This window comes from Acidovorax sp. GW821-FHT10E03, from assembly GCF_059415205.1.
The window spans coordinates 1-56,878 of sequence record NZ_JBWKMU010000001.1 but is presented as its reverse complement, the minus strand read 5'-3'; the positions used below and the strand labels follow the sequence as shown (position 1 = coordinate 56,878).

Here is a 56,878-nt window from a genome sequence, read left to right as displayed (position 1 = left end):
AGCTTGTCCATCACCTTCTGGCCCACGGGGCCGTCCAGCACCACGTCGGCCTCCTTCGCGTTGTTGAACAGGAAGGGGGTGTCCCAGATCGCCATTTCCTTGGTGATGCCCACCAGCGTGGCGGTGGAGCCCACCATCATCTCCTGCGCACCGCCGACCAGCGCCTGCTGCATCTGCACGTCCGAGCCCAGGGCGGCGGCGCCGATGGCGCGCACCTTCATCTTGCCGCCCGAGGCCTTTTCGACCTCTTCGGCGAACAGCTTGGTGGCACGCCCCTGGTTGGACACTTCGTTGAGGCCGTAGCCAAACCGGATGATGCGTGGCTTGAAATCCTGCGCGGCGGCCTGGAACGAGCAGGCAAGGGCGGCCACCGACAAGGCGGCCAGAAGGGTGCGGCGGAAAGTTTTCATGGTTGTCTCCATTAGCGGGTGGGAAAGGAAAAAAGAGGGGAGGAAACGGGCGGTCAGCGCAGCCACACCACGGGGGCGGTGACGATCTGTGGAAAGGCGACCAGCAAGGCCAGGATCAGCACGTAGGTGAAGAGGAACGGGTTCACGCCCTTGATCACGCTGTGCATCGATATCCGCCCCACCCCGGCCACCACATTGAGCACCGTGCCCACCGGCGGCGTGATGAGGCCGATCGCGCCGTTGAGCACGAACATCAGGCCGAAATACACCGGGTCGATGCCCGCCTTCACGGCAATGGGCAGCATCACGGGCGCGAAGATCAGGATGGTGGGCGTGAGGTCGAGCGCCGTGCCGATCAGCACCAGCACGATCATCATCACCGCCATCAGGAGGCGGGGGTTCTCCACCAGCGGACCCAGCCAGCTGGTCAGCACATTGGGCAGGTCGGCCAGCGTGATCATGTAGCTGGCCACCTGGGCGCCCGCGCAGAGGAACATCACGATGGAGGTGGTCTTGGCCGCACGCACCAGCACGCCGTAGATTTCCGCGATCTTCATTTCGCGGTGGACGAACAACGCCACCACCAGCGCGTAGAACGCGGCCACCACGGCGGCCTCGGTGGGCGTGAAGACGCCCGACTTCATGCCGCCGATGATGATCAGGGGCATCAGCATGGCCCAGAAGGCACGCACCGTGGCGCGCAGGCGGTCCTTGACGGGCAAGGGTTCGCCCTGCGGCAGGTCCATGCCGCGCAGCACCCAGCGCCAGGCGAAGATGAGGCCCGCGCCCATCATCAGGCCCGGCACGATGCCGGAGACGAACAGCGCAGAGATCGAGGTGTTGGTCGTCACGCCGTAGATGACGAACGGCATGGAGGGCGGGATGATGGGCGCGATGATGCCGCCCGAGGCGATCAGCCCGGCCGACGTGTTCATCGGGTAGCCCTGCTGGCGCATCATGGGCAAGAGGATGGTGGCCAGCGCGGCCGTATCGGCCAGCGCGGAGCCGCTCATGCTGGCCATGAGCACCGCCGCGCCGATGGCCACGTAGCCCAGGCCGCCCCGGATGTGCCCGACCCAGGCCTGCGCCATGTCGATGATGCGGCGGCTGATGCCGCCCGAGTTCATCAGCTCGCCAGCCAGGATGAAGAACGGCACGGCCAGCAGCGGAAAGCTGTCCACCCCCGCCACCAGGTTCTGGGCCAGCAGCTGCGCATCCCAGAAGTCGAGCACCCACGCCATGCCCGCGCCCGTGAGCACGAGGGCCAGGCCCATGTTCATGCCTGTGCCCATGAGCACCAGCATGCCCACGGAGAAAACAATAAAAGCCTGCGCTTCGGGTCCCAGGGACATCATCGGTTACTCCACCTCGGCGCCGTGACCCAGGTCCAGCGGCTTGCGTTGAATCAATTCGATCAGCGCCATGACGCCGATGGCGACAGCGCACAGGAAGGCGGGCAGCGGCAACAGGGCCGCCGGGTAGCCCAGCACCACGGAATGGCTGTCCATGCCGACGATCACCTGGTGCCAGGCGCCCCAGGCCAGCATCGCGCAGGCCGCGATCACCAGCAGCCGGATCAACGCCGTGAGCGCGCCAAATGCCAGGGGACGCTTGGCGAGCAGGCCCGCCAGGCTGGTGAAGGCCATGTGCTCGCCGGCGGGGTAGGCCGCCGCGGCGCCAATGAAAACCATCCACACGAAAAGCAGGCGCGAGAGTTCTTCGCTCGCCACGACGCCACTGCCAAAGCCGTAGCGCAGCACCACATTCACGAACACGGCCACGGCCATCACGGCCAGGCAGGCGGCCATGAGCACCTGGGAGGCGGCGACGTACCGGCTGGGCCGCACGGGGGTGGAGTCTTCCGGGGTGGTCATGCGGCCTCCGTGGCGGCGATCCAGGCCGAGGCCTGCTGTTGAAGAACGGCCAGGGCGGCCAGTGCATCCAGCCGCAGCACTCCCGCCTCGCCCACGGGCGACTCGAGCGTGGCGAACTGGCTATCCACCAGCGCGCTGGAAAAGAAATGGGTCCCGGCACGGTCGGCCACGCGCTGGCCCGCGCTGGCACGGTCGATCTCCAGGAAAACGAACCGCAGCCCCGGGCAGGCATCGCGCAGGCGGTCCCGGTAGGACTTCTTGAGCGCGGAGCACGTCAGGACCGCGCCATGGGGCTGCGCCTGCAGCAGCTGCCCGAGCGTGGCGAGCCACCCCTCGCGGTCTGCATCGGTCAGCGCGATGCCCTGGCGCATCTTTTCACGGCTCGCCGGGCTGTGGTGGTCGTCTCCCTCGATCAGCGGCAGGCCCTCGGCTTGCGCCAGGGCCGAGCCCAGGCTCGACTTGCCGCAGCCCGCCACGCCCATGACCACCAGAAAAACCGTCGACGGCAAAACACTCATATTGGTAGCGCTATCCAATTGATCCATAAAAAAGGCACCCTGGCTGGATGCCGCAATAACCGTGGCAACTTTTGCAACTTCGTCCAAAATGGGCGTCAATGCCTTGTCCCATCGCTCGGACAGCGCTATCCTAACCACATCCATCCGCACCCCAATGAGGGTTAACCCTTGAACAAACCCGAGACAAGGCGCCGCTCCAGCGGCCGCATGACACTGAGCGACGTGGCCCAGGCCGCCGAGGTCAGCCCCATCACCGCCTCCCGCGCGCTGCGCGGCGAGCGCGGCGTGGCGCAGGAACTGGTGCAGCGCGTGAAAGACGCCGCCCAGCGGCTGGGCTACGTGCCCGACCCCGCCGCCAGGGCCCTCGCCTCCCAGCGCAGCGTGCAGGTACCCGTGCTCGTGCCCCTGCTGTCCAACGCCCTGTTCGTCGACGTGCTGGAAGCCGTGCACCGCGCGCTGTTCCCCCACGGCTACCAGGCGCTGATCGGCGTGACCCACTACGACCCGCAGGAAGAAGAGCAGCTGCTGCGCACCTACCTGGCCCACCGCCCGGCGGGGCTGCTGGTCACCGGCTTCGACCGCACCGAGGCATCGCGCCAGATGATCGCCGCCAGTGGCGTGCCGTGCGTGCACCTGATGGAGATGACCTCCGCGCCCGGCGTGTACTGCGTGGGCTTTTCGCAGCAGGACGGGGGCCACGGCATGACGGCCCATCTGCTGGCCCGGGGCCGTCGCCGCGTGGCGTTTGTCGCGGCCCAGCTCGACCCCCGCACCATGCAGCGCGCCGAAGGCTACCGCCGCTGCCTGAAGGAAGCGGGCCTGTACGACCCGAAGCTGGAACTGCTCAGCCCCCAGCCCTCGTCCATGCGGCTGGGCGGAGAACTGCTGGAGGAACTGCTGCGCACCCGCCCGGGTGTCGATGCCGTGTTCTTCTGCAACGACGACCTGGCGCAGGGCGGCCTGCTGGCAGCGCAGCGGCTGGGCCTGCAGGTGCCCGGCCAGGTCGCCATCGCGGGCTTCAACGATCTGGCCGGCAGCGACCAGATGCTGCCGCCGCTGACCACGGTGCGCACGCCACGCTCGGCCATCGGCGAGGCCAGTGCGCGCATGCTGCTTGCGCTGATGCGCGGCGAGGCGCCCGAGCGGAACTCGGTCGACCTGGGCTTTGAGTTGACCGTGCGGGGGAGCACCTGAAGGGAGGAGCAGCACAGGGGCCGGAAACCCTGGGTTTCTAGCCTTTTTGGCCTCCAGCCCTCATGCATAAAGCGCTAGCCGCTATGGTTTTTGATTTCATCAAGAACCCCGCCGCGCCCCCAGCCCACATCCTCAGCCCGCGCCCATGGCCTCGTGCCAATACCCGACCGTTGCGCCCCGGGCCAGAAGGTGCGCCACGGCCGAGCCAGGATCCACCCAGCGAATGTAGGGCGTGGGGTCGCCAGCTAGCACCTTGAGGCCCACGGCCGTGCCAGAGGAGCCGGGCACGCAGGGGATGGGATTGGCCAACGTGCCCGGCACCAGTTCGGCGTATTCCGCCAGCGTGTCCTCGTGCTCGCGATAGCCGCGGTAGCGGTCGTATGTTTCGCGGTCCACCCGGGCCCAGCAGATGAAACCCAGCGGCTTGAGGTCATCGGCCTTGAACGGGACCTCCAGCTCACAGCTGATGAAGTACTGCTCGTCGCCGATGCGGCAGGTGAAGTCGTCGTCGAACACGAGTTCATGCTCACGCTCGAGGGCCGGGTCCGGCAGCCGCCACATCATGTAGGGCGAGAGTTCATCGTGGTCCTTGCCGCAGCTCGCGCAGGTGTATGCCATAGGGATCGACTCCTGTGATGTGCGCACTATGCACCGGCGTGGCGTGCCACGGACACCCGCGCGTCCTGGTACGGCAACAGCGGCGTGCCGCTTGGCCACGCCTTCAGCGCACCGGCCCGCACAGGGCGGCTGCCCAGCTTGCCGACGCACTCCAGCCCCCGGCCACGGGCCGATGGAGGTACGGCTGCACCAGGCACCAGCCCTGCGCCGCACAACGGTGCCTGCGTTCTCTTGCAGCAGGCGCGCACGCAGCCATGCAGGCAGGTCGCGATGAATCGTTCGGTGGTTAAAAGTGCCATGGTCTCCATCAGCAGGCAGGCACCCGCGCCCCGCCCTGGCCGCGAAGGCTACCGCACACCGCCGGCCGCGGCCACCCTACCGGCGGGGGGCGGGCGTGCAAGAACCCATGTCCCGCGAGGCCGTGGGCCGCCGCCCATGCAACCGGCCGCCCTGCGCCTGTCAGACGGGCGCCAGCGCGCGGCTGGAAGACTTTGCCGCCTGGCCGCCCTTCATCTCCTTGCGCAGCGCCACCGCATCGCGCGTCTGCGCGGGCGCCGAGGCATCGATGCGGAACACCTGCACCGTCTCGGTCATGGTCTGGGCTTGGCCGTTGAGCTGCATGGCCGACGCGGCGTTCTCCTCCACCAGCGCGGCGTTCTGCTGCGTGATGGTGTCGAGCTGGGCCACCGCCGAGTTCACCTGCGAGATGCCGCTGAGCTGTTCGTTGGACGCGCTGTGGATCTCGCCGATCAGCGTGTTCACCCTGCGCACCAGCTCCAGCGATTCGGCCATGGTCTTCTGCGCGGCGTCGGTTTTTTCATGGCCCTCGCTCACCTTGGTGGCGGAGTCGTCGATCAGCTGGCGGATTTCCTTGGCGGCGGACTGCGTGCGGTGCGACAGGCTGCGCACCTCCGACGCCACCACCGCGAACCCCCGCCCCTGCTCGCCCGCGCGCGCGGCCTCCACGGCCGCGTTGAGCGCCAGGATGTTGGTCTGGAACGCGATGGAGTCGATGAGCTGCGTGATCTCGCTGATGCGGCCCGACGCGGCCTGGATCTGCTTCATCGTGCTGGCCACGCCATCCACGGCCTCGCTGCTGCGCTCGGCCACCCCGGTGGCCTGCGTGGCCAGCACCGTGGCCTGGCGCGCCGACTCGGCGGTTTGCTTGACGGTGCCGGTGATCTCCTCCATCGACGCGGCCGTCTGCTGCAGGTTGCCGGCCTGCGCCTCGGTGCGCGCCGACAGGTCCTGGTTGCCCTGCGCGATCTCGCGGGTGGAGACCTGCATGTGCTCGCTCTCCTGGCGCGCGTCGCGCACGATGGACAGCAGGTTCACGTTGAGCTGCGCCAGCGCCTTCTGCAGGTCGCCCACCGTGTCGCTGCGCGTGGCGCTGATCTTCTGCGTCAGGTCGCCTGCCGCCATGCGGTTGGCCCATCGCAGCATCTGCGCCAGCGGCGCGACCGTGACCTTGTGCAGGTAGGCCGCCATGGCCAGCGCCAGCAGCGCCACGGCCACCCACGCCACCCCGGACGCGAGCGTCACCGCATGCCCGCCCAGCCATGCGGCCCCGAACGAGGCGAGCACCAGCAGCAGCGTGCAGAGCATCATCTTGCCCAGGGGCCCCAGGCGCACCCAGCCGGCGACGCGCCCCCAGGACGTGTTCTTCACCAGCTGGCCCGCGCGCAGCACGTGCACGGACGTGCCGGCCTGCTTCTCAGCCTGCATCTGCCGGTACAGCCGGTCGGCCGCCTGGATCTCTTCACGCGTGGCCTCGGTGCGCACCGACATGTAGCCCGTGGGCTGGTCGCCCTGCATCAGGGGCGTCACGTTGGCCATCACCCAGTAGAAAGAGCCGTCCTTGCGCCGGTTCTTGACAGCCGCCGACCAGGGTGCGCCGCTGGCGATGGTGTCCCACATGTCGCGAAACGCCTCCTCGGGCATGTCCGGGTGCCGGATCATGTTGTGCGGCTGGCCCAGGAGTTCTTCCTTTTCGTACCCGCTGACCTCGATGAACATCGGGTTGCAGTACAGGATGCGCCCCTTGAGATCGGTGGTGGACACCAGGGTCTGGCCGGCGGGAAACGCATATTCCTGGGTGCTGACGGGCAGATTGACGCGCATGGTTGGTCCCTCATCAAAGAATGGGAATAGGCCGTTGCTCGGTCCACCGCCCCCTGGCATCACAAGACACGCCAGGCACGGATGCAAACCATGCTAATCCAGGAACTTGCAATCCTGAAACAAATTCGGGCCGTGTCGCGCCAAAAATCCCCAAACAGGTGCATCGCGCCCACACCGGGTTGGTGCGTTGCGCTGCACCATTCCAGGCACCCCGCCGGCCGGGCACCCATCCCGGCCGCAGCGAACGCTGGCGCATGACGGCGCCCGGGCTGGGTTCCTTTTGCGCTTTGGCAATGCACCGGCTTGGCACAGCCATTGCTTGAGGAAGCCTGCGGCCAATGCGGGCCGCGTGTCAGCCCGGTGCAACGGCGGATTGGGCGAACAGGACGTTGGCGTCTTCATGGGCAGGCACAGGCTGGGACACAGCCCGAGCAGTCCATGCAGGCGCCTTTTTGTTTTTCTGCCCGGCTGGGGTGTGCTTGCGGCAGGCACCACGGCCCTTTTGCGCAAGATCGCCATGCTTCAATTTCGCGAGTTCCTCAAGTCCGGCCACGCGCCCACGCTGTGGTCGTCCTTTCTGTATTTCGGTTTCTCGTGCGCAATCTGGGTGATCAACGGTGCCATGGCGCCGTTCATCCGCGAGGCCTTCCAGCTCACACCCACGCAGATGGGCATGATGCTGTCCATCCCCATCTTCGCGGGCGCGCTCATGCGTTTTCCGCTGGGCATCCTGGCGCAGTACATCGGCCGCAAGAACGCCACGCTGGTCGAGATGGCCGGCATCTTCCTGGCCATGGGCTTTGGCTACATGTTCGTGCACAACTACAACGACCTGCTGGCCATGGGCATCCTGCTGGGCGTGGCGGGCGCCAGCTTTGGCGTGGCGCTGTCGCTGGGCTCGGGCTCGTTTCCGCCGCGCTACAAGGGCCTGGCCATGGGCATCGTGGGCGCCGGCAACGTGGGTACGGCGGTGGCCGCGCTGCTCGCCCCCGCGCTGGCGCAAAAGTTCGGCTGGCAGGCCGTGTATGGCTTTGCCGCCGTGAGCGTGGCCATCCCCGCGCTGGTGATGGCCGTCTACGCGAAGGAACCCCCGGACCTCGCGGCCCACAGCAGCTTTCGTGAACACATTGCCTGCCTGTTCGAGAAGGACGGCTGGGCCTTCAGCCTGATCTACGCCGTGACGTTTGGCGGCTTCATCGGCCTGACCGCCTTTTTGCCCAGCTACTTCTACGACCAGTTCAGCGTGAGCAAAGTGCAGGCAGGCCAGCTCACGATGATGGCGGCCTTTCTGGGCGCGGCCCTGCGCGTGTTCGGCGGCTGGCTGTCGGACCACTGGGGCGGCGTCAACACACTGACGGGCGTGCTGGCCATCACGGCCGTGAGCATGGTGCTGTGTGGCCTGGCAGAGAACTCGCTGCCCATCACCATGCTGCTGTTCCTGGTGTGTTTTGCAGCGCTGGGCGCGGGCAATGGCGCACTGTTCCAGCTGGTGCCGCTGCGCTGGCCGCTGACCACGGCGGTGGCGGGCTCGATGATCGGTGAGATCGGCGCGCTGGGCGGCGGCCTCATCCCCAACGGCATGGGCATCTCGCGCCAGTACACGGGCACTTACCTGTGGGGTTTCGTGGGCATCGCGGTGTGTGCGCTGGCCATGCTGCTGCTGCTGCGCGTGATGCAGATCCGCTGGACGCGGACCTGGGCCGAACGCGGCGGACGGGCCAGGACTTCCTCCTGAGGCGTCGCGGCCTTGCCTTGTGCCTGCCCACGGAGGCGCGGGCACGGGCCGCCCGAAAGGAAAAGCCCCTGCCCGGCATCCCCGCAGGGGCCGGGGCGGCTTCAGAGGCCGCGCACCACCGCGATGTTACCTTGAAGGAAAAACAGGCCCTGGCGCTTTCTCCATCAGCGCCAGCAGCTATGTTTTCAATAGCAATCAACCACCATTGCCGCCCCCTACCGGGGCAGGAACAGCAGCCAGTAGATCAGCAGCAGGTTCACCAGCACGCTCACCGCGAGCGCGATCTTCCACAGGGCCGTGGCATCGCGCTGCATCAGGGGCTGGGGGCCGGGGGCCGACAGGGGCCGCGACGCGCCGCGCTCCAGGGCCAGCAGCAGCTCCTCCGCCGTCTCGAAGCGCTGCGCGCGGTGGCGCGCCACGGCCTTCAGGGCGATCTGGTCGAGCCAGATGGGCACGCCCGGGTTGTGGCGGCTGGGGGCCACGGGGTCGCGGTGGTAGCGGCCCAGCTGGTACTGCACCACCTCGCCATAGGGCAGGCGCCCGTGGCTGAGCAGCTGGTACAGCGTGACACCCAGCGCGAACAGGTCGCTGCCCGCGTCGGGCAGCTGGCCGGCGGGATCGCCGTTGCGTTCGTAGCCCGGCCACTGCTCGGGGTTCATGTAGCTGGGGGTGCCCGCGTGCAGGCGGCGCGTGGCCTCGGGCTCGCGGCCCGAGAGGGCCACGCCCAGGTCCAGCACGCGCAGCACGCCGTCGTCGCCCAGGTGCAGGTTGTCGGGCTTGATGTCGCGGTGCACCACGCCCTGGCGGTGCAGCCAGCCCAGCACGCGCGCGGCCTGCACGGTCACCGTCACGGCCTGCCCCACGGCCAGGTGCTGGCGGTGGCGCAGGCGCTGCCCCAGCGTGTCGCCGGAATGCCAGTCGTACAGCAGGTAAAACGCGCTGGCCCCCGCGCCGTCGCCCGTGCCGGTGGCACCCAATGGCCAGTCGTTGAGCCGCGCCAGATGGGCTGCGGCCTGGCCCGACTGCATGCGCCGCGCCACCCAGGCCTCGTGCGCCAGCGTGGCGCGCTCCTGCGCGTCGTGGGCACGCGCGGGCAGCAGGGTCTTGAGGGCATACAGCCGCTGCGTGGCCCCGTCGCGCACCTGGTAGATGCGGTGGATGCCACTGTCGGCCACCAGGGCCGCCACCGTGAGGCCATCCACGGTGTCGCCCACCTTGAGCAGGGGCAGCACGGGCAGGTCCTGCGCACGGCGGGATTCATCCTGCAGCGTGGCCTCCAGAACGCCCTGCACCTGCACGATCAGCGCGGTCACGTTGTCGCTGCTGCCTCGGCGCAGCGCGGCCTGCACCAGCCCGTCGCTCAGGGCCTGCGCCGGCCCGCCCTGGCGCAGCAGCTGGCGCAGTTCGCGCACGGGAAGGCTGCCGTGCACGCCATCGGAGAGCAGCACGAACAGGTCGCCGCTGTGCAGTTCGCCCTGGCTGTAGTCCACCACCACATGGTCATCCAGGCCCATGGCACGGGTGAGCTGGTGGGCGAAGTCGTGCTGCGACATCACGTGGTCGGCGGTCAGCTGCTGCAGCCGGCCGCCGCGCAGCAGGTAGGCCCGCGTGTCGCCCACATGGGCCAGCGTGTACGACTGGCCGCGCAGCACCAGCGCGGTCACGGTGGTCAGCCCCACCGCGGGCTGGCGGCGCCGGTTCATGGACGCGAGCCAGCCGTTGTGGGCGGACAGGATGCGGTCCAGCGCCACCGTGGTATCCCAGGTGTCGGGCGTGGCGAAGTAGTCGTTCACCAGCGTGTTGACCGTGGTCTGGGCGGCCTCGCGGCCATTGCCGCCGGTGCTCACGCCATCGGCGATGGCGGCGATGGCACCCCGCTCGCGCTCGCGCCCCTGCCCGGACACCAGCGCGGCGAAGTCCTCGTTCAACGCCTTGCGCCCGGCCTGCGAGGTGTAGCCAAAGTCCAGTTCAAAACTCATGCACCAGCTCCATGCAGGTTTCATGCCCAAGGTGGTGCATGCCGCGCCCGCCGGGTGCGCGGGGCGGCACGGGTCCGGCCCCGGCCTGCCCCATTCTCCGGGCCCGGCGCCAGCCCGCGCCCCAGATGCGTGCAGGGCGACTGGCACAAGCATTGCTTAACGTAGGCAACGACCCTGCGGGGTCCCGCAATTCAGCCGTGCAATGGCGCACCGAGGAGTTGTACGGACAAAGGCGTCCCCACATGCCGTTTCGAATCGCATTCGAAGCAGCATCGTGTGGACGCCTTTTTTGTTTTTCGCGCCGCCCCGGCGGCGCAACGGACGGAGTCACGATGAAAAAGCTCAAGCTGGTGATGGTGGGGAACGGCATGGCCGGTGTGCGCACGCTGGAAGAGCTGCTCAAGATTGCCCCCGATCTGTACGACATCACGGTGTTCGGCGCCGAGCCGCACCCCAACTACAACCGCATCCTGCTCTCGCCCGTGCTGGCCGGCGAGCAGACCATCGACGAGATCATTCTGAACGACTGGTCCTGGTATGCCGACAACCACATCACGCTGCACACCGGCTTCACGGTGACCGACGTGGACCGCGTGCGCCGCGTGGTCAGCGCGACCAGTGCCGCAGGCGATGTGATCACCGCCGAATACGACCGCCTGATCATGGCCACCGGCTCGAACCCGTTCATCCTGCCCGTGCCGGGCAAGGACTTGAAGGGTGTGCTGGCCTACCGCGACATCGCCGACACCCAGGCCATGATCGACGCCGCCGCCACTTACAAACACGCCGTGGTCATCGGTGGCGGCCTGCTGGGCCTGGAGGCCGCCAACGGCCTCATGAAGCGCGGCATGCAGGTCACCGTGGTGCACGTGGCGGGCTGGCTCATGGAACGCCAGCTGGACGACGTGGCGGGCAAGATGCTGCAGGATTCGCTGCAGCAGCGCGGCATGCAGTTCCTGATCGGCGCGCAGACGCAGGAACTGGTGGGCAACGCCGATGGCCGCGTGGCAGGCATCAAGTTCAAGGATGGCACCGAGGTGCCCGCCGACCTCGTGGTGATGGCCGTGGGCATCCGCCCCAACACGCAGCTCGCCGAAAAGATGCGCCTGCACGTGAACCGCGGCATCGTGGTGAGCGACACGCTGCAGACCACCACCGACGCGCGCATCTACGCCGTGGGCGAGTGCGCCGCGCACCGGGGCATCGCCTATGGCCTGGTGGCCCCGCTGTTCGAGCAGGGCAAGGTGCTGGCCAACCACCTGGCCGAGTTCGGCATCGGCCGCTACCAGGGCTCACTGACCTCCACCAAGCTCAAGGTCACCGGCATCGACCTGTTCTCGGCCGGCGACTTCCAGGGCGGCGAAGGCACCGAGGAAATCGTGATGAGCGACCCCTTCGGCGGCGTGTACAAGAAACTGGTGCTCAAGGACGACAAGCTCGTGGGCGCGTGCCTGTACGGCGACACGGTGGACGGCAGCTGGTATTTCAAGCTGCTGCGCGACGGCCGCACGGTGAGCGACATCCGCGACCGGCTCATGTTCGGCGAATCCAACATGGGCGACACGGGCCACCAGGGCCAGAGCAAGGCCGCCGCCATGCAGGACAGCGACGAGGTCTGCGGCTGCAACGGCGTGACCAAGGGCTCCATCTGCAAGGCCATCAAGGAAAAAGGCCTGTTCACGCTGGATGAAGTGCGCAAGCACACCAAGGCCAGCGCATCCTGCGGCTCGTGCACCGGGCTGGTGGAGCAGATCATCATGTTCACGGCGGGCGGCGACTACAGCGCCACGCCCAAGACCAAGGCCATGTGCGGCTGCACCGACCACGGCCACCAGGCCGTGCGCGATGCGATCCGCACAGCCAAGCTGGTGACCATCGCCGACGTGTTCAGGTTCATGGAATGGAAGACGCCCAATGGCTGCGCCAGCTGCCGCCCCGCGGTCAACTACTACCTCATCAGCACCTGGCCCAAGGAGGCCAGGGACGACCCGCAAAGCCGCTTCATCAACGAACGCAGCCACGCCAACATCCAGAAAGACGGCACCTACAGCGTCATCCCGCGCATGTGGGGCGGCGAGACCACGGCCGACGAACTGCGCCGCATCGCCGATGCGGTGGACAAATACAAGATCCCCACCGTCAAGGTCACGGGAGGCCAGCGCATCGATTTGCTGGGCGTGAAGAAGGAAGACCTGGTCAATGTGTGGAAGGACATCGGCATGCCCAGCGGCCACGCCTACGCCAAGGCCCTGCGCACCGTGAAGACCTGCGTGGGCAGCGAGTGGTGCCGCATGGGCACCCAGGACAGCACGCAAATGGGCAAGGACCTGGAGCGCGCCATGTGGCGCATGTACGCGCCGCACAAGGTGAAGTTCGCGGTGTCGGGCTGCCCGCGCAACTGCGCCGAGGCCGGCATCAAGGACGTGGGCATCATCGGCGTGGACTCGGGCTGGGAGATGTACGTGGCCGGCAACGGCGGCATCAAGACCGAGGTGGCGCACTTCTTCACCAAGCTCAAGACGTCAGAAGAAGTGCTGGAGTACACCGGCGCGTTCTGCGAGCTGTACCGCCAGGAGGGCTGGTACCTGGAGCGCACCGTGCACTACGTGGACCGCGTGGGCCTGGACTACGTGAAAAAACGCATCCTCGAAGACCACGAAGGCCGCAAGGCCCTGTGGGAGCAGCTGCAGTTCGCGCTCGACGGCGAGCCCGACCCCTGGTTCGAGTTCGACAAGGCGGCGGTGGACACCCGCCAATTCGCCCCCCTGGGCGCCTGAGTCCCCACGGAGCACATCCCATGCAACGCAGAACCCTCCTGACCGCCGCGGCCTGCGGCGCCCTGGCCCCGCTGGGCAACGCCCACGCCCAGGTCACCGACCTCAACGACGCCATCAACAAGGCCGGGCGCCAGCGCATGCTGAGCCAGCGCGTGGGCAAGGCCTGGCTGGCCCTGTCCCACAAGGCCGACACGCCCACGGCGCGCCAGGTGCTGGGCCAGTCCATCGCGCTGTTCGAGCGCCAGCTGGCGGAGCTCAAGGCCTTTGCCCCCTCGCCCGCCATCCGCGAGACCTATCTGAAGCTGGAAACCGCCTGGGCCGCCCACAAGGTCACGCTGGCGGCCGAAACCTCGTCCGCCGACAACGCCAGCGCCATGCTGCAGGCCGATGCCAAGGTGCTGGCCCTGGCCCATCAGGGCACCACGCAGTACGAAGCCGCGCTGGGCAAGCCCGTGGGCCAATTGGTCAACGTTGCGGGCCGCCAGCGCATGCTGAGCCAGCGCATGGCCAAGTTCTACCTGGCCGCCATGCTGCCCGTGGACGCGGCCACCGCCACCACCGAGATCGCCAAGGCGCGCGGCGAATTCATCGCCGCCACCGAGCTGCTGCGCAACGCCCCCCAGGCCACCAGCCGCATCCGCCAGGAGCTGCAGCTGGCCGACGGGCAGTGGGTTTTTTTCGACGCCGCGCTGCAGCGCATGCAGGGCGGCGGCAACGTGAACCGCCAGGTGGCCGAGGTGTTCGTGGCCAGCGAGAACCTGCTCTCCAGCATGGACCGCGTGACCGGCCTGTACGCCGCGCTTTCCGCCTGAGCCCGGCTGTTCGTCCGGTACCCCGTCCCACGGCCCCACGCCCCCGCAACACAAAAAAATCGAAGGAATCATCGCCATGACCATGACCACGACCACCCCCGCCGACTGGAAGCTGATCTGCCGCGTGGACGACATCCCCGAGCTGGGCTCGCGCCGCGTGGCGCGCCCCCAGGGCCTGGACGTGGCCGTGTTCCGCAACGATGCCGGCGGCGTGTTCGCGCTGCTGGACCGCTGCCCGCACAAGGGCGGCCCGCTGTCGCAGGGCATCGTGTTTGGCACCCACGTGGCGTGCCCGCTGCACAACTGGACCATCGGCCTGCGCGACGGCCAGGCCTCGGCGCCCGACGAAGGCTGCACGCCGCGTTTCGCCGTGAAGGTGGAAGACGGCAGCGTGTACCTGGACGCCACGGAACTGGCCTCGCACGCGCTGGACCTGGCACGGCCGCTGGCCGGGCCCGCGCGGCGCGGCGTGGCGGCGTGAAGAAGAAGCCCCGGAGCCAGCTCCGCGCCAGAAGGCCTGTCGCCCGAAAACGCTAACAAATTCATAGCTTTCAGCGCTTACCACACAAGCGCTGGAGCACAAAAACACCGGAATCCACGCCATGCAAGAAACCAAATCCACCTGCCCCTACTGTGGCGTAGGCTGCGGCGTGATCATCGAAAGCGACGGCCCCCAGATCACCGGCGTGCGGGGCGACCCGGACCACCCCGCCAACTTTGGCCGCCTGTGCACCAAGGGCTCGACCCTGCACCTCACCGCCAGCAGCCCCATCACGCTGCAGACCCGGTTGCTGCAGCCGCAGCAACGTCTGCAGCGCAGCGATGCTCCACGCGCCATCTCATGGGACACGGCCCTGGGCCTGGCCACCGAGAAGTTTGCCCACACCATCCAGCAGCACGGCCCCGACGCCGTGGGCTTCTACGTGAGCGGCCAGTTGCTGACCGAGGACTACTACGTCTTCAACAAACTCGCCAAGGGCCTGATCGGCACCAACAACATCGACACCAACTCGCGCCTGTGCATGAGCAGCGCCGTGGCGGGCTACAAGCAGACGCTGGGCGCCGACGCACCGCCCGCCTGCTACGACGACGTGAAACACGCGCAGTGCCTGTTCATCGTGGGCAGCAATGCGGCCTGGGCGCACCCCATCCTGTTCCGCCGCATCGAGGACGCGCGCGCCGCCAACCCCGGCATGAAGGTCATCGTGGCCGACCCGCGCCGCACCGACACGGCCGGCATGGCCGACCTGTTCCTGCCCATCCAGCCGGGCAGCGACGTGATGCTGTTCAACGGCATGCTGCACATCATGCTGTGGGAAGGCTGGATCGACGCCGCCTACATCGGCGCGCACACCACGGGCTTCGACGAACTCAAGGCCCTGGTGCGCGAAGCCACGCCCGACCGCGTGGCGCAGGTGTGCGGCATTTCGGTGGCCGACCTGACCACGGCAGCCAAGTGGTTTGCCACGTCCAAGGCTACGTTGAGCCTGTACTGCCAGGGCCTCAACCAAAGCAGCAGCGGCACGGCCAAGAACGCAGCGCTCATCAACCTGCACCTGGCCACCGCGCAGATCGGCAAGCCCGGTGCAGGCCCGTTCAGCCTGACGGGCCAGCCCAACGCCATGGGCGGCCGCGAAGTGGGGGGCCTGGCCAATTTACTGACCGCCCACCGCGACCTGGCCAACCCGCAGCACCGCGCCGAAGTGGCCGCGCTGTGGGGCGTGGCCGATGTGCCCAGCAAGCCCGGCAAGACAGCGGTGGAGATGTTCCAGGCCGCCGCCGATGGTGAGATCAAAGCCCTGTGGATCGCCTGCACCAACCCCGCGCAGAGCATGCCCGACCAGGCCACCGTGCGCCGCGCACTGCAGCGCGCCGAGTTCGTGGTGGTGCAGGAGGCCTTTGCCACCGCCGCCACCGCGCAGTACGCCGACCTGCTGCTGCCCGCCACCACCTGGGGTGAAAAAACCGGTACCGTGACCAACAGCGAGCGCCGCATTTCGCGCGTGCGCCCCGCCGTGCCCGCCCCCGGCGAAACACGCCACGACTGGGCCATTGCGGTGCAGTTCGCGCACCAGCTGGAGGCCCGCCTGCGCCCCGGCCAGCCCACGCTGTTCCCCTACACCACCGACCACGCCGACCAGGGCGCCGAAACCGTGTGGAACGAGCACCGCGAAAGCACGCGAGGGCGCGACCTGGACATCACCGGCCTGTCGTGGGAGATGCTCGAATCCCAAGGGCCACAACAGTGGCCGCTGCCCGAGGGCGCCGCCACCGGCAAGGCGCGCCTGTACGAAGACGGCGTTTTCCCCACCGCCGATGGCCGCGCACGTTTTGCAGCACACGCCTGGTTGCCCACGGCCGAACAACGCGAATCGCGCTACCCCTTCAGCCTGACCACGGGCCGCCTGCGCGACCAGTGGCACGGCATGACCCGCACCGGCACGCTGGGACGCCTCTTCGGCCACGTGGCCGAGCCCAGCGTGCAGCTGCACCCGCAGGACATGGAGCGGCGCGGCCTGAAGAACGGCGACCTGGTCTATGTGACGAGCAAGCGCGGCACCATCGTGGTGCCCGCGCAGGCCGACACCACGGTGGGCCTGTCGCAGGCCTTCATGGCGATGCACTGGGGCAGCGAGTTCTTGAGCGGCTGCTCGTCCACCGGCGAGCGGCTGGCGGGCGTGAACGCGCTCACCACCTCGGCCTACTGCCCCACGTCCAAGCAGCCTGAGCTCAAGCACGCGGCCGTGAAGGTGCTCAAGGCCGAGCTGCCCTGGACGCTGCTGGCCATGGCCTGGCTGCCCGCCAGCAGCGCCCAGGCCACGCGCGAGGCGCTGTCCGCGCTGATGGCGCAGTTTCCGTTTGCCAGTTGTGTGCCCTTCAGCAACAACACGCCGCTGGGCGAACCCGGGCGCGAGCGCGTGGGTGTGCTGCTGCGCGCCGCCGCGCACGAAGCCCCGCCGGACGCCACGGTGGAACGCATCGAAGCCCTGATGGGACTGGCCACCACCGACACGCTGCGCTACGCCGACAAAAAACGCGGCCAGCGCCGCGCCGCGCGGCTGGCACGCCACGGTGACACCACCACGCTCGAAGGCATCGTGCTGGCAGGCGACACCAGCGCCGAGGGCTGGCTCAAGACCCTGCTGCAGGAAGAGCTGCCCGCGCAAACTTATGGCCGCCTGCTGCTGGTCCCCGGCGCCAAGGCACCCGTGGCCGTGCAGTCGCGCGGCAAATCAGTGTGCACCTGCTTCAACGTGACGGACACCGCCATCACCGCAGAGCTGGCGCGCTGCCACGGCACCGACGACGACCGCCTGGCCCAGTTGCAGGGCAAGCTGCGCTGCGGCACCAACTGCGGCTCGTGCCTGCCCGAACTCAAGCGCATGGTGCGCGCCACCGGCCCATTGGCGTCCAAGCCCCTGGCGCAGGCCACCATATAACCAAAAGTTCTCTGGGTTGCAGGAAAATAGCGGCTCAGTTCCCCCTAGAACCCCCACAAGGACTTGTGCAACAGGGCTCCAGCTAGGCATTTTCGGCGCAGACAGTACGCCTGTACGGCAAGCCGAAATAACGACGCTGGAGCCCTGTTTCACAAGTCCCGCAAAAAAATACCATGGGCATCAGTCAGTACATCAAGGAGATCGGGCGCGGCGCGCGCGGCGCCAAGCCACTCGCGCGCGCGCAGGCCACGGATCTGTTCGGCCAGGTGCTGGATGGGCAGGTGAGCGACCTGGAGATCGGCGCCTTTTGCCTGGCCATGCGCATCAAGGGCGAGACCTCGGAGGAGATGTGCGGCTTTCTCGATGCCACGCACCAGCGCCTGGCCCTGCTGCCCGCCACCGACCGCCCGCTCATCGTGCTGCCCAGCTACAACGGTGCGCGCAAGCTGCCGGTGCTGACACCGCTGCTGGCCCTGCTGCTGGCACGTGAGGGCCTGCCCGTGCTGCTGCATGGCATGCGCACCGAGGCGCGCCGCATTCTGGCATCGGATGTGCTGCTGGCGCTGGACGTACCTGCGCTGACAGCTCCTGAAAAAATAGCAAACGGCAGCGTGCGCCACATCCATACCCAGCACCTGCACGCGGGCCTGGCGCGCCTGCTGGCCGTGCGCGAGGTGGTGGGCCTGCGCAACCCCGGGCACAGCGTGGTCAAGCTGATGAGCCCGTGCGCGGGGCCCTCGGTGGTGGTCACGGCCTACACCCATCCTGAATACTTCGAGATGCTGCAGACCACCTTCCACACGCTGGGCATGAGCGCGCTGCTCTCGCGCGGCCTGGAAGGCGAGGTCGCCACCGACCCCCGCCGCACGCCCCGCTACGACGGTTTCGTGAACGGCGTGCACAAGGTGCTGGAAGCGCAGCAGCCCGGCACGGCCAGCGAGGTGCCGGGCCTGCCGGCCGAGATCGACGTCGCCACGACCGCCACCTACACGCGCCGCGTGCTGGCGGGTGAGTTGCCGGTTCCACCCGCGATTGCGCGCCAGGTGGAACATATCTTGCAACTTGCCGATCAAACAGTTTCGGAGACATCCCCATGAGCCGCCCCACACCCCCCGCCACCCTGCCCCCCTCCAAGCCCCACCTGGGCACCGGCGGCAGCTGCACGCTGGTCGGCGCGGGCCCGGGCGACCCGGAGCTGCTGACGATCAAGGCCCTCAAGGCGATCCAGGCAGCCACCGTGCTGCTGGTGGACGACCTGGTGAGCGATGCCATCGTGGCCCACGCATCTCCCACGGCACGCATCATCTACGTGGGCAAGCGCGGCGGCTGCAAGAGCACCCCCCAGGCCTTCATTGAAAAGCTGATGCTGATGGCGGTGAACGAAGGCGAGAACGTGGTGCGCCTCAAGGGTGGCGATCCGTTCATCTTTGGCCGTGGTGGTGAAGAAGTGGAGCACCTGCGCGCCGCCGGTGTGCCCGTCACCGTGGTCAACGGCATCACGGCGGGCCTGGCGGGCCTGACCTCGCTGGGCGCACCGCTCACCCACCGTGAGCATGCCCACGGCGTGGTCTTCGTCACCGGCCACGCCAAGCCCGGCGACGCGGGCACCGACTGGCGCCAGCTGGCCGCCACGGCCCGCGACGCCAGGCTCACGCTGGTGATCTACATGGGCGTGAGTGGCGCTGCCACCATCGAGCAGGAGCTGCTCACCGGCCTGCCGGCCGACACCCCCGTGGCCATCATCCAGCACGCCAGCCTGCCGCACCAGCGGCAGGCTGTGACCACGCTGGGAGCGCTGCATGCCACCATCACCCACGAAGGGCTGGCCAGCCCGTCGGTGATCGTGGTGGGCGATGTGGTGCGCGGCGTGGCCCTGGCATCGCAGGACGCTCCCCTGGCGCGCCGCGCCGTGTAGGCCGAGGACGCCACGCCGCCTCCCCACGGTCCCGGGGCCCCCGCCCCGCCGCACCGTGCGCCCCGCCGCCAACGGCACGCCGCTGGCGGTGCGCCGTGGCCACGCCTCATCCCATCGTTCCCCCGCACGACGACCATCCGGCGGCCACGCGCTGGCCCGGCTATTGCTTGAAGTATGTATCTGAATGCAATGAGCACAAGGACCACCATGGCAGCCTATTCCCTCTCCCCACGCCCGGGCACGTCCGCACCGCCTTCCACCCTGCCCATGCCTTCGCCACCGGCGGCACGCGATGCCGAGATGTCGCTGGTCAACCTCGCCGCCCGCCAGCGCATGCTGTCCCAGCGCATGGTGCTGCAAACCGTGCTGGCCGCCGGCGGCAGCGACCTGCACCTGAAGGCCGCGCGCGGCACCCTGGCCCTGTTCACCGCCAGCCAGGCCCGGCTGGTGGACACGCCCCGCCATTTCAACGCTCCCGACGCCGACCGCATCCGCAAGGTGTATGGGCAGCCCGGAGGCGTGGGCACCGTCATCGATGCCTTTGCCCAGCAGGTCGCCACCGCGCTGGACCTGACGGAGCGCCGCAGCCCACGCGTCGAGGAAGTGCTCGCGCGGCTGGTGGAGACCACCGACGGCGTGCTGGAGGCGCTCAACACCGCCACCACGGTGTTCGACCAGGTGGGCAAGGCCCAGTCCGAAACCCTCATGAAGGAACTGGCGGGCATCGTGGAGTCCATCCAGACGGTGGCCCGCGAGGCCAAGGTGGTCAGTTTCAATGCGCAGGTCATGGCGGCGCGCGCGGGCCAGCACGGGCGGGAATTTGCCGTGGTGGCGAACGTGCTTTCGGGCATCACCCATGAAATCGACGGCCTTTCGCTGCAGGCCGTGTCGCTGGCAGGCCGCACCCGCAACGCGGCCTGACCCCCATTCCGCAAAGATGGCGCGAACGCCCCGGAAGACCGCGAACAGCCTCTTACAATTGGCATCCATGGAAACGCCGCCGGTGCGCGGGGCGCCCACACTGCGAGAGCGCAGGCCCGCCCGCCAGGGGCCTGCCCGCTGACTGCCAGACACAACACCATTTTCGGGAGATGCGCGAGCCATGAAGATCACCACCCTGTGCAAGAACCTGGCGTTGGCCGGCTGCCTGCTGGCCAGCGCCAGCGCGGCCTGGAGCTACGAAATCAACGCCGGCAAGGTGCTGGACGGTGCGGGCAAGGCCATCCAGCTGCGCGGCGTGAACTGGTTTGGCTTCGAGACCAGCAACCATGTGGTGCACGGCCTGTGGGCACGCAACTGGACCGACATGATCACGCAGATGCAGGCGCAGGGCTTCAACGCCGTGCGCCTGCCCTTCTGCCCCGCCACCTTGCATGGCTCCGCCACGCCCAGCAGCATCGACTACGGCCGCAATGCCGACCTGCAGGGCCTGTCGGCCATCCAGGTGATGGACAAGGTCGTCGGCGAGCTGAGCAACCGCGGCATGTATGTGCTGCTGGACCACCACACCCCCGATTGCCAGACCATCAGCGAGCTCTGGTACACCCCGGGCTACAGCGAGCAGCAGTGGATCAGCGACCTGACCTTTGTGGCGCAGCGCTATGCGGGCGTGCCCGGCGTGATCGGCATCGACATCAAGAACGAACCCCACGGCGCGGCCACCTGGGGCACCGGCAACAACGCCACCGACTGGAACCGCGCGGCCGAGCGCGCCGCGGCGGCCGTGCTGCAGGTGGCGCCCCAGTGGCTGATCGCGGTGGAAGGCATCGGCGAAAACCCCAGCTGCTCGGGTGGCAACGCGCACTTCTGGGGCGGCAATCTGGAACCCCTGGCCTGCACGCCGCTGAACATCCCGGCCAACCGCCTGCTGCTGGCGCCGCACACCTACGGGCCGGATGTCTACGTGCAGCCCTACTTCAACGCCTCCAACTTCCCGAGCAACATGCCGGCCATCTGGGACCAGCATTTCGGCCAATTCGTGCAGGCGGGCTATGCCGTGATGCTGGGCGAGTTCGGCGGCAAGTTGGGCCGTGGCGATGCGCGCGACGTGCTGTGGCAGAACGCGCTGGTGGACTACATGGTCGGCAAGGGCATGCGCAGCGGCTTCTACTGGTCGTGGAACCCCAACAGTGGCGACACCGGCGGCATTCTCGATGACGACTGGACCACCGTGCGCGCCGACAAGGTCCAGTTGCTGCAACGGCTGTGGGGCGATGCAACCACCCCGGCGCCCACACCAACCCCTACGCCGACTCCGACCCCCACCCCGACGCCAACGCCCACCCCGGCCGCGAACTTCTCCGTCCTGCAGACGACGGACAGCGACTGGGGTTCCGGCTATTGCCAGCGGGTCCAGATCGTGAACACGGGCACCACCCAGGGCAACTGGGCCATCACCGTCCCGGTGAGCGGCACCGTCAACAACCTGTGGAACGCCACCTGGTCCCAGGCGGGCAGCAACCTCAACGCCTCTGGCGTGGACTGGAACAAGACGCTCTCTCCCGGAGCGGCGGCCGAATTCGGCTTCTGCGCCGTCCGCTGATCATCACCCCGCGCCGCCGTCGCGCGGCGGCGCGCATACCGCCAGCCAGCCCGTCCATCAAGCCGTCAGGTGCCCGCCGACTCGCGCACCTGCTGGAAGCGTTGCGCCAGCTCTTTGCGCAGCGCCTTGCGCAGCAGGGCCGCTTCCCAGCGGCGGCGTTCGTCGGCCGTGGCCGGCGACAGCGCCGGCACCGTCACCGGCTTGCGCGATTCATCCACCGCCACCATGGTGAAAAAGCAGCTGTTCACATGGCGCACCACCTGCGAGCGGATGTCCTCAGCCACGACCTTGATGCCGATCTCCATGGACGATGACCCCGTGTAGTTCACGCTGGCCAGGAAGGTCACCAGCTCACCGACATGGATGGGCTGCAGGAACATCACCTGGTCCACGCTGAGCGTGACCACGTAACACGCCGAATACCGGCTGGCGCACGAATAGGCCACCTGGTCCAGCAGCTTGAGAATGGCGCCACCGTGCACATTGCCCGAGAAATTGGCCATGTCGGGCGACATGAGCACGGTCATGCTGAGTTGGTGGGAAGGGATGTTCATGCCGCGATTCTAGGGGCCGCACCGTCTCGGCGGCACAACGCCACGGCCGCTACACTCCCGCCACACAAGCCAGTTCAAGGCACCTGGTGCCGGAGGGAAGACATGCTCGAAATCGACAAGCTCAATGAATTCACCGAAAGCCACGGCGCGCTGCGCACGGGGCGCGGACTGGTGTCGGGCGTGATCGCGCTCACGCTCGCGATCCTGTGCTTCCTGGGCGTGCTGGCCTTCCACTTCCCCGAATACCTGACCACGCCACAGCTGCGCAAGAGCTACGACGTGACGGTGATCCGCACCATCATGCTGGCGGCCATGGCGATCGCGGGCGGCATCTCGCTGGTCAACATCCTGTTCAACCGCTCGCGCTGGCTGGCCACGTTTGCCTTCGCCATGGTGGCGCTGGCCGCCTTCCTGGGCGGCCACAAGGTGGAGGTGGACCCGAACTTTCCCGACAACACGCCCTACATCGGCCTGGACTGGTTCATCCTCGACCTGCTGGGCAGCTCGCTGATCTTCATCTTCATCGAGAAGCTGTTCGCGCTGCGCAAGGACCAGCCCATCTTCCGCGCCGAGTGGCAGACCGATTTCCACCACTTCATCGTGAACCACATGGTGGTGGGCTTCGTGCTGCTGGCCACCAACCTGCTGGTGCACAAGTTCTTCGGCTGGGCCGCCAACGACGGCATCCGCGGCTGGGTGCAGGGCCTGAACTTCTGGGTGGCGCTGTTCCTCATCGTGCTCGTGGCCGATCTCGTGCAGTACTGGACACACCGCGCCTACCACGAGGTGCCGCTGCTGTGGCGCCTGCACGCCGTGCACCACAGCGTGAAAAGCATGGACTGGATGGCCGGCTCGCGCCAGCACATCCTGGAGCTGCTGATCACGCGCACCCTGGTGCTCGCGCCCATCTACGTGCTGGGCTTTTCCAAGGAAGTGATCGACGCCTATATCGTGGTCGTCGGCTTCCAGGCGGTGTTCAACCACGCCAACGTGAGCGTGCGCCTGGGGCCGCTGCGCTACGTGCTGGTCACGCCCAACTTCCACCACTGGCACCACAGCCAGGACCAGGAGGCGCTGGACAAGAACTACGCGGCGCACTTTGCTTTTCTCGACTACCTGTTCGGCACCGCCGTGAAAAGCACCAAGCTCTGGCCCGAGCACTATGGCGTGCTGGGCGACTACGTGCCCAACGGGTTCGTCAAGCAGTTCAAGTTCCCGTTCACCTGGAAAGGGTGAGGCGGGTTCGTCCGACGCACTACGGCTTGCCGAGCTCGGCTTCGAGCGACTTCAGCTGGTTGCGCAGCTCGTTGGTTCGCGCCTCGCACGCGGCCTTGTCCTTGTCGGCACCGGCGGCGCGCTCCTGCGCGAACTGGGAGCCTGAGGCCAGGGTGCTGCGCCGCAGCGGGCCGGCGTGGGCCACGGCGGTATCCGGCGCCGTGGCCGCACATTCCTGCTGGCTGCGCTCGACGGCCGCGCGCGCCTGGGGCACGCCCTGGTTCTGCAGATAGTGCTTGCGCTGCCAGGTCGCGCCGAAGGCGCCTTCCTTCGCGGTGGAAGGGGCAGGCTGCACAGGGGTGGCGCCCTGCATGGCGGGCCGCACCTCGACCTTCTCGCCCTGGCCCGGGCAGGGCCCGTCCTGGAACGACACCTTGCCATCGGCGTCCGTGCATTTGTTGATGGCCCAGGCCGGGGCCAGAAAGCCCAGCAGCAGCAGCAGGGCGCAGGCGGCATAGCGGATCGGATTCATGGAACAGTCCTTGGCGGATGGATGGCGCATGCTAACGCCCCGCGCGGCCAGTCCCCCGGGCGACGGTGCTTGCGGGGAAACCCCGTGGCCGCCCGCGCGGCAACCTTCCTACCATGGGCTCCCCCTGCCGCCCCTGGAGACCCCATGCCCGTTGTGCCGCCCTCCGACGCCCGCCTCGCCCTTGCCGCCAGCGCCGCCCACGCCCCCTTCGGCCCATGCCGCCGCACTCTGCTGTGCTGGGCCGCCGCCGCGCTGTCGCCACTGCCGGCCATGGCCCAGGCGCAGCCCCGCGCAGACGTGAGGGGCGACATCCTGATCGGCAGGTCCACCGCGCTGTCGGGCGGCATGGCACCGTTTCTGCAGCCCATCCATGAAGGCCAGGATGCCGCCATCGAGGACGCCAACGCCAAGGGCGGCATCGGGGGACGCAAGATCCGCCTGGTGACCATGGACGATGGCTTCGACCCGCGCCGCACGCTGGAAAACGCCGTGCAGCTGAGTGAAAAAGAAGGCGTGGTAGCCCTGTTCGGCGTGTCGGGCACCTCGCAGGTCATCGGGCTGCTGCCCTACCTCGCGCAGGCCAGGCTGCCGCTGATCTCCGTGTATACCGGCAGCCCGGCGGTCCGCGCGCAGCAGCACCCGTACCTGTTCACCACGCGCGCCAGCTATGCCGATGAGCTGGTCAGGATCGTGCGCAATCTGGTGGCGGTGCAGACCCTGCGCATTGCCGTCGCCTACGAGAACAACGATTTCGGCAAGCTGCTGCTGCCGCTGGTTGAAAAAACGATTGCGGCCGAAGGCGCCACCATGGCGGGCTCGCACGCGCTGGACCCCAAAGGCCAGGACGCCGCCGATGCCGCCAAGGCGCTGGCCGCGCACAAGCCACAGGCCGTGCTGCTGGTGGCGGCGGGCCCTCCGGTGGTGGCGTACGTGCGCGCCAACCGCGCACACCTGGGCGTGCCGGTGTATACCTTGTCGCTGGGCGCGGGCTCGGCGGTGCTGCGGGCGCTGGGCGAAGACGCGCGCGGCCTGGCCGTGGCACGCACGGGCCCCTCGCCCAGCCGGCCGACCATCGCGCTCACGCGGGACTTCCAGGCGTCGATGAAGCGCCACGACAAGCCCGTGGACTACGACCGCTACACCGGCTACATGGATGCGCGCGTGCTCATCGAGGGCCTGCGCGCAGCGGGGCCCGGCGTGACGCGCGCGAGTCTGGTGCAGGCCATGCAGGGGCTGGGCAACCTGGACCTGGGCGGCTACGGCTACCAGTTCAGCGCACAGAACCACCACGGCTCGAACTTCGTGGACATCGCGGTGGTGGGCTCGGGTGGCGTGTACCGGCAATAGGCACCGGTTCGAGGGGCCTACCCGCCCCGTGCGAACGCTGCGGCGACAATGGCGGCCCGCCAACGCCGCCTTCGCCCCACCGTGCCCCACGCTTCCTCCCCTCCATTCGACGTAGTCATCATCGGCGCCGGCGCCGCCGGCCTGTTCTGCGCCGCCCAGGCGGGCCAGCGGGGCCTGAAGGTGCTGCTGATCGACCATGCCGAGAAGGTGGCCGAGAAGATCCGCATCTCGGGCGGCGGGCGCTGCAACTTCACCAACCGCGACCTCGATCCCGCCGCGCCCCACAAACACTTCGTGGGGCAGAACCCGCAATTTTGCCGCTCGGCGCTCTCGCGCTACACCCCCGCCGACTTCATCGCGCTGGTACAAAAACACGGCATCGCGTTCCACGAAAAACACAAGGGCCAGCTGTTCGCCGACCGCTCGGCCGAGGACATCATCGCCATGCTGCTGGCCGAGTGCGCGGCGGGCCAGGTGACGCACTGGCAGCCTTGTGCGGTCAAGAATATAGTGTTTTCAGCCCCTGGCGCTGATCCATCAAGCGCTGGCAGCTATCAAATTGATACCGACCGGGGCCCGGTGCGGGCGCGCTCGCTGGTGATCGCCACGGGCGGGCTGTCCATTCCCAAGATCGGCGCGACCGACTTCGGCTACCGGCTGGCGCAGCAGTTCAACATCCCGCTCATCGAACGCCGCCCGGGTCTGGTGCCGCTGACCTTTGATGGCGCGGGCTGGGCGCCGTATGCGCAACTCGCGGGCTTGGCGCTTCCGGTGCAAATCAGCACCGGTGCCAAGAAAGCCCGTATGGCCTTCGACGAAGACCTGCTGTTCACCCACCGCGGCCTCTCAGGCCCGGCCGTGCTGCAGATCTCCAGCTACTGGCAGGAGGGCACGCCGCTGGCCATCGACCTCGCGCCCACGGTGGATCTGCCCGCCGCGCTGGCGCAGGGCAAGGCCCGTTCGCGCAAGCTGATTGCCAACGAGCTGGCCGCCCTCGTCCCGGGCCGCCTGGCGGACGCCTGGGCCCAGCGCGAGGCCGACTGGCAGCGCCCCATCAACGAGGCCAGCGACAAGGCCCTGGCGCGGCTGGCCGAACAGCTGGCGCGCTGGGAGCTCACGCCCACCGGCACCGAGGGCTACAAGAAAGCCGAGGTCACGCTCGGCGGCGTGGACACGCGCGTGCTGTCGCAGCAGACCATGGAGTGCAAGACGCAGCCGGGCCTGTACTTCATTGGCGAAGTGGTGGACGTGACGGGCTGGCTGGGCGGCTACAACTTCCAGTGGGCCTGGGCCAGCGCCCATGCCTGCGCGCAGGCGCTGCCGCTGGCGGCGCATTGAGGCGGCGGAGGACGCCTGTGCAGGTGGCTCCCCGGGGATGGCTCCTGCACTCCGGTCAGACACACAAACAAACGCTTTACCAGCCATGGGGAGCCTCGGCATGGACGGATTCGAACGCGCGGAGAGGTGGCAAGCGGCTGCCACGGCCACGGGCGCGCTGATCGCCCTTGTACCGGCCGCAAGCATGGCCGGGAATATCTTCATCGCGATCCTTGCGGCACTGGGCATGGGGTCGCTGGCCGGGGGCGCGGTGATGGTGCGGTGGCTGCTCACCGAAGAAGGTGACGCCTACCTGCGGGCCGACTCGCGCATTTCGGGCCGTTCGACCTCTCGCCTCTCCCTGTGTCTGGGCAATTTCTCGCCAGGCGTCCTCCTGGTCGGGCTCGCTGTTGCGCTGCACATCCGGCTCGCATGATGGGGACCACGGCGGCATTGAGGAGACATCATCCGGCCAGCGAGGCTGGCTGAATGCACTCGGAAGCCAGCCCGCGCACTGGCGCGCCATGGAGCACGCAGTGCTGCAATGCCCAGGCGAGCAGGGCCTCGGGCGGCAGCGGGCGGCTGAAGTGGTAGCCCTGCAGCTCCTCGCAGTCCAGCGCACTCAGCACCTGGGCCGTGGCCAGGTCTTCCACGCCCTCGGCCACGATGCGCAGCCCCAGCGTGTGGCCCAGGGCGATGATGGCCCGCGTGATCGCCATGTCGGCGGGGTTGCTCAGCATGTCGTGCACGAAGGACTTGTCGACCTTGAGCCGGTCGATGTCAAAGCGCTTCAGATAGGCCAGGCTGGAGTAGCCGGTTCCGAAATCGTCGATGGACAGCTGCACGCCCAGCGACTTGAGCGCGGCCAGCTGCTGCTCGGCCGCGTGGGCGTTGTCCATGAGCTGCGACTCGGTGATTTCCAGTTCGAGCCGGTGGGCGGGCATGCCGGTGCGGGCCAGCAGCGCCTCGATGTCGGCCACCAGTTGCGGGTCCGCCAGTTGCGCGGCCGAGAGGTTGACCGAGATGGAGACGTCCGACAGCGGGTGGGCCGGCGCACGCCCGGCGGGATGGCCGGCGGGCGGTGCCTGCCAGCGCGCCCACTGCTCGCAGGCCTGCTGCAGCACCCAGCCGCCCATCGCGCGGATCATGCCGGTCTCCTCGGCGATGGGGATGAACTCGCTGGGCGGGATGGCGCCCAGCGTGGGGCTGTTCCAGCGCAGCAGGGCCTCCACCCCCAGCAGGCCGCCGCTCTTGGCGCTCACCCGGGGCTGGTAGTGCAGGCTCAGCTCATGGCGCTCCAGCGCGCGGCGCAGGTGCTGTTCCATGGACTGGCGGGCCAGCGCGCGCTGGTCCGTTTCGGCCGAATAGAACAGCGCCATGTCGCGGCCCGTGGTCTTGGCCTCGTACATCGCCGCATCGGCGCGGCGCATCAGCTCGTCGATGTCGCCGCCGTCCTCGGGGTACACGGCGATGCCCACGCTGCATGACACATTGAGTTCATGCCCCTCCACCGGGTGGCTCTGGCGGATGAGGGGGATGAGGCGCCGCTCCACGAGCTGCTGCACGTCCTCGCGCCCGGCCACGTCGCGCATCACCACCACGAACTCGTCGCCGCCCAGGCGGCTGACGGTGTCGCGGCTGCGCACGGCCTGCGTGAGGCGCCCGGCCACCGAGCGCAGCAGCCCGTCGCCGATGTGGTGGCCCAGCGTGTCGTTGATGGCCTTGAAGCGGTCCAGGTCGATGAACAACACGGCGACCTTCTCGCCGGTGACGCTGGACTGCGCCAGCGCCAGCTGCAGGCGCTGCACGCACAGCGAGCGGTTGGGCAGCTCGGTGAGCACGTCGTGGTGCGCAAGGAACTGGATGCGTTCCTCGCTGCGCTTGCGGTCCGTGATGTCGATGGCGATGCCGATGTGGTTGGCCACGGCGCCGCCGCCCTTGCCCTCGCGCACGGCCGACACCATGAGCCAGGCCGGGTAGGTTTCGCCCGAACGGCGGCGAAACCGCACCTCGCCCTGCCAGGACTCCTTGTCGAGCATGGTGCGGCGGATCTGGGTGGACAGGGGCTCGCCGCCGGACTCCTCCAGCAGGAAGCCCAGGTCTTCGCCCAGCACCTCGTAGAAGTCGTAGTGCGTGCTGCGGCAGAACGCCTTGTTCACGCTGATGATCTGCTGGTCGGCATTCATGATGATGATGCCCTCGGACGACGCCTCGAACACCTTGGCCCACAGCTCCAGGCGCTGCTCCATGACCTTGAGCACGTTGATGGGCGTGAAGGCCGTGAGCACCGAGTCGCGCCCCTGGAACTGCAGCCGTCGCGCCGACAGCACCGCCCAGGAGGGCTCGGGGCTGCCCTTCCAGCGCACCTCGAACTCGTCCACCGAGCCCTGGTCCGCCAGGCGCTGGAAGAAGCGCGCGCGCACGCCCGGCTCCAGCCCGGCGGCCCAGGGGTCGGTCTTGCGGTCATTGAGCCAGTGGGCGGCGGGGGCGTTGGAATGCAGCACCTCGTGCTCGGGGATGGAGGTGACGACCATGGGGATGGGGAAGGCCTCCACCAGCTCGCGCTGGGCCTCGGCCGCGCGGGCGCTGGCCGCCAGCTCCTGCTGCAGCAGGCGTTCGCGGTCCAGCTGGGCCAGCATGTCGTTGAAGGCCGTGACCAGCCGGCCGATCTCGTCGCTGCTGCTCCAGTGGGCCCGCAGGGTGTGGTCGCCGCTCTTGCGCACCTCATCGGCCACGCGCGCCAGTTGCTGCAGCGGCTTGGCGATCTGCCGGGCCACCAGCGTCACCAGAGAGAGGATGCAGCCCAGCAGCACGAGCGCGGTGCCCAGGTGCAGCCACATGCGCGCGTACAGCCCGTCCACCCGGCGGTTGAGCAACCGCTCCAGGTCGACGATGCCCACCGCCCAGGCATCGCGCAGGGCGCCCAGCACCTGCGCCTGCTGCGCCCCCACCTGGGCCAGGGTCAGGCGCGATTCGCCCGCCGCCACGCCCTGCAGCAGCGCCTGGAAGCTCTCCAGCGAGGCCTTGAGCGCCTCGCGCTGGCCCATCAGGGCCGTGCGCATCTCGGGAGAGCCCGCGATGAAGGCCTGGTTGTAGTCCGACTCGATGCCCTGCATCACCGCGTCGAGCCGGCCCACCAGCGTGAGCAGCTCGGAGGACCACTGCGGCCCGCGCCCCGCGGGCGCGGCATGGAGAAACACCACGGTGTCGTGCACCGCCTGCAGCAGTTCGGGGAAGCGCAGCACCACGAGCGACATGCCGTAGTAGCTGTCCAGGTCCGGGTCCAGGATCAGGTTGGACTGGTTGCCCACGGTGGTGAGCAGTTCTCGGCCGTCGCGCAGCAGCTGGCTGCGCAGCCGGGTGAGGGACGGCGCATCGGTGGCCGCCGGCGGGTGGGCGGCCAGCTGCTGCAGCACCCCGCTGAAGCGCTCGCCCTGCTCCTCGGTATGCAGCTGCTCGTCGTGGGCCGCACGCACGCCCGCCAGCCGCGCAAGAACGTCCGCCACGAGCGGCGGCTGCTGCGATGCATCGAGGAACTGCCCCATGAGCCCGTCGCGCAGCACCGCCGCATAGGTGGTGCCCACGATTTCCTTGCGAGTGAAATCGATGGCCACGTACTTTTCGTGGATCAGGATGCTGGAGACATAGATCACCGCCGACAGGTCGAGCAGATAGATGAGCATGAGCTTGCGGCCCACACTGAGGCGGCCCAGCCAGCCCGATACGCGGTGCATGAATGCCATGGTGTCTGCGGCGAAGGCCCGCCCGGGCGGATGACCCGGGCAGCCCACCGACGGTGGAAGATGAGTGTTACAACATGAAGCAATTTCCACGCCATTTCGCCGATCCGCCTGCGATGCGCCCGATTCGCCGACGCCGCGCCCCCCGGAGAGTCGGCGCGACCCTGCCAGGGAGCCCGTGCCGGGCGATTGGCGGAGCCCCGCCGCCCGTGCCGCGAGAGGGGGGAAGCACGAAGCACCCCAAGGCGGAACCCGCTTCAGCTATAATCTCCGGCTTTGCTGGCAATGCCCCGTCGGCCAAATACTAGTTACAGACGGGGAAACCGCCACGCACGGTCTTGAGGCCCGATCTCCCCAAGACCCTCTGCGGGCAACATTTTGGAAACCATTAGCTAATGACTACGATCCGCGTAAAAGAAAACGAACCCTTTGACGTCGCCCTGCGCCGCTTCAAGCGCACCATTGAAAAGCTCGGCCTGCTGACCGACCTGCGCGCCCGTGAGTTCTACGAGAAGCCCACCGCCGAGCGCAAGCGCAAGAAGGCAGCCGCCGTGAAGCGCCACTACAAGCGCGTTCGCAGCATGCAACTGCCCAAGAAGATGTACTGATGGATCTTCGGCCCCAAGCCTTCTTGCTTGGGTCCCAGAACCCGCGCTAGGGACGCCAAGCGCGGGTTTTTGCTTTTCCGGGCTTGCACAAAGCCCCTCTGGCGTCGTTGCAGCGCCTTGCCGTAGCAAGAAGACTACTGTCTGCGGCGCTGCGCCTGGCCAGAGGGGCTTTGTGCAAACCCTCCGTCCCTGTCTGAAACCCCATAAAAAGGAAGCCATCATGAGCCTCAAGGACCAGATCACCGAAGACATGAAGACCGCCATGCGCGCCAAGGACAGCGAGCGCCTGGGCACCATCCGCCTGCTGCAGGCCGCGATGAAGCAAAGGGAAGTGGACGAGCGCATCGTGCTGGACGATGCGGCCGTGGTCGCCATCGTGGACAAGCTCATCAAGCAGCGCAAGGACTCGATCACCGCCTTCGAGGGCGCGGGCCGCCAGGACCTGGCCGACAAGGAGAAGGCAGAGATGGCCGTGCTGCAGGCCTACCTGCCCGAGCGCATGTCGGCCGACGAGACCCTGGCCGCCGTCAAGGCCATCGTGGCCGAGCTGGGCGCCGCGGGCCCGGGCGACATGGGCAAGGTCATGGGCGTGGTCAAGACCCGCCTGGCCGGCAAGGCCGACATGGGCCAGGTGTCCACCGCCGTCAAGGCCGCGCTCGCCGGCTGACCGCCCGCCTCGCCACCCGGCGATTTACTATCAATTCAATAGCTGCCAGCGCTTGATCGACAAGCGCCGGTGGCTATTTTTACTTGAAATATCGCATCCACACGCTCCTTGGCGCACCCGCTCAGAAGCGCACCACCACCTTGCCGAACGCGCCGCGCTGCAGGTGCGCGAAAGCAGCCGGCACTTCGTCGGCGCCATACTCGCCCGCGATCACCGGCTGCAGCCCGGTGGCATCCACCGCGCGCACCAGGTCCTCCAGCGCGCGGCGGTGGCCCACACCAATGCCCTGCACGGTGGCCCGCCCCAGCAGGAAGCTGTAGACCGACGCACTCACCGTGTCGCCGGCCAGGGTGCCGATGACCGACACGCGCCCGCCGTGGCGCAGCGCCTGCATCGACCGGCCCAGGTTGGGGCCGCCCACCGTCTCCAGCACATGGTCGGCGCCCTGCCCCCCGGTCAGCGCCCGCACCTGCGCGGGCCAGTCGGCGTCGCGCGCCAGCGCATGGGCGGCGCCCAGGGCGAGCACCTGTTCGCGCTTGCCCGCATCGCCCGAGACCACGATGGGCACGGCCCCGTGCTGGCGCGCGATCTGCACGCCGAACAGCGCCACGCCGCCCGTGCCATGGATGAGCACGGCCTGCCCGGCGCGCACGTGGCCGGTCTCCACCAGCGCGAACCAGGCCGTGAGCCCGGCGATGGGCAGGGTGCTCGCGGCGGCGGCGCCCAGCGTGGCCGGCGCGGCCACCGCCCAGTCCGCCTCCAGCAGCACGTGCGAGGCCAGCACGCCCGGCCCCGGCGCGCCCAGGGCCACGGCAGCGGCAGGGCGCTCGCCCTCCAGCCAGCCGCCCCAGAAGGTGCTCAGCACCCGGTCGCCGGGACGCCAGCGGGTGATGCCCGCGCCCACGGCCAACACCGTGCCGGCCAGGTCCGAGGCGGGGGTGAACGGAAATTCCAGCGGCATGCCCATGCCGTCCTGCGCCATCAGCAGGTCGCGGTAGTTGAGGGCCACGGCCTCGGTGCGCACCAGGATCTGGCTCGGCCCGGGCGAGGGCATGGGCGCCTCGGTGCGCTCCAGGTGGGCGAGGCCGAAGCGGGGCAGTTGCCAGCGCTGGAGGGTGGCGGGTGTGTCGTGCATCGTCGAGTTCCAGGGAAAGAAAGGGATTTCGATGCTATTGGCGCTTCATGGATGCCAGTGGTTCTTGTTTTTCCCATGGCTGGATAGCAAAATTCTCCAATGAACGAACGTTTGCAGGGAATCGAGGCCTTCGTGGCGGCCGTGGAGGCCGGCAGCTTCGCGCTGGCGGCGGCGCGGCTGCACCGCACCCGCTCGGCGGTGGGCAAGGGCATCGCGCGGCTGGAACAGCGGCTCGGGGTGCGGCTGTTCCACCGCACCACGCGCAGCCAGAGCCTGACCGACGACGGACAGGCCTACTACGAACGCTGCCGCCGCGCGCTGGCCGAACTCGACGCGGCCGATGCCGCCGTGGAGGCCGGCCGCCACGAGCCCGTGGGCACCCTGCGCATGAGCATGCCGGCGCTGTTCGGCCGCGCCTGCGTCGCGCCCGTGCTGCTGGGCCTGGCGCGCGAGCACACCGGCCTGCGGCTGGACCTGCACTTCAGCGACCGGCGGGTGGACCTGGTGGAAGAGCGGATCGATCTGGCCATCCGCAGCGGGGTGCTGGACGACAGCAGCACGCTCGCGGCCCGCCCGCTCGGGCACCAATGGATGGGCCTGTATGCCGCGCCGGACTACCTGGCGCGGCACGGCCGGCCGGCAAGCTGGGCGGCGCTGCAGGCCGAGGCGCCCCGCCACGCCTTCGCCAGCTACGGACGCGACGACGGGCTCAAGCCCTGGCACTACCGCGATGACGCCACGGGCGAGCCGCGCACGTTCGCGGTGCCCGCGCGCGTGCGCTGCGACAGCCTGGAAGTGGTGGCCGCCACGGCGGCGGCGGGGCTGGGCATCGCGCGGCTGCCCAAGTGGCTGGCGGCCGAGCCGGTGGCGGCCGGCACGCTGGTGAAGGTGTTCGACGAGGCGCGCCCCTTCGGCTACGAGCTGCACGCCGTCTGGCCCCAGGCGCGCGCCCTGCCACGGCGCACGCGCGTCGTCATCGACGCGCTGGCCGCGCAGCTGCCCGCGCTGCTCGGGACCCGCTGAACGGCGGGCGCGGGCCGCCGTGGGGCGGCACCGGCAGCGGCGCCCGCGCCGCGCCGGCCCATGGCAGCCCCGGCCGGCCTCAGGCCGTCCCGGGCATGCCCTGCAGGCGCCCCGCTTCCTGGCGGAAGTACACCTCCAGGAACTCCACGCACACCCGCACCTTGGCCGAGCGGTCCAGCCGCGTGGGGTACACGGCCCAGACGTTGGCCTCCTGCCGCCAGTCGGGCAGCACCTGCACCAGCCTTCCCGCACGCAGGTGCGCCCCCACGTCCCACAGCGAACGCAGCACGATGCCGCGCCCGTCCACCGCCCACTGCACCGCCATCTCGCCGTTGTTGGCCGACAGCGGGCCGCGCACCTTCACCGTCTCGTCCACCGCGCCGCTGCGCAGCCGCCACACGCCGAACGGGTGGTCGCGCTCCTTGATCACCAGGCAGTCGTGGCTGGACAGCTCCGCCAGCGCGCGCGGCGTGCCGTGGCTCGCCAGGTAGGCGGGCGCCGCGCACAGCACGCGGTGGTTGTCCGCCAGACGGCGGGCGATCAGGTGCGGAGCGATCTCGTCGCCCACGCGCACGTCCAGGTCGAACCCTTCGCCGGCCACGTCCACCAGCCGGTCGAACACTTCCAGCCGCACCTGCAGGCCGGGGTGCTGCTCCACCAGCCGCGACAGCGCGGGCGCCACGATCTGGCGGCCAAAGCCAAAGCTGCTGCTCACCCGCAGCTGACCACGCGGCTCGCGCCGGGTGATGGCCACCTCCTGCAGCAACTGATCCATGTCGTCCAGGATGCGCTGCGCCCAGTGGAAGACACGCTCGCCCTCCTCCGTCACGGCCACGCGCCGCGTGGTGCGGTGCAGGAGCTTCACGGCCAGTTCCTGCTCCAGCAGGCGGATGCGCTTGCTCACGTACGCGGGCGAGGTGCCCAGCTCCGCCGCCGCGTCGCCAAAACTCGATTTGCGCACCACCACGGTGAACACGCGCAGGTCGTCGGTGGCCGGATTTTTATGCACGATGTGTGAAGAATATGAGCACAGTTGCCGGATTGTATTTTTTGCCGCACTGCCAAACAATCCGTGCTGATTCCCCTGGCTTTCTTTTCCCTTCTTTCTCTTCCCCAGGCACCAAGGACCCCGAATGAGCACCAACACCCCCTACAAGATCGCCGTCATCCCCGGCGACGGCATTGGCAAGGAAGTCATGCCCGAAGGCCTGCGCGCGGTGCAGGCCGCCGCCCAGCGCTTCGGCATCCCGCTGGAGACCACCACCATCGACTGGGCCAGCTGCGACTACTACGCCGCCCACGGAAAAATGATGCCCGACGACTGGAAAGCCCAGCTCTCGGGCATGGACGCCATCTTCTTCGGCGCCGTCGGCTGGCCCGCCACCGTGCCCGACCACGTCTCGCTGTGGGGGTCGCTGCTCAAGTTCCGCCGCGAATTCGACCAGTACATCAACCTGCGCCCCGTGCGCCTGTTCGAGGGCGTGCCGTGCCCGCTGGCGGGCAGGAAGCCCGGCGACATCGACTACTACGTGGTGCGCGAGAACACCGAGGGCGAGTACACCTCGCTCGGCGGCATCATGTACGAAGGCACCGACCGCGAGATCGTGATCCAGGAATCGGTCTACTCGCGCCATGGCGCCAACCGCCTGCTGAAGTTCGCGTTCGACCTGGCCCAGAGCCGCCCGCGCAAGCACGTGACCCTGGCCACCAAGAGCAACGGCATCGCCATCAGCATGCCCTGGTGGGACCAGCGCGCCGAGGAAGTCGCCAAGGACTACCCCGAGATCACGCTGGACAAGCAGCACATCGACATCCTCACCGCGCGCTTCGTGCTGCAGCCCGGGCGCTTCGACGTGGTGGCCGCCACCAACCTGTTCGGCGACATCCTCTCCGACCTGGGCCCCGCCACCACGGGCACCATCGGCCTGGCGCCCTCGGCCAACCTGAACCCCGAGCGCACGTTCCCCAGCCTGTTCGAGCCCGTGCACGGCTCGGCGCCGGACATCTACGGCAAGAACATCGCCAACCCCATCGCGATGATCTGGTCGGGCGCGCTGATGCTGGACTTCCTCACCCAGGGCCAGGGCGCGGGGCGGCAGGCGCACGATGCGATCGTGGCGGCCATCGAGGAGGTCCTGCGCAGCGGGCCGCGCACGCCGGACCTGGGCGGCTCGGCCGACACCACGCAGGTGGGCGCGGCCATCGCGGCGCTGGTTTCCAAGGGGTAGGCCCTCGCCCCGCGCCCCCGGGGCGCGTGCCCGCGCACGGCATTTGCGCCGGGCCGCGCGCAGTGCCGGCGTGGGTTCACACGGGCGGCGGAGCCGGCCGCGCCCCTGCAGAAGAAGACCACCACGCCCCGAACCGCTGGAGGCCGGGCTGCGCCAGCAGGTACAGCCCTGTCAGCAGCAGCAGGCCCAGAGGGGGCAGCGGCGCATAGGTCACCCAGGGCGGCGGGCTGCCCTCCCGCAGGGCCATCGCCGCGAAATTCGCGACGACGGCCAGCGTGAAGGCCATCGACGCCCAGCGGTGAAACCGCCGCACGCCCTGGCCCCGGCTCATTGCGGGCCTCCCGCGGCCTGGATCATCTTCCAGCCGTTGCCCGCCGGGTCGCGGAACCCCGCATCCACCTGGCCGAACCGGTCCACCGGCTCCTGGGTGAACTCCACGCCCTGGGCGCGCATGTGCGCGCATGCGGCGCGGCAGTCGCGCACATGCAGGACCAGCGGCGGCATCGCCCCCTTGGCCACCATGGCGCGCAGCGCCTGGGCCGTGGCCTCGTCGTGCATCGGCGGCCCCGGCGTGAACAGGCCGAGCTGAAACGCCGGCTGCTCGGGGTGCTGCACCGTCAGCCACCGGTAGGCACCATTGCGCACGTCCGTGTGGACGCGGAATCCGAGCTTGTCGACATAGAACGCCAGGGCTTCGTCCTGGTCGTTGACATACACACCCACCACACCGATACCTTGGCTCATCACATCTCCTTGGTTGAGGGCCGGTTTGTACCCTCCGCCAGGCGGCGGCGCTTCTCCGAAACTGCGGTGGCAAGGTCCGGGCGCTGCGCGGCCTTCAGAAAACAGGCGGGCACGCTGCCCAGCTGCTGCGCCTCGTGCCGGGCGTCGATGCGCAGGGTGCTCGGGCTTTTTCCGGTGACGTCCCGGAACGTGCGGCCGAAAGTGCCCAGGCTTTCCCAGCCGGTGGCATAGGCGATCTCGGTGATGGGAAGGTCTGTGTCCCGCAGCAGCGTGGTCGCCTGCTCGATGCGCCGGGTGAGCAAATAGCGGTGCGGCGGAATGCCGAAGGCCTGCCGGAACGAGCGCGCGAAATGGGCGTCGGAGACGCCGCTGACCCGGGCCAGCCGCTTCACCGGCCACGCTTCGTGCGAGGCGGCGTCCATGTGGTCCTTCGCCCGCAGTAGGCGGCGCAGCAGGGCCGGGTCCTGCTGCGCGCCGGTCCCGTCCGGCGTGGACGGCAGGCCGGCGGGGTCTTCGCGCGGGGGAATGAGATCCGGAGTCACGGGCGGCATGAGGACAGCATATCGCCTTCACCGCGGCCGCCGCGTTCCCTTTCCCTGGATGCCCGCAGCCACCTCCCGCAAGCATTCCACCAGCAATCCCGTGGTGGGTGTGGGCCTTTGCCCGCGCAGCGTGATCAGCCCCACGGGAGGCAGGTCCACCGGCACGGGCAGCGCAAGCACGGCCACCAGCCCCTGCGCGGCGTAATGCCGGCCCACCGTGCGCGCCATGAAGGCCACGGCGCCGCGCTGCTGGACGAAGCTGATCTGCGACAGGAAGGACGCCGATTCGATGATGTCCTGCGGCGGGTGCAGGCCGTGCGCGAAGAACTGCTGTTCCAGCTTCACCCGCAGCGACGCCCAGGGTGGGGGCAGCACGCACGGCTGCGCGGCCACCTCGGCCCACCCGACCTTGCGCTTGCGGGCCAGGGGGTGCGTGGGGTGCGCCACGGCCACCATGGGGTCGCCATACAGGGCCTCGGTCTCCAGGTCGGGCGAGGCATAGCCGGGCTCCAGGCGGCCCACGAACAGGTCCAGCTCGCCCAGGCGCAGCTTGGGCAGCAGGCGCGTGAGGTCCCCTTCGTCGATCAGCACCGTGGTGCGGCGGGACCGCGCCTTGAGCAGCTCCACCGCCTGCGCCAGCAGCACCGGCGTGGCCGCCACCATGGCCCCCACGCTGGTGCGGCCCACGGCACCACTGGCCTCGGCGGCGATTTCGTCGCGCGTGCGGTCATACCCCGCCAGCACCGAACGGGCGAAGCGCACCACGCTCGCGCCCGCGGCCGTGGGCTCGGTGCCGCGCGTGGAGCGCTCGAACAGCGGCAGGCCGAACATGCGCTCGATCTCGGCCAGCGTCTTGGAGACCGCCGGCTGCGTGACCGACAGGAACTCCGCCGCGCGGCCCAGGTGGCGGAACTGGTCGAGCGCCACGAGCATCTGCAGGTGGCGCAGCTTGAGGTTGGAGCGCAGTACGCGGTCGATCTTGGCCATCGTGGTCTTCTTTCTGGCGGGCTCGATACATTACTTCAAGGCAATGAAGCCAGTCCATATCTTCATTGGATTGTTATGCACCGGTTCTGAACAATGGCGGCTCCCGACCCCACAAACAACAGGAGACAGGCATGCACAACACCCCCCGCATCGCAAGGCGCCAGTTCGTGCTGGGCGCATTGAGCGCCAGCGCACTGACGGCCACCCCGTCCGGCAGCCTTTTCGCCCAGGCCTGGCCCGAGCGCCCCCTCACCTTCATCTGCCCCTGGCCCGCGGGCGGCACGGCCGACCAGTCGATGCGCGCGCTGTGCGCGGTGGCGGGCCGGGTGCTGGGCCAGAGCATCGCGGTGGAAAACAAGGTGGGCGCGTCCGGCATGATCGGCGCCAAGGCGCTGGCCTCGGCCAGGCCCGACGGCTACACCGTCGGCCAGATCCCGATCTCGGTCACGCGCTTCTCGCAGCTGGGCACGCTGCAGGCCGACCCGCGCAAGGACTTCACCTACCTCGCGCGCACCTCGGGCCAGACCTTCGGCATCGCCGTGCCCGCCAGCTCGCCATTCAAGACGCTCAAGGACTTCGTGCAGCACGCCAAGGCCCACCCCGGCAAGGTGACCTATGCCCACGCCGGCGTGGGCGGCGCCACGCATGTGGGCATGGAGGAGTTCGCGGGCGCCGCGGGCATCCAGCTCAACCACGTGCCCTACAAGGGCGGCGCCGAGGCGCTGCAGGGCGTGCTGGGCGGCCACGTGGACGCGCTCGCCGACTCCAGCTCGTGGGCGCCGCATGTGGAGGCCGGCAAGCTGCGCCTGCTGGCCACCTGGGGCGAGCAGCGCACGGCCCGCTTCAAGGAGGTCCCGACGCTGCGCGAATCCGGCTATGACGTGGTGGTGGACGCTCCCAACGGCATCGGCGCGCCCCGGGGCCTGGACCCCGCCATCGCCGCCCAGCTGCGTGAAGCCTTCAAGCAGGCCGTGGCCAGCCCCGAATTCAAGGCCGTGGCCGACAAGCTCGACGCGCCGCTGCTGTACCTGGACGGCCCTGACTACGAAAAGTACGTGAACACGGTCTACGCCAAGGAGACCGTGCTCATCGAAAAACTCAAGCTGCGAGAGCTGATGCGCAGTTGAGCCCCGCAGCCACCAGAATCACACCCCCACCACAAGGCCCACGATGAACGCCCCCACGGCCCCCGGCCTGCTCGCCAGCCCGCTGCTGCACTTGCACCCCCACGACAACGTGCTCGTCGCCAAGACGGCGCTGGCGCTGGGGCAGGAAATTCCCGAACTCGGCGTGCGCACGCGCGCCCAGGTGCCCGCGGGCCACAAGATCGCCGCGCGCCGCATCGCCGAGGGCGAGCAGGTCAAGAAGTACGACACCGTGATCGGCGTCGCCACGCGCGACCTGGAGCCCGGCGACTACGTGCACAGCCACAACCTGCGGCTGGTGGAGCACTACCGCGACCCGGCGTTTGGCGCCGACGTGCGGCCCGTGGCGTACGTGCCCGAGGGCGAGCGCGCCACCTTCCAGGGCTTCGTGCGCGCGGGCGGCGGCGTGGGCACGCGCAACTTCATCGGCATCCTGTCGTCGGTGAACTGCTCGGCCACCGTGATCAAGAACATCGCCGCGCACTTCACGCCCGAGCGCCTGGCCGACTTTCCGCACGTGGACGGCGTGGCCGCCTTCGCGCAGACCAGCGGCTGCGGCATGTCCTCGCCCAGCGAGCACTTCGACGTGCTGCGCCGCACGCTGGCGGGCTATGCGCGCCACCCCAACCTGGCGGGCGTGCTCATCGTGGGCCTGGGCTGCGAGCGCAACCAGGTCGCCTCCCTGGTGGAGTCGCAAGGGCTGCAGGAAGGCAAGCTCATGCGCACGCTGGTGATGCAGGACGTGGGCGGCACGCGTGCCACCATCGCGGCGGGCATCGCGGCCATCGAGGAGATGCTGCCCATCGCCAACCAGGCGCGGCGCAGCACCGTGAGCGCGAGCCACCTCAAGATCGGACTGGAATGCGGCGGCTCGGACGGTTTCTCGGGCATCACCGCCAACCCCGCGCTGGGCGCGGCCATGGACATCCTGGTGCGCCACGGCGGCACGGCCATCCTGTCGGAAACGCCCGAGATCCACGGCGTGGAGTTCATGCTCACGCGCCGCGCCATCAGCCCCGCCGTGGGCCAGAAGCTGCTGGACCGCCTGGCCTGGTGGGAACGCTACACCGCGGGCCAGAACGCCCAGTTCAACGGCGTGGTGGGCCATGGCAACCAGGCCGGCGGCCTGGCCAACATCTTCGAGAAGTCGCTGGGCTCGGCCATGAAGGGCGGCACCACGCCGCTGCGCGCGGTGTACGAATACGCCGAACCCATCACCGAGCATGGCTTCGTGTTCATGGACTCGCCCGGCTACGACCCCGTGGCCTCCACCGGCCAGATCGCCAGCGGCGCGCAGCTCATCTGCTTCACCACGGGGCGCGGCTCCATGTTCGGCAGCAAGCCCGCGCCCACCATCAAGCTGGCCAGCAACACGCCCATGTACCAGCGCCTCGAAGAGGACATGGACATCAACTGCGGCGTGATCGTGGACGGCGAATGCAGCGTGCCCGAGATGGGCCGGAAGATCTTCGAGCAGATCCTGCGCCACGCGAGCGGCGAGGCCACCAAGAGCGAGGCCCTGGGCCTGGGCGACCACGAGTTCGTGCCCTGGCACCTGGGCATCGTGTCCTGAGAATTTGCTCCCAAAAACATAGCTTTTTGCGCTTGTTGCACAAGCGCTTCCGGCCTATTTCATTGAAGACCATGCCCCTGACCCTCACCCGCCCCGCGCTGATCCGCAGCGCCAACTTCATCGGTGGCGAATGGACCGTGGCCACCGGCGCCCGGCTTGACGTGACCGACCCCGCCACCGGCGACACCATCGCTTGCGTGCCGGACTCCGGCGCTGGCGATGCGCTGGCGGCCCTGGACGCGGCCCACGCCGCATTTCCCGCCTGGCGCAAGCTGCCCGCCAAGCAGCGCGCACAAATCATCAAGCGCTGGAACGACCTCGTGCTGGCCCACCAGGACGACCTGGGCAAGCTCATCTCGCGCGAGCAGGGCAAGCCCCTGGCCGAGGGCAAGGGCGAAGTGGCCTACGCCGCCAGCTACATCGAATGGTTCGCCGAAGAGGCCACGCGCATGAACGGCGAGGTCATCCCCGCGCCTGTGCCGGGCCGGCGCATGTTCGCCCTGCGCGAGCCCGTGGGCGTGGTGGCCGCCATCACGCCGTGGAACTTCCCGGCCGCGATGATCGCGCGCAAGATCGCCCCGGCCCTGGCCGCTGGCTGCGCCGTGGTCTGCAAGCCCGCCGAAGACACGCCGCTGACCTCCCTGGCCCTGGTGCTGCTCGCGCACGAGGCCGGCGTGCCGCCGGGGGTGCTCAACATCGTCACCGCCTCGCGCGAGAAGACGCCCGAGGTGGTGGACGTGTGGCTCGACGACAGCCGCGTGCGCAAGATCACCTTCACGGGCTCCACCCCCGTGGGCAAGCACCTGGCGCGGCGCAGCGCGGAGACGCTCAAGAAACTCTCTCTCGAACTCGGCGGCAACGCGCCCTTCATCGTGTTCGAGGACGCCGACGTCGGCGCCGCCGTGGACGGCTTCATGGCCGCCAAGTTCAGGAACGGCGGCCAGACCTGCGTGTGCCCCAACCGCGTGTTCGTGCAGCGCCGCGTGTTCGAGGCGTTCGCCCACCAGCTCGCGGCGCGCGTGGCGGCGCTGCAGGTCGGCCCGGCCAGCGACCCGGCCTCGCAGATCGGCCCCATGATCAACGGCCGCGCCGTGCAGAAGATCGAGCGCCACGTGAATGACGCGGTGGCCAAGGGGGCGAGGGTGCTCACGGGCGGCAGGCGCCTGGCCGAGCTGGGCGCCACCTACTACGCGCCCACCGTGCTCGCCGGCGCCGACGCCACCATGGCCTGCGCCTGCGAAGAGACCTTCGGCCCCGTGGCGCCGCTGACCGTGTTCGACACCGAAGAGGAAGTGATCGCCGCCGCCAACGACACGCCCTTCGGGCTGGCCGCGTACTTCTACAGCCAGGACGTGCGCCGCATCTGGCGCGTGGCCGATGCGCTGGAGACGGGCATCGTGGGCATCAACGAGGGGGCGCTGGCGGCGGAGGCCGCGCCGTTTGGCGGCGTGAAGGAGTCGGGCTACGGCCGCGAAGGCTCCACGCACGGCCTCGACGACTACCTGCACACCAAGTACGTCTGCCAGGGCGGGCTCGATTGACCCGCAGCTTTCGCGCGGCGCCGCATGCGGCGCTCAGCTCCCCTCCCACAAGGAATCCCATGCCCGCACACAACCCCTTCAAGGCCGCGCTCGCCGGCCGCCATCCGCAAATCGGCCTGTGGCTCTCCATGGCCGACCCGTACCTGGCGGAAGCCGCCGCCACCTGCGGCTACGACTGGCTCTTGATCGACGGCGAGCACGCGCCCAATGACGTGCGCAGCACCCTGGCCGCGCTGCAGTCGGTAGCCGCCCACCCGTCCCAGCCGGTGGTGCGCGTGGTGGAAGGCAGCACGGCCCTGATCAAGCAGATGCTGGACATCGGCGCCACGACCCTGCTCGTGCCCATGGTGGACACCGCCGAACAGGCACGGGGCATCGTGGCGGCCACGCGCTACCCGCCGCTGGGCATCCGGGGCGTGGGCAGCGCCGTGGGCCGCGCGTCGCAGTGGAGCGCCCGCACCGACTACCTGAACATCGCGGACGACGAAGTGTGCCTGCTGGTGCAGGCCGAGACCACCACGGCGCTGGCCAACCTCGGCGCCATCTGCGCCGTGGATGGCGTGCATGGCGTGTTCATCGGCCCGGCCGACCTCGCCGCCTCCATGGGCCACCGGGGCAACCCCGGCCACCCCGAGGTGCAGGCGGCCATCGAAGGTGCCATGCGAACCATCATCGCCAGCGGCAAGGCCGCGGGCACCCTCACCTCCGACCCCACGCTGGCGCAGCGCTACCTCGACCTGGGCTGCACCTTCGTGGCCGTGGGCGTGGACGTGCTGATGTTCGCCAACGCGGCACGCAGGCTGCGGGCCCACTTCGGCGGCAGCGGGCCGAAGGCGCCGCCCGGCGGCGGCGCGGCGGCCGCCTATTGAGCCCGGCCTGTCTTCGCCTCAGCGCGGCAGCGCGTCGCCGAAGACCTCCAGGGCCCGGCCGTGCAGCGAGCGCAGCGTGTCCGCAGGGTCCACGGCCTGCCCCAGGGCCAGCGCTCCGCTGCGCTGGGACGACGGTGCCATCAGGCGCTGCGCCGCCTCGATCACCAGGGGCGCCGTCACGGCATAGATGTCCTGCCCGCGCACGCCCGCCGTGCGGGCCTGCCCGTTCTGCACAAGCCGCACCGCCAGCTCGAAGCGCTGCGCCGACCGGCCGCTGCCGTCCACCGCCGTGGGCGGCGGCGTCGCCGCATCGCGGATGTCCGCGAGCGCCGAGCGGTTCAGGAACGAACGGATCGTGTCGGCCCGCAGATGGTGCGCGAGCGTGATCGTTTCGCTGAACGGCAGCTCCACCATCGGATACGTCCCGAGCGGCGGCGCGAAGGTCCAGTCCGGCACATCGGACGACGGGACCAGGGGCACCAGGGCACCGCCCTGGACCACCTGGCGCGGCGCCTTGTTGCGCTCGCCCGTCTCGCGGGTGCCCGCGGTGGGCCACCAGCGGTCCAGCCCCATGGCCACCGTGATCTCGTCAATGCGCCCCGCCGAGGCCAGCGCGCTGGCCAGCAGATCGGCCAGCCCTCCATAGAAGCCGGCGGCCGGCATCACCACCCGCCTGGCGGCCCGCGCTGGCGCATCCAGGTCGGCAAAGCTCGCCTGCGCGCTGGGCTGCTCCGCCGTGACGTCGATGTAGTGGCAGCCGGCCCGCAGCGCGGCCCGCGCCACCGGGGGCGCGGTGTCGAGGAAAGGACCCGCGCAGTTGATGACCACCGCGCAGCCCGCGAAGGCCTGCCCGAGCGCGCCGGGGTCGTCCAGGCCTGCCACGCGGCAGGCGACGCCGGAGGGAAACAACGCGCCAAGCCGGGCGGCACTGCGCCCCACCGCCACCACGGGCAGGCCGCGCAGCCGGGCCTCGCGAACGACAAACTGGCCGGTGTGGCCCGTGGCGCCGTAGACGGCGATGGACTGGAGAGGGGAATGCATGGTGACCTTTCAAGAGATAGATACAGACCTGTATGTTCTTAATACTACATACAGGTCTGTATCATGTCAACACGCAATGATGCCGGCGTGTGTCCCGTCGATGGACGCGCACGGCCGCGCGGCCCGGTGCGGCCCGGTGTTCAGGGGCCGAATGCAAAAAGGCCCTCGCCATGGCGAGGGCCCTTGTTTGCCGGAAGTTGCCCTGAACGGGCCCGTCCGCCGTCCGCTCAGCTGCCTGCGACCTTCATGCGGTTCACGAGGATGGAGCCCACGGTCTTGGCGCCATAGTTGTAGGCATCGGCGCCCACGGCCTCGATGCCCTTGAGCATGTCCTTGAGGTTGCCCGCGATGGTGATCTCGTGCACGGGGTAGGCAATCTTGCCGTTCTCGACCCAGAAACCGCTCGCACCGCGCGAGTAGTCGCCCGTCACGTAGTTCACGCCCTGGCCCATGAGCTCGACCACCAAGAGGCCCGTGCCCAGCTTCTGCAGCATGGCGTCCAGGTTGTCGCTGGCCTGGGTGAGGCGCGATGTCATCACCAGGTTGTGCGAGCCGCCCGCATTGCCCGTGGTCTTCATGCCGAGTTTGCGGGCCGAGTAGCTGGACAGGAAGTAACCCTCGACGCGCCCTCCTTTGACCACCTTGCGCGGCGCGACGCGCACGCCTTCTTCGTCAAAGGGCGAGCTGCCCTTCCCGCGCAGGATGAAGGGATCTTCCAGAATGTCGATGTGCTTGGGAAACACCATCTTGCCCAGCGAGTCGAGCAGGAAGCTGCTCTTGCGGTACAGCGAGCCGCCGCTCACGGCCTGCACGAAGCCGCCCAGCAGGCCGGCGGCCAGGGTGGATTCGAACAGCACGGGGCATTGGGTGGTGGGGATCTTGCGTGACCCGAGACGGCTCAACGCGCGCTGCGCGGCGTACCGGCCCACGGCCTCGGGCGAGGCCAGTTCGGTGGCGTCGCGCATGGAGCTGTACCAGGCGTCGCGCTGCATCTCTGCGTTGCGGCCGGGCAGCGAGGCGATGGGCGCCACCGAGAAGCTGTGGCGCGAGCTGGCATAGCCGCCGCGAAAGCCGCGTGTGTGGGCGCTGAAGAAATGGCTTTGCTGCGCCGACACGCCCGCGCCTTCGCTGTTGGTGATGCGGCGGTGGGTCTTGAGCGCGGCGGCCTCGCAGGCCTTGGCGATTTCAGCGGCCTCTTCGCTCGTGAGGGCCCAGGGGTGGAACAGGTCCAGGTCACGGTGTGTGTCCGCGGGGGCGATGTCGTCGGCATCGGGCAAACCCGCCACGGGGTCTTCGGCCGTGAAGCGGGCGATGTCATACGCGGCCTGCACGGTCTGCTCGATCGCCCTGCTGGAGAAATCGGATGTGCTGGCGTTGCCGCGGCGGTTGCCGATGTAGACCGTCACGCCCAGCGACTTGTCGCGGTTGCGCTCCACGTTCTCCAGTTCGCCCTTGCGCACGCTGACCGACAGGCCGCAGCCCTCGGACGCCTCGGCGCCCGCGTCGGTGGCGCCGAGCTTTTTGGCATGGGCCAGGGCGCGGTCGACCAGTTCCTCGAAGAAGGGGCGGCTGTAGCTGAAACCGCTGTCGGGGGTGGCGCGGGAAGTGGCAGGGGCTTGCGCGGCGGGCGGGGCGCTTTGGAGGCGCGCGGCGCGGGTGGAGGGTTTATTCATAGCGGAAGCTATGATACTTGCCGCTGTGGCGCGCTCTGCGCCGCTTCTCTTTTTGCCCCCACCCATGTCACGCAAACCCAAAAAAGGCTACTTTGTGCGAGGCCAGTTCGTTGCCGAAGGCAGCGAAATGGACATTCAGCTCAAGGCCGAACTCAAAGGCACGCCCGATGCCAGCCGCACCGATCTCAAGCGCGAAAGCGACGAACTTCAGGATCTCGGCAAAGAGCTGCTGAGCCTGCGCGCCGACCTGTTCGAGGCGGTGGGCCTGCCCGACAAGCTGGTGGACGCGCTGGCCGAGGCCAAGCGCATCACCAACTTTGAAGGCAAGCGCCGCCAGATGCAGTACGTGGGCAAGATCATGCGCAAGCTTGAACCCGAGCTGGTGCAAGCAGCCCGCCAGGCGCTGGAGGAGCAGCACAAGGGCTCGGCCACCGAAAAGATGCAGCTGCACCTGGCCGAACACTGGCGCGACCGCCTGATTGCGGATGACGAGGCCCTCGCACCCTGGATGGCCGAACACCCCGGCACCGACACCCAGCAGCTGCGCGCCCTGATCCGCCAGGCCCGCAAGGACGCACAGCCTGCCGGCAAGGAGGCCAATGTCCAGGTCTCGCAAGGCCTGGCCCCCCGCAAGGGCCGCGCCTACCGCGAGCTGTTCCAGCTGGTGCGTGAGCACCTGGGCGGCGCGGGTGCTGACGATGCCAGCGACATCGACGGGGAAAATGGCGATGAGTGAGCCCGTGGGCAGCCCCGCACCCCACCACGACGCCGTGAAGGTCGGCATCGTCTCCATCAGCGACCGCGCCAGCTCCGGGGTCTATGAAGACAAGGGCCTGCCCGCGCTGCAGGACTGGCTCGCGCGCGCCCTGCTCAACCCCATCGCCTTTGAATCGCGCCTGATCCCCGACGAGCAGGACGGCATCAGCGCCGCGCTGATCGAGCTGGTCAACGCAGGCTGTTGCCTGGTGCTGACCACCGGCGGCACCGGCCCCGCCCCGCGCGATGTGACGCCCGAGGCCACGCTGGCCGTGGCGCACAAGGAGATGCCGGGCTTTGGCGAGCAGATGCGCCAGATCAGCCTGAAGTTCGTGCCCACCGCCATCCTGTCGCGCCAGGTGGCCGTGGTGCGCGACCAGAGCCTCATCATCAACCTGCCCGGCCAGCCCAAGGCGATTGCCGAGACGCTGGAAGGCCTGAAGGACGCCGACGGCAAGCAGATCGTGCCCGGCATCTTTGCCGCCGTGCCGTACTGCGTGGACCTGATTGGCGGCCCATATCTGGAAACGCGCGACGAAGTCTGCAAGGCGTTCCGACCCAAGAACGCGGTGCGAGCGCCTCGCCCGGCCTGATTTCTCACGGCTCAAAGCAAAAATAGCTGCCAGCGCTTATTCAACAAGCGCTGGCAGCTATAATTTTTATAGCATTCTGATTCTTGAATGCAGCGCAGGCAAGCCGCTACTTGCCCACCAGCTCGTTGAGCTTGCCCGCCTCGAACTGCTCCTTGAGCGCCGCATCACACGGCACGCAGTCCTTGTTCTGCGGGTTGGCGGACAGTTTCTCGATGGCCTGCCACAGCAGCGCGATCTGGTGCTCCTGCGACGAGGCGTTGTCGATCAGCCCGCGCATGGCCTGCGAGAGGGGGTCGTCCTCCTGCGTGATGCCATAGGCCGTGAACTTGGGGGTCTGCTGGGGCTCCGTCACGTCGGCGCTCTGGCCTTCTTTGGACGGGATGATGCGTGCCGGAATGCCCACCGCCGTAGCGCCTGCAGGCACGGGTTTGATGACCACCGCGTTGCTGCCGATCTTGGCGCCGTCGCCCACTTCAAAGCCGCCAAGCACCTTGGCGCCCGCACTCACCACCACGTTTTTACCCAGCGTGGGATGGCGCTTGCTGCCCTTGTAGAGCGATGTGCCGCCCAGCGTGACACCCTGGTAGATGGTGCAGCCATCGCCGATCTCGGCAGTCTCGCCCACCACCACGCCCATGGCATGGTCGAAGAACACACGCTCGCCGATCTTGGCGCCGGGATGGATCTCGATGCCCGTGAACCAGCGCGCAAAGTGCGAGATGAAGCGCCCCAACCACTTCAGGCCGTGGTGCCAGCACCAGTGCGCCGGCCGGTGCAGCCAGATCGCGTGCAGGCCCGGATAACAGGTGATCACCTCCCACGTGCTGCGCGCGGCAGGATCGCGGTCGAGGATGCACTGGATATCGGAGCGCAGGCGGGCGAACATTGGTTGTTATGGTTATTTGTAAATGGGCTGCACAGTCTATCGTTTCGCCTGCGCCGTCTCGATCATGGCTTTGGCGACACCTCTCAAGATGTGGATTTCCTCGGGGCTGAGCTGCGCGCGGTTGAAAAGCTGGTTAAGGCGGGGCATGAGCTTCTTGGGCGCGGCCGGGTCCAGAAAGCCGATGGATGTGAGCGCCTGCTCCCAATGGCCCAGCATGCCCGCCACCTGGGCCGCGTCGGCCAGCGCACGCGGCGGGGTGGCGTCCTGCACCGCAAAGCCGCCCAGCGCCTGGCGCCACTCGTAGGCGATCACCTGGATGGCCGCACCCAGGTTGAGTGAGCCGAAGCCGGGGTTGGTGGGAATCGACAGCGCCACGTGGCAGCGGTACACATCCTCGTTGGTCATGCCAAACCGCTCGGAGCCAAAGAGAAAGGCCACACCGGCCTGCGGGGCCGCACTCGGGTCTGCAGCGGTGTCGTCGGCTGCGTTTTGAGGGTTTTTGGCCTCTTGCGCTAGTGCTTTATGCCTGAGTAGCTCATTTTTTAATAGCGTTTCAAAGTGCGCGCGCGGCGTTGCTGTCGGGGGGCCAAAATCGCGTGGTGTCATGGCCGTGGCGCACAGGTGGCTCACGCCGTCCAGGGCCTCGTCCAGCGTGGCGACGATGCGGGCGTTCTCCAGCACGTCCAGGGCGCCGCTGGCGCGCTGGATGGTCTCCTCGCGCCGCAGCACGTTGGCCCAGCGCGGGGCCACCAGCACCAGGTCGTCAAAACCCATGGTTTTCATGGCGCGGGCGGCGGCGCCCACATTGCCGGCGTGGCTGGTGTTGATCAGGACAAAACGGGTCTTCATGGCAGCGGAAAAGGAGGGTGTGCGGGGCACGAACAGGACAGGCGAAGCGTGGAAGCGGTGCGGACAAAGGCCCGCGGGTTAGGCAAAAAATGGCACTGCGGGTAAAATCCCGCCCTCATTGTCGCCGCCCGCATCGCCGGGACGGATCGCACCGCTCCTGATTCGCAGGTTGCCCCTTCGGCGGGCACCCTGCTCACCACCACAATCTATGTCGTCCAATCTGCACCCCATGCTCAACGTGGCCATCAAGGCCGCACGCGCCGCCGGCGCCATCATCAACCGCGCGGCCCTGGACGTGGAATCGGTGCGGATCTCGCAAAAGCAGATCAACGACTTCGTGACCGAAGTGGACCATGCGTCCGAGAAGATCATCATCGAGACGCTGCTCACGGCCTACCCCGGTCACGGCATCCTGGCCGAAGAGTCGGGCAGCGAATACGGCGCCAAGGATTCGGAATTTGTCTGGATCATCGACCCGCTGGACGGCACCACCAACTTCATCCACGGCTTTCCCGTGTACTGCGTCAGCATCGCGCTGGCTGTGCGCGGCAAGGTCGAGCAGGCGGTCATCTACGACCCCTCGCGCAACGACCTGTTCACGGCCACCAAGGGCCGCGGCGCCTACCTGAACGAGCGCCGCATCCGCGTCTCCAAGCGCACCCAGCTCAAGGACTGCCTGATCTCCACGGGCTTCCCCTTCCGCCCGGGCGACAACTTCAAGAGCTACCTGAACATGATGGCCGACGTGATGCAGCGCACCGCCGGCCTGCGCCGCCCCGGCGCCGCCGCCCTGGACCTGGCCTACGTGGCCGCGGGCTTCACGGATGGCTTCTTCGAGACCGGCCTGTCGATCTGGGACGTGGCCGCCGGCTCACTGCTGGTGACCGAGGCCGGCGGCCTGGTGGGCAACTTCACGGGCGAGGCCGACTTCCTGGAGCAACGCGAATGCCTGGCCGGCAACCCCCGCATCTACGGCCAGCTGGTGCCCATCCTGGGCAAGTACAGCAAGTTTGCGAGCGCGGGCGACAAGGCGGCCGTGCGCCAGGCGGCTGCGGCAGACGCACCCGTCAGCGCTGAAGCCGAGGCTGCAGCCGATGTGGAGTCCGACACCACGGGTGCCGCCCCACAGGCCGACGCCCCCAAGAGCGAAGACGCGCCGTTCTGATGTATGCCTGAGCACCGTCCCCTATCGGGACTGTGCTCAGTTCGGGTCGGGGTATTTCTGGGCAATGCTGCGGAAATCTTCCGCAATGTCCACGAACGCATCCACCATGTCAGGGTCGAAATGCGTGCCCTTGCCCCGCACGATGGTGTTGCACGCCTGGTCGTGCGAGAACGCGGGCTTGTAGACCCGTTTGCTGATGAGCGCGTCGTACACGTCGGCCACGGCCATGAGGCGCGCCGACACCGGAATGGCATCCCCCGCCAGCCCCTGCGGGTAGCCCGAGCCATCCCACTTTTCCTGGTGGCAGTAGGCGATCTCCTTGGACACGCTCAGAAAAGCCACCCGCATGCCCAGGCGCCGCTCGGCCTCCTCAATCGCGTTGCGGCCCAGCGTGGTGTGGGTCTTCATGATCTCGAACTCTTCCACGGTGAGCTTGCCCGGCTTCAGGAGGATGCTGTCGGGGATGCCGATCTTGCCGATGTCGTGCAGCGGCGCCGACTTGTAGAGCAGCTCGATCATCCGGTCGTTGAGCACCGGCTCGAACCGCGGGTGGTGGCGCAGCCGCTCGGCCAGCGTCTTCACGTACAGCTGGGTGCGGCGGATGTGGTTGCCGGTTTCGTTGTCGCGCGTCTCGGCCAGCGAGGTCATGGCCATGATGGTCACGTCCTGGATGGCCTGCACCTCCAGCGTGCGCATCGCGACCTCGCGCTCCAGGTAGGAGCTCTTGTCGCGCAGGAAATCCGCCGTGGCCTTGAGCGCCAGATGGGTGTTCACGCGCGCGAGCAGGATGGGCGGACTGATGGGCTTGGTGATGTAGTCCACCGCGCCCAGCGCCAGGCCCATGCGTTCGTCATCGGGGTCGGAGCGCGCGGTGAGGAAGATCACCGGGATGTCGCGCGTGGAGGACGCGGCCTTCAGGCGCCGGCAGACCTCGTAGCCGTCCATCTCGGGCATCATGATGTCCAGCAGGATCAGGTCGGGCGGCGTGCCCGACTGCGCGATCTTCAGGGCCTTTTCCCCATGGTTGGCCACTTTCACCAGGAAATGCTCGCGCAGCAGGCTGCCCATCAGGGTGAGGTTGTCGGGCGTGTCATCCACCACCAGCACCGTGGCGATCGGTTTTTCAACGAGAACGGCCTGCGGGGAGGCAAAGGGCGCGTTGTCCATGGAATTTCCTGCGTGTTGTGCCGCTCAGGGGGTGTGGGCGGCAGGGTGTTCGGAGCCTGGCGCATCGGCCATGGCCCCCAGGGCCTGCTCGAAATCAAAATTCAGGGTGTGCATCTCGACCACCGTGAAGGCGCTCCCCAGCACGGGCTTCAGCACAGGGGCATTGTGTTGGAAAAACTCCGGCGCTGCAGGATCGTCCTGCTCCAGCAGGCCGCGCAGGTGCTGCAGGGCACCTGCGCCGTCCAGCCCCTCGTGGCCCGCACCCGCGACAGCCACGCTGTCCGGCGCCGCCGGCCGGTGCCGCTGCATCCACGCCTGCAGGCCGTCCAGGAGGGGCTGCAGCGCAGAGTCCACGGCCCCCAGAAGGGCCGCGGCGGCACCCGCCTCCTGCCCGCTGCGCAGGGCGTGCTCCAGCGCCTGGGCATGGGAGGACACCTCCTCGGCCCCGATGTTAGCCGCCACGGAACGCAGCGTGTGCGCCAGGCGCTCGGCGAGCACCGTGTCGCCGCCGGCGCTGGCCTGCTCCATGTCGGCAAGCACCCGTGACTGCCCCTGCACGAACCGGCGCAGCATCTCGGCGTACAGGGCCGGCTTGCCCAGCGCGCGCTGCAGGCCCAGGGCCGTGTCCAGCCCCGCCACCGTGGGCAAGGACAGGCCGGACGCCGCCTCGCCATCCGGCGGAGCCGTGGCGGGCAGGCCCGGCGCGGGCGGCTTGCCCAGGCCTGGCCGGGGCCGGATCCAGCGGCCCAAGGCGCTCCAGAGCGCCGCGGGCTCGATGGGCTTGGCCACATGGTCGTTCATGCCCGCGGCAAAGCAGCGCTGGCGGTCGGCCTCCATCGCGTTGGCCGTCATGGCCACGATGGGCAGCTGGGCATACCGCGGGTCGCTGCGCAGCCGCCGCGTGGCGGTTTCTCCGTCCATGACGGGCATCTGCATGTCCATCAGCACCACGTCATAGAGCTTGCGCTCGATGCGCTCGATCGCAATCTGGCCGTTTTCGGCCACATCGACGGAAAAACCGGCTTCCCGCAACAGCTCGACCGCCACCATCTGGTTGAGTTCGTTGTCTTCCACCAGCAGCACGGACGCGCCCCGGATCGCGAGCGGCAGCTCGTCCGCCGCAGGCGCCGGGGTGACCACGCGGCGCGGGCTGTAGGTGGAGTGTTCCAGCGGCTGCATCAGCGTGTCGAACAGCAGCGACGCGTTGACGGGCTTGATCAGCACCGTGTCGATGCCCTGCGCGCGCGCGGCGCGCATCACATCCTCTCGCCCGTAGGCCGTGACCATGAGCATCTTGGGCACCTGCGCCATCCCGAGCCCCCGGATGTGGCCCGCCAGCTGGATGCCATCCATGCCCGGCATGTGCCAGTCGAGCAGCAGCAGGCCGAAAGGCTGGTGCCGCGCCATGGATTCGCGCAGCCTGTCGAGCGCTTCCAGCCCGGAATAGGCCTGTTCCACCTCGAAGCCCATGGCGTGCAGCATGTCGGAGAGCACCGTGGCCGCCGTGTGGTTGTCGTCCACCACCAGCACCCTGCGCCCCCGCAGGTCCGGCGGCGGCAGCAGCATCCGCGCGGGTGCCCCGCGCTCGAGCGGCACGGCGACCCAGAAGGTGGAGCCTTGGCCATGGATGCTCTGCACGCCGACCTCGCCGCCCATCAGTTCCGCCAGGCTCTTGCAGATGGCCAACCCCAGCCCCGTGCCGCCATAGCGGCGCGTGGTGGACGTGTCCGCCTGCTGGAAGCTCTGGAACAGCCGCCCCATCTGGTCCACGGTGAGCCCGATGCCCGTGTCGCGCACCTCGAAGCGCAGCAGCACGCGGTTGCCCGCCTCCTCCACCAGCCGCACGGCAATGCTGATCTCGCCGGTGTCGGTGAACTTGATGGCGTTGTTGGCGAAGTTGATGAGGATCTGCCCCAGCCGCAGCGAGTCCCCCACCAGGTTCGGGGGCACGTCGGCCCCCACGTCGCAGACCAGCTCCAGCCCCTTCGCACCGGCCTTGTAGCCCACCACGTCGGACACGCTCTCCAGCATGCGGTCGAGCACGAAGGGCTGCTTCTCGACCGTGAGCTTGCCCGCCTCGATCTTGGAAAAATCGAGGATGTCGTTGATCACGCCCAGCAGGTGCTGGCCCGCCTGCTGGATCTTGCTCACGTAGTCGTGCTGGCGCGCCGAAAGGCCCGACTTGAGCGCCAGGTGCGACATGCCGATGATCGCGTTCATGGGCGTGCGGATCTCGTGGCTCATGTTGGCCAGGAAGTTCGACTTGAGCGCGGTGGACTCCTCGGCCAGCTCCTTGGCGCGGCGCAGGTCCTGCTCGGCGCGCTGCCGGTCGGTGATGTCCACAAACGTGCCGATGGCGCCCCCGGGCGAGCCGTCGGGCCGCGAGAACCCGTGCAGCCAGAACAGGGTGTGGTGGACCATTCCGTCGGCATACGGCAGGTCCACCTCCTTGTGCACCGACTGGACCCCGTTCAGGGCTTCCTCGGCATCCGCGTCGAAGCGCTCCCGCTCGGCCTCGGGCAGGAAGGCCAGGTCCAGCACCGTCTTGCCGATCAGCGCCTCGCGCTGCACGCCAAAGGCCTGCTCGTAGGCGCGGTTGAAACCGATGTAGCGGCCATCCGCTCCCTTGTAGAACAGGGGCACGGGAATGGCGTCGATCAGCGCCTGCTGAAAGTCCAGCTGCTCGGCCACGCGGGCCTCGAGCAGCTTCTGGTCGTGGACGTCCACGTTGACGCCCACCACGCGCACCGCCTTGCCCCTGCCGTCGCGAAAGATGCGGGCGGCCGACAGGAACCAGCGCTCCTCGCCCTGCGGCCGCACGATGCGCCACGAATCACGCAGATGCATCTCGCCCCCCGCCAGCGCACCGGCAAACGCGGCGGCGGCCCGGTCGCGGTCCTCGGGGTGCAGGCGCTCCATCCAGTCCTGCTGCGTACGCTCCCCGGTGCCGGGCGGCAGGCCGAACATGGCCAGGAGCTTTTCGCTCCACAACACCTGGCCGGTGGCCAGGTCGATGTCGAACACACCGATCTTGCCGGCCTCCTGCGCCAGTTCCAGCCGCTCCTTGGCCTGCTGCATCGCGATCTCGGCGCGCCGCTGTTCGCTGACATCCTCGATCACCCAGATGGAGGCGGTCCTGCAGCCGTCCATCTGCAGGCTTCGGCCCGCCAGCCGCGCCTCGAACCGGCTGCCGTCCAGGCGGCACAGGGACGTGGTCTCGCGCACGGCCTCGCCAGCCGCCAGGTCCCCCCCCACGCGCGCGTTGAACCGGTCCGAGCCGGCCGCGCCGCCGAACAGCGCCGACACGCCCTGCCCCAGCAACTGGGACGCGGTACCCCCCATCAGCTCCATGAACGCCGGGTTGAACTGGCGGACCTGCCCATCGCACAGCAAGACGATGGGAGGCGCGTTGTCGAAGATCGCGGTCTGCTGCTCCAGCAGCTCATTGAGCAGGCGCTCGCGCCGCTCCAGCTCCTGCTGGGCCTGGATGCGCTCGGACACATCGGCGTGCAGGCCGACGATGGCGATGCGCTTGCCGCGTTCATCGAACACCGGAGACAGCGTGGCCTCGTCGTGGTAGATGGTTCCGTCCTTGCGGCGATTCACGAACTGGCCCCGCCAGGAACGGCCCGACAGCAACGTGGACCACATGTCCTGGTAGGTCCGTGCGGGGGTCTGGCCGCTGGCGACCATCGATGGCTTCTTGCCCCGGACCTCTTCCAGCGTGTACCCGGTGTTGCGCTCGTACTGCGGGTTGACCCAGTCGATGCGGCCATCCCCGTCCGTGATCACCACCGAGGCGGGGCTGCTTTCGAGCGCGGCCCCCAGCACGCTGAAACGCTCGAGCGCGGCGGCCATCCGCGCGCGGCTGCGCAGCAGATCCAGCAGCAGCAGGCCCAGCAGGCACAGCAGCACGAACGCCCCGCCCCCCACCTGCAGGCGCTCGGTGGCGGGCATGAGCGCGCTCACATCGTCCAGCATCGCCAGCTGCCACTGGCCGCCCGGGTCGCCCCAGTCAACGCGGCGGCGCTCCACCGCGTAAGTCACTCCGTTGAGGACGACCTCGCCCGCATCCGGCGCAAAAGGCAGTGCGGACGCCAGGCCCTTGTCGAAATGATTGCCGAACTGGCGCGATGCGCGGATCGCGTCAATGCGCGCCTGGGTGAGCGGCGGCGCCACGGCGAACAGCCATTCGGGCCGTGTGGACGCGAACACGACGCCGTGAGGAGACAGCAGCACGGTCGGCATTTCGGTGCGCCGCAGCACTTCGTCGAACGACTCGAAGCCCACCTTGAACATCACCACGCCGATGATGGTGCTCGACGGCGTGTCGCTCTCGTACAGCGGCGCGGCGTAGTACAGGCCCCGCTCCTGCGAATTGCTGCCGATCGCGGCATACACGCTGATCGCGCCCTTGATGGCCTGCTGGAAATAGGGCCGGAACGCAAGGTTCAGGCCGGTGGAACGGGTGCCCGGCGTCTCGTGCGCCACCACGGTGCCGTCGCCGGACATCACGTAGACCCCGCTCACCAGGAACCGGCCGCGCGCCACCCCCAGGCGCGCCAGGGCCTCGGGATCGTCCGGCGGCAGCTCGCCCCGGGCCATCGCCTTGAGCAGCGGCTCGCTCAGGCCCAGCAGCGACACCGCCCCCAGCATGCCACCGCCGGTGATGCGGTTTTGCAGCACGTCGACGGTCTGCTGCAGCAGCTTCGCGCGCTCGGCGGCGCGTTCCGCGCCCTGCCAGTGCATCGCGGCCAGCACCACCAGCCACGCACCCGCCAGCGCCGCCACCACCACCAGCACAAAGCCCCGCGCGCCCGGGGCATTGCGGTCCAGCACCTTGTCCAGGAACACTCCCACGCCTGCGCCAACCCGCGTCACGCCCCACCCCCGGCCGTGCCTGGACCGTGCCCCGGGCGGGGCCTACTGTGCGGGATACAGCAAGGCATCGATATCTCCCACCGGTCCGGGCCGCCCGAAAAGAAACCCCTGGAACCCCTCGCAGCCATGCAGCCGCAGGAACGACAGCTGCCCCGTCGTCTCCAC

General features: G+C 68.7%; 48 protein-coding genes (1 of these 48 cut by a window edge). 25 read left to right on the top strand and 23 right to left on the bottom strand.

The genetic code is table 11. From position 1 onward, the window contains the following. The 4 genes in view from AC07OD_RS00240 to AC07OD_RS00225 are tightly spaced (at most 53 nt apart) and all read right to left on the bottom strand, a layout consistent with a single transcriptional unit that may run on beyond the window. Positions 1-410, bottom strand: partial view of a TRAP transporter substrate-binding protein gene (locus AC07OD_RS00240; protein WP_218293875.1) — the start only. 610 nt of this gene lie to the left of the window's left edge; only the first 410 of its 1,020 coding nucleotides appear in the window; it begins with the start codon at positions 408-410; its stop codon lies off the left edge, out of view. 53 nt (positions 411-463) lie between these two features. Next, positions 464-1,762, bottom strand: coding sequence for a TRAP transporter large permease (locus tag AC07OD_RS00235; RefSeq protein ID WP_218293874.1), 1,299 nt, complete (start codon positions 1,760-1,762; stop codon positions 464-466). Positions 1,763-1,768: 6 nt separating this feature from the next. Continuing rightward, the gene (locus AC07OD_RS00230; protein WP_218293873.1) at positions 1,769-2,284 is read right to left on the bottom strand and encodes a TRAP transporter small permease subunit; all 516 of its coding nucleotides are present in this window, start codon (positions 2,282-2,284) and stop codon (positions 1,769-1,771) included. Then, entirely contained in the window at positions 2,281-2,766 is a 486-nt protein-coding gene (locus AC07OD_RS00225; RefSeq protein ID WP_218294444.1) for a gluconokinase, read from the bottom strand. Before AC07OD_RS00225 ends, AC07OD_RS00230 begins: the two co-directional genes overlap by 4 nt. A gap of 204 nt (positions 2,767-2,970) precedes the next feature. On the opposite strand from AC07OD_RS00225, the gene gntR reads away from it, so the two are divergent. Continuing rightward, entirely contained in the window at positions 2,971-3,996 is a 1,026-nt protein-coding gene (gene gntR, locus AC07OD_RS00220) for an HTH-type transcriptional regulator GntR (RefSeq protein ID WP_492245540.1), read from the top strand. Positions 3,997-4,128: 132 nt separating this feature from the next. Here gntR and AC07OD_RS00215 read toward each other — a convergent pair whose 3' ends face one another. The 3 genes from AC07OD_RS00215 to AC07OD_RS00205 all read right to left on the bottom strand — a co-directional run bounded on the left by AC07OD_RS00215 (position 4,129) and on the right by AC07OD_RS00205 (position 6,735). Beyond that, a complete protein-coding gene (locus AC07OD_RS00215) occupies positions 4,129-4,614 on the bottom strand; it encodes a DUF2199 domain-containing protein (RefSeq protein ID WP_369641893.1) in 486 nt (161 codons plus the stop codon). Positions 4,615-4,640: 26 nt separating this feature from the next. After that, entirely contained in the window at positions 4,641-4,913 is a 273-nt protein-coding gene (locus AC07OD_RS00210) for a hypothetical protein (RefSeq protein WP_494594511.1), read from the bottom strand. Positions 4,914-5,073: 160 nt separating this feature from the next. Beyond that, a complete protein-coding gene (locus AC07OD_RS00205) occupies positions 5,074-6,735 on the bottom strand; it encodes a methyl-accepting chemotaxis protein (protein WP_218293871.1) in 1,662 nt (553 codons plus the stop codon). Between the two features lie 517 nt (positions 6,736-7,252). Here AC07OD_RS00205 and AC07OD_RS00200 point away from each other — a divergent pair. Beyond that, complete coding sequence (locus AC07OD_RS00200) at positions 7,253-8,470, top strand: MFS transporter (RefSeq protein ID WP_494594508.1); 1,218 nt, start codon at positions 7,253-7,255, stop codon at positions 8,468-8,470. Positions 8,471-8,685: 215 nt separating this feature from the next. On the opposite strand, the gene AC07OD_RS00195 is transcribed toward AC07OD_RS00200, so the two are convergent. Beyond that, on the bottom strand, positions 8,686-10,449 hold the full coding sequence (locus tag AC07OD_RS00195; protein ID WP_369641892.1) for a bifunctional protein-serine/threonine kinase/phosphatase: 1,764 nt from the start codon (positions 10,447-10,449) through the stop codon (positions 8,686-8,688). 332 nt (positions 10,450-10,781) lie between these two features. On the opposite strand from AC07OD_RS00195, the gene nirB reads away from it, so the two are divergent. The 8 genes from nirB (at position 10,782) to AC07OD_RS00155 (ending at position 21,935) form a co-directional block, all read left to right on the top strand. Continuing rightward, complete coding sequence (gene nirB / locus AC07OD_RS00190) at positions 10,782-13,226, top strand: nitrite reductase large subunit NirB (RefSeq protein ID WP_494594505.1); 2,445 nt, start codon at positions 10,782-10,784, stop codon at positions 13,224-13,226. A gap of 20 nt (positions 13,227-13,246) precedes the next feature. Next, the gene (locus tag AC07OD_RS00185; protein ID WP_494594503.1) at positions 13,247-14,038 is read left to right on the top strand and encodes a type IV pili methyl-accepting chemotaxis transducer N-terminal domain-containing protein; all 792 of its coding nucleotides are present in this window, start codon (positions 13,247-13,249) and stop codon (positions 14,036-14,038) included. An 82-nt stretch (positions 14,039-14,120) separates the two neighbouring features. Then, on the top strand, positions 14,121-14,519 hold the full coding sequence (nirD, locus tag AC07OD_RS00180; protein ID WP_494595108.1) for a nitrite reductase small subunit NirD: 399 nt from the start codon (positions 14,121-14,123) through the stop codon (positions 14,517-14,519). A gap of 121 nt (positions 14,520-14,640) precedes the next feature. Then, the gene (locus tag AC07OD_RS00175) at positions 14,641-17,478 is read left to right on the top strand and encodes a nitrate reductase (RefSeq protein WP_494594501.1); all 2,838 of its coding nucleotides are present in this window, start codon (positions 14,641-14,643) and stop codon (positions 17,476-17,478) included. Positions 17,479-17,651: 173 nt separating this feature from the next. Next, a complete protein-coding gene (gene ybiB, locus AC07OD_RS00170) occupies positions 17,652-18,575 on the top strand; it encodes a DNA-binding protein YbiB (RefSeq protein ID WP_494594499.1) in 924 nt (307 codons plus the stop codon). Then, entirely contained in the window at positions 18,572-19,393 is an 822-nt protein-coding gene (gene cobA, locus AC07OD_RS00165; protein ID WP_218293864.1) for a uroporphyrinogen-III C-methyltransferase, read from the top strand. The genes ybiB and cobA overlap by 4 nt, the downstream gene beginning before the upstream one ends. A gap of 207 nt (positions 19,394-19,600) precedes the next feature. Further along, positions 19,601-20,314, top strand: a complete 714-nt coding sequence (locus AC07OD_RS00160; RefSeq protein ID WP_218293863.1) for a methyl-accepting chemotaxis protein — start codon at positions 19,601-19,603, stop codon at positions 20,312-20,314. Positions 20,315-20,495: 181 nt separating this feature from the next. After that, positions 20,496-21,935 carry a cellulase family glycosylhydrolase gene (locus AC07OD_RS00155; protein ID WP_494594496.1) on the top strand — a complete coding sequence of 480 codons (1,440 nt, stop codon included), beginning with the start codon at positions 20,496-20,498 and terminating at the stop codon, positions 21,933-21,935. Between the two features lie 65 nt (positions 21,936-22,000). On the opposite strand, the gene AC07OD_RS00150 is transcribed toward AC07OD_RS00155, so the two are convergent. Further along, positions 22,001-22,489: an acyl-CoA thioesterase gene (locus tag AC07OD_RS00150; protein ID WP_494594494.1), complete on the bottom strand. Its 489-nt coding sequence runs from the start codon at positions 22,487-22,489 to the stop codon at positions 22,001-22,003. Positions 22,490-22,591: 102 nt separating this feature from the next. Here AC07OD_RS00150 and AC07OD_RS00145 point away from each other — a divergent pair, with 102 nt between their 5' ends. Continuing rightward, complete coding sequence (locus tag AC07OD_RS00145; protein ID WP_218293860.1) at positions 22,592-23,725, top strand: sterol desaturase family protein; 1,134 nt, start codon at positions 22,592-22,594, stop codon at positions 23,723-23,725. A 19-nt stretch (positions 23,726-23,744) separates the two neighbouring features. On the opposite strand, the gene AC07OD_RS00140 is transcribed toward AC07OD_RS00145, so the two are convergent. Continuing rightward, on the bottom strand, positions 23,745-24,236 hold the full coding sequence (locus AC07OD_RS00140; RefSeq protein WP_494594492.1) for a DUF4124 domain-containing protein: 492 nt from the start codon (positions 24,234-24,236) through the stop codon (positions 23,745-23,747). A gap of 144 nt (positions 24,237-24,380) precedes the next feature. Here AC07OD_RS00140 and AC07OD_RS00135 point away from each other — a divergent pair, with 144 nt between their 5' ends. The 3 genes from AC07OD_RS00135 (at position 24,381) to AC07OD_RS00125 (ending at position 27,336) form a co-directional block, all read left to right on the top strand. Continuing rightward, positions 24,381-25,583 carry an ABC transporter substrate-binding protein gene (locus AC07OD_RS00135; protein ID WP_369641884.1) on the top strand — a complete coding sequence of 401 codons (1,203 nt, stop codon included), beginning with the start codon at positions 24,381-24,383 and terminating at the stop codon, positions 25,581-25,583. A gap of 81 nt (positions 25,584-25,664) precedes the next feature. After that, a complete protein-coding gene (locus AC07OD_RS00130) occupies positions 25,665-26,921 on the top strand; it encodes a BaiN/RdsA family NAD(P)/FAD-dependent oxidoreductase (protein ID WP_369641883.1) in 1,257 nt (418 codons plus the stop codon). A gap of 100 nt (positions 26,922-27,021) precedes the next feature. Beyond that, on the top strand, positions 27,022-27,336 hold the full coding sequence (locus AC07OD_RS00125; protein ID WP_494594490.1) for a hypothetical protein: 315 nt from the start codon (positions 27,022-27,024) through the stop codon (positions 27,334-27,336). A gap of 28 nt (positions 27,337-27,364) precedes the next feature. Here the strand turns inward: AC07OD_RS00125 and AC07OD_RS00120 are convergent, their stop codons facing one another. Continuing rightward, on the bottom strand, positions 27,365-30,643 hold the full coding sequence (locus tag AC07OD_RS00120) for an EAL domain-containing protein (protein WP_218340618.1): 3,279 nt from the start codon (positions 30,641-30,643) through the stop codon (positions 27,365-27,367). A 392-nt stretch (positions 30,644-31,035) separates the two neighbouring features. Between AC07OD_RS00120 and rpsU the strand changes: the two genes are divergently transcribed. Both rpsU and AC07OD_RS00110 read left to right on the top strand, forming a co-directional pair. Further along, positions 31,036-31,248, top strand: a complete 213-nt coding sequence (gene rpsU / locus AC07OD_RS00115) for a 30S ribosomal protein S21 (protein WP_005799779.1) — start codon at positions 31,036-31,038, stop codon at positions 31,246-31,248. Positions 31,249-31,468: 220 nt separating this feature from the next. Then, positions 31,469-31,915, top strand: a complete 447-nt coding sequence (locus AC07OD_RS00110) for a GatB/YqeY domain-containing protein (RefSeq protein ID WP_494594487.1) — start codon at positions 31,469-31,471, stop codon at positions 31,913-31,915. Between the two features lie 121 nt (positions 31,916-32,036). Here the strand turns inward: AC07OD_RS00110 and AC07OD_RS00105 are convergent, their stop codons facing one another. Continuing rightward, positions 32,037-33,050, bottom strand: coding sequence for a zinc-dependent alcohol dehydrogenase family protein (locus tag AC07OD_RS00105; RefSeq protein ID WP_494594485.1), 1,014 nt, complete (start codon positions 33,048-33,050; stop codon positions 32,037-32,039). 99 nt (positions 33,051-33,149) lie between these two features. On the opposite strand from AC07OD_RS00105, the gene AC07OD_RS00100 reads away from it, so the two are divergent. After that, the gene (locus AC07OD_RS00100; RefSeq protein WP_369641880.1) at positions 33,150-34,073 is read left to right on the top strand and encodes a LysR substrate-binding domain-containing protein; all 924 of its coding nucleotides are present in this window, start codon (positions 33,150-33,152) and stop codon (positions 34,071-34,073) included. 79 nt (positions 34,074-34,152) lie between these two features. On the opposite strand, the gene AC07OD_RS00095 is transcribed toward AC07OD_RS00100, so the two are convergent. Beyond that, positions 34,153-35,082 carry a LysR substrate-binding domain-containing protein gene (locus AC07OD_RS00095; protein WP_492245529.1) on the bottom strand — a complete coding sequence of 310 codons (930 nt, stop codon included), beginning with the start codon at positions 35,080-35,082 and terminating at the stop codon, positions 34,153-34,155. Between the two features lie 124 nt (positions 35,083-35,206). Here AC07OD_RS00095 and AC07OD_RS00090 point away from each other — a divergent pair, with 124 nt between their 5' ends. Continuing rightward, a complete protein-coding gene (locus tag AC07OD_RS00090) occupies positions 35,207-36,301 on the top strand; it encodes a tartrate dehydrogenase (RefSeq protein WP_218293850.1) in 1,095 nt (364 codons plus the stop codon). Positions 36,302-36,377: 76 nt separating this feature from the next. Here AC07OD_RS00090 and AC07OD_RS00085 read toward each other — a convergent pair whose 3' ends face one another. From AC07OD_RS00085 to AC07OD_RS00070, 4 genes are read right to left on the bottom strand one after another with little or no spacing between them, the layout of a single operon-like run. Then, a complete protein-coding gene (locus AC07OD_RS00085; RefSeq protein ID WP_369641878.1) occupies positions 36,378-36,632 on the bottom strand; it encodes a hypothetical protein in 255 nt (84 codons plus the stop codon). Beyond that, positions 36,629-37,045: a VOC family protein gene (locus AC07OD_RS00080; RefSeq protein WP_218293848.1), complete on the bottom strand. Its 417-nt coding sequence runs from the start codon at positions 37,043-37,045 to the stop codon at positions 36,629-36,631. Before AC07OD_RS00080 ends, AC07OD_RS00085 begins: the two co-directional genes overlap by 4 nt. Beyond that, positions 37,045-37,596, bottom strand: a complete 552-nt coding sequence (locus AC07OD_RS00075; RefSeq protein ID WP_218341909.1) for a helix-turn-helix transcriptional regulator — start codon at positions 37,594-37,596, stop codon at positions 37,045-37,047. Before AC07OD_RS00075 ends, AC07OD_RS00080 begins: the two co-directional genes overlap by 1 nt. A gap of 18 nt (positions 37,597-37,614) precedes the next feature. Further along, entirely contained in the window at positions 37,615-38,574 is a 960-nt protein-coding gene (locus tag AC07OD_RS00070) for a LysR substrate-binding domain-containing protein (RefSeq protein WP_369641877.1), read from the bottom strand. A 131-nt stretch (positions 38,575-38,705) separates the two neighbouring features. Here AC07OD_RS00070 and AC07OD_RS00065 point away from each other — a divergent pair, with 131 nt between their 5' ends. The 4 genes from AC07OD_RS00065 (at position 38,706) to hpaI (ending at position 43,702) form a co-directional block, all read left to right on the top strand. Then, on the top strand, positions 38,706-39,701 hold the full coding sequence (locus tag AC07OD_RS00065; RefSeq protein WP_494594480.1) for a Bug family tripartite tricarboxylate transporter substrate binding protein: 996 nt from the start codon (positions 38,706-38,708) through the stop codon (positions 39,699-39,701). A gap of 43 nt (positions 39,702-39,744) precedes the next feature. Then, positions 39,745-41,292: a UxaA family hydrolase gene (locus AC07OD_RS00060; protein ID WP_255594528.1), complete on the top strand. Its 1,548-nt coding sequence runs from the start codon at positions 39,745-39,747 to the stop codon at positions 41,290-41,292. A 71-nt stretch (positions 41,293-41,363) separates the two neighbouring features. Next, on the top strand, positions 41,364-42,833 hold the full coding sequence (locus AC07OD_RS00055; RefSeq protein WP_494594477.1) for an NAD-dependent succinate-semialdehyde dehydrogenase: 1,470 nt from the start codon (positions 41,364-41,366) through the stop codon (positions 42,831-42,833). A gap of 59 nt (positions 42,834-42,892) precedes the next feature. Continuing rightward, entirely contained in the window at positions 42,893-43,702 is an 810-nt protein-coding gene (hpaI, locus tag AC07OD_RS00050; protein ID WP_218341899.1) for a 4-hydroxy-2-oxoheptanedioate aldolase, read from the top strand. A gap of 18 nt (positions 43,703-43,720) precedes the next feature. Here hpaI and AC07OD_RS00045 read toward each other — a convergent pair whose 3' ends face one another. After that, positions 43,721-44,743 carry a saccharopine dehydrogenase NADP-binding domain-containing protein gene (locus AC07OD_RS00045; RefSeq protein WP_494594475.1) on the bottom strand — a complete coding sequence of 341 codons (1,023 nt, stop codon included), beginning with the start codon at positions 44,741-44,743 and terminating at the stop codon, positions 43,721-43,723. A gap of 227 nt (positions 44,744-44,970) precedes the next feature. Then, positions 44,971-46,416, bottom strand: coding sequence for a metalloprotease PmbA (gene pmbA / locus AC07OD_RS00040; RefSeq protein ID WP_494594473.1), 1,446 nt, complete (start codon positions 46,414-46,416; stop codon positions 44,971-44,973). A 64-nt stretch (positions 46,417-46,480) separates the two neighbouring features. Between pmbA and yjgA the strand changes: the two genes are divergently transcribed. Both yjgA and mog read left to right on the top strand, forming a co-directional pair. Beyond that, positions 46,481-47,152: a ribosome biogenesis factor YjgA gene (gene yjgA / locus AC07OD_RS00035; RefSeq protein WP_494594471.1), complete on the top strand. Its 672-nt coding sequence runs from the start codon at positions 46,481-46,483 to the stop codon at positions 47,150-47,152. After that, the gene (gene mog / locus AC07OD_RS00030) at positions 47,145-47,765 is read left to right on the top strand and encodes a molybdopterin adenylyltransferase (RefSeq protein ID WP_494594470.1); all 621 of its coding nucleotides are present in this window, start codon (positions 47,145-47,147) and stop codon (positions 47,763-47,765) included. Before yjgA ends, mog begins: the two co-directional genes overlap by 8 nt. 106 nt (positions 47,766-47,871) lie before the next feature. Here mog and cysE read toward each other — a convergent pair whose 3' ends face one another. Together cysE and AC07OD_RS00020 are read right to left on the bottom strand one after the other, a co-directional pair. Continuing rightward, positions 47,872-48,651, bottom strand: coding sequence for a serine O-acetyltransferase (gene cysE / locus AC07OD_RS00025; protein WP_057222886.1), 780 nt, complete (start codon positions 48,649-48,651; stop codon positions 47,872-47,874). 36 nt (positions 48,652-48,687) lie between these two features. Then, positions 48,688-49,500 carry an RNA methyltransferase gene (locus AC07OD_RS00020; RefSeq protein ID WP_494594468.1) on the bottom strand — a complete coding sequence of 271 codons (813 nt, stop codon included), beginning with the start codon at positions 49,498-49,500 and terminating at the stop codon, positions 48,688-48,690. Positions 49,501-49,708: 208 nt separating this feature from the next. Here AC07OD_RS00020 and AC07OD_RS00015 point away from each other — a divergent pair, with 208 nt between their 5' ends. Next, positions 49,709-50,665: an inositol monophosphatase family protein gene (locus tag AC07OD_RS00015; RefSeq protein ID WP_492245522.1), complete on the top strand. Its 957-nt coding sequence runs from the start codon at positions 49,709-49,711 to the stop codon at positions 50,663-50,665. 36 nt (positions 50,666-50,701) lie between these two features. Here AC07OD_RS00015 and AC07OD_RS00010 read toward each other — a convergent pair whose 3' ends face one another. Both AC07OD_RS00010 and AC07OD_RS00005 read right to left on the bottom strand, forming a co-directional pair. Continuing rightward, positions 50,702-51,832, bottom strand: a complete 1,131-nt coding sequence (locus tag AC07OD_RS00010; RefSeq protein ID WP_492245521.1) for a response regulator — start codon at positions 51,830-51,832, stop codon at positions 50,702-50,704. Between the two features lie 24 nt (positions 51,833-51,856). Next, a complete protein-coding gene (locus tag AC07OD_RS00005; protein WP_494594466.1) occupies positions 51,857-56,713 on the bottom strand; it encodes a PAS domain S-box protein in 4,857 nt (1,618 codons plus the stop codon). Positions 56,714-56,878 lie beyond the last annotated feature (165 nt).

Excerpts from the sequence above, each read along its gene's own strand:
- AC07OD_RS00235 (WP_218293874.1), bottom strand. The coding sequence starts at position 1,762 with ATGTCCCTGGGACCCGAAGCGCAGGCTTTTATTGTTTTCTCCGTGGGC.
- AC07OD_RS00230 (WP_218293873.1), bottom strand. The coding sequence starts at position 2,284 with ATGACCACCCCGGAAGACTCCACCCCCGTGCGGCCCAGCCGGTACGTC.
- AC07OD_RS00225 (WP_218294444.1), bottom strand. The coding sequence starts at position 2,766 with ATGGGCGTGGCGGGCTGCGGCAAGTCGAGCCTGGGCTCGGCCCTGGCG.
- AC07OD_RS00215 (WP_369641893.1), bottom strand. The coding sequence starts at position 4,614 with ATGGCATACACCTGCGCGAGCTGCGGCAAGGACCACGATGAACTCTCG.
- AC07OD_RS00210 (WP_494594511.1), bottom strand. The coding sequence starts at position 4,913 with ATGGCACTTTTAACCACCGAACGATTCATCGCGACCTGCCTGCATGGC.
- AC07OD_RS00205 (WP_218293871.1), bottom strand. The coding sequence starts at position 6,735 with ATGCGCGTCAATCTGCCCGTCAGCACCCAGGAATATGCGTTTCCCGCC.
- AC07OD_RS00200 (WP_494594508.1), top strand. The coding sequence starts at position 7,253 with ATGCTTCAATTTCGCGAGTTCCTCAAGTCCGGCCACGCGCCCACGCTG.
- AC07OD_RS00195 (WP_369641892.1), bottom strand. The coding sequence starts at position 10,449 with ATGAGTTTTGAACTGGACTTTGGCTACACCTCGCAGGCCGGGCGCAAG.
- nirB (WP_494594505.1), top strand. The coding sequence starts at position 10,782 with ATGAAAAAGCTCAAGCTGGTGATGGTGGGGAACGGCATGGCCGGTGTG.
- AC07OD_RS00185 (WP_494594503.1), top strand. The coding sequence starts at position 13,247 with ATGCAACGCAGAACCCTCCTGACCGCCGCGGCCTGCGGCGCCCTGGCC.
- nirD (WP_494595108.1), top strand. The coding sequence starts at position 14,121 with ATGACCACGACCACCCCCGCCGACTGGAAGCTGATCTGCCGCGTGGAC.
- AC07OD_RS00175 (WP_494594501.1), top strand. The coding sequence starts at position 14,641 with ATGCAAGAAACCAAATCCACCTGCCCCTACTGTGGCGTAGGCTGCGGC.
- ybiB (WP_494594499.1), top strand. The coding sequence starts at position 17,652 with ATGGGCATCAGTCAGTACATCAAGGAGATCGGGCGCGGCGCGCGCGGC.
- cobA (WP_218293864.1), top strand. The coding sequence starts at position 18,572 with ATGAGCCGCCCCACACCCCCCGCCACCCTGCCCCCCTCCAAGCCCCAC.
- AC07OD_RS00160 (WP_218293863.1), top strand. The coding sequence starts at position 19,601 with ATGGCAGCCTATTCCCTCTCCCCACGCCCGGGCACGTCCGCACCGCCT.
- AC07OD_RS00155 (WP_494594496.1), top strand. The coding sequence starts at position 20,496 with ATGAAGATCACCACCCTGTGCAAGAACCTGGCGTTGGCCGGCTGCCTG.
- AC07OD_RS00150 (WP_494594494.1), bottom strand. The coding sequence starts at position 22,489 with ATGAACATCCCTTCCCACCAACTCAGCATGACCGTGCTCATGTCGCCC.
- AC07OD_RS00145 (WP_218293860.1), top strand. The coding sequence starts at position 22,592 with ATGCTCGAAATCGACAAGCTCAATGAATTCACCGAAAGCCACGGCGCG.
- AC07OD_RS00140 (WP_494594492.1), bottom strand. The coding sequence starts at position 24,236 with ATGAATCCGATCCGCTATGCCGCCTGCGCCCTGCTGCTGCTGCTGGGC.
- AC07OD_RS00135 (WP_369641884.1), top strand. The coding sequence starts at position 24,381 with ATGCCCGTTGTGCCGCCCTCCGACGCCCGCCTCGCCCTTGCCGCCAGC.
- AC07OD_RS00125 (WP_494594490.1), top strand. The coding sequence starts at position 27,022 with ATGGACGGATTCGAACGCGCGGAGAGGTGGCAAGCGGCTGCCACGGCC.
- AC07OD_RS00120 (WP_218340618.1), bottom strand. The coding sequence starts at position 30,643 with ATGGCATTCATGCACCGCGTATCGGGCTGGCTGGGCCGCCTCAGTGTG.
- rpsU (WP_005799779.1), top strand. The coding sequence starts at position 31,036 with ATGACTACGATCCGCGTAAAAGAAAACGAACCCTTTGACGTCGCCCTG.
- AC07OD_RS00110 (WP_494594487.1), top strand. The coding sequence starts at position 31,469 with ATGAGCCTCAAGGACCAGATCACCGAAGACATGAAGACCGCCATGCGC.
- AC07OD_RS00105 (WP_494594485.1), bottom strand. The coding sequence starts at position 33,050 with ATGCACGACACACCCGCCACCCTCCAGCGCTGGCAACTGCCCCGCTTC.
- AC07OD_RS00100 (WP_369641880.1), top strand. The coding sequence starts at position 33,150 with ATGAACGAACGTTTGCAGGGAATCGAGGCCTTCGTGGCGGCCGTGGAG.
- AC07OD_RS00090 (WP_218293850.1), top strand. The coding sequence starts at position 35,207 with ATGAGCACCAACACCCCCTACAAGATCGCCGTCATCCCCGGCGACGGC.
- AC07OD_RS00085 (WP_369641878.1), bottom strand. The coding sequence starts at position 36,632 with ATGAGCCGGGGCCAGGGCGTGCGGCGGTTTCACCGCTGGGCGTCGATG.
- AC07OD_RS00080 (WP_218293848.1), bottom strand. The coding sequence starts at position 37,045 with ATGAGCCAAGGTATCGGTGTGGTGGGTGTGTATGTCAACGACCAGGAC.
- AC07OD_RS00075 (WP_218341909.1), bottom strand. The coding sequence starts at position 37,596 with ATGCCGCCCGTGACTCCGGATCTCATTCCCCCGCGCGAAGACCCCGCC.
- AC07OD_RS00070 (WP_369641877.1), bottom strand. The coding sequence starts at position 38,574 with ATGGCCAAGATCGACCGCGTACTGCGCTCCAACCTCAAGCTGCGCCAC.
- AC07OD_RS00065 (WP_494594480.1), top strand. The coding sequence starts at position 38,706 with ATGCACAACACCCCCCGCATCGCAAGGCGCCAGTTCGTGCTGGGCGCA.
- AC07OD_RS00060 (WP_255594528.1), top strand. The coding sequence starts at position 39,745 with ATGAACGCCCCCACGGCCCCCGGCCTGCTCGCCAGCCCGCTGCTGCAC.
- AC07OD_RS00055 (WP_494594477.1), top strand. The coding sequence starts at position 41,364 with ATGCCCCTGACCCTCACCCGCCCCGCGCTGATCCGCAGCGCCAACTTC.
- hpaI (WP_218341899.1), top strand. The coding sequence starts at position 42,893 with ATGCCCGCACACAACCCCTTCAAGGCCGCGCTCGCCGGCCGCCATCCG.
- AC07OD_RS00045 (WP_494594475.1), bottom strand. The coding sequence starts at position 44,743 with ATGCATTCCCCTCTCCAGTCCATCGCCGTCTACGGCGCCACGGGCCAC.
- pmbA (WP_494594473.1), bottom strand. The coding sequence starts at position 46,416 with ATGAATAAACCCTCCACCCGCGCCGCGCGCCTCCAAAGCGCCCCGCCC.
- yjgA (WP_494594471.1), top strand. The coding sequence starts at position 46,481 with ATGTCACGCAAACCCAAAAAAGGCTACTTTGTGCGAGGCCAGTTCGTT.
- mog (WP_494594470.1), top strand. The coding sequence starts at position 47,145 with ATGAGTGAGCCCGTGGGCAGCCCCGCACCCCACCACGACGCCGTGAAG.
- cysE (WP_057222886.1), bottom strand. The coding sequence starts at position 48,651 with ATGTTCGCCCGCCTGCGCTCCGATATCCAGTGCATCCTCGACCGCGAT.
- AC07OD_RS00020 (WP_494594468.1), bottom strand. The coding sequence starts at position 49,500 with ATGAAGACCCGTTTTGTCCTGATCAACACCAGCCACGCCGGCAATGTG.
- AC07OD_RS00015 (WP_492245522.1), top strand. The coding sequence starts at position 49,709 with ATGTCGTCCAATCTGCACCCCATGCTCAACGTGGCCATCAAGGCCGCA.
- AC07OD_RS00010 (WP_492245521.1), bottom strand. The coding sequence starts at position 51,832 with ATGGACAACGCGCCCTTTGCCTCCCCGCAGGCCGTTCTCGTTGAAAAA.